Raw genomic sequence first — 57,671 nt, forward strand, 5'->3', positions numbered from 1 at the left:
ACTCATCTCGGTCACCGGCACTCCCGAGACGGCAACCAAGACCGGCGTGCCCAGCTCCGACATCGCGGCCGGGTTGTACACCAGTCAGTCGGTCCTCGCGGCACTGTTCCGTCGGGAACGCACCGGCCGCGGCGCAATTATCGATATTTCGATGTTCGACGCCACCGTCGAATGGCTCGGCCATCCGATGTACATGCAGCTGTACGGCGGTCGGCAGATCCCACGGATGGGACTGGGCCACGCCTCGATCACTCCGTACGACGCATTCCCGACCAGTGACGGCGAGATTCTGATCGGTGTGCAAAACGATCGCGGTTGGCGGACGTTGGTCACCGACGTGCTCGACCGGCCAGATCTCGCCGACAATCCGCAGTACGCCACGAACCCGCTTCGCGTCGCGAACCGCGCAGCGTGTGACGCGGCCGTGGCCGCGGAAACCCGGCGATTCACCACCGCGGAACTCGACGCGCGACTGGCCGCCGCTGGAGTGCCGGCCGCCAAGATCAACGACATGGCCGGACTGGTCAACCACTCGCAGCTGGCCGAACGTGACCGCTGGCGCGAAATCGATACGCCAATCGGTCCGGTGCAGGCGCTGTTGCCGCCCATGACTTTTCGCGACATCGAGCTGCCGATGGGTGCAATTCCCGCGCTGGGCGCGCACTCTGAGGCGGTGCTGGCCGAACTTGGTTACGGTGCAGATGAAATCGATCAGCTGGTGGCCGATGGAATCATCGGCCACCAGAGATAGGTCGATCAACTAATTGCAGAGCGACCGGACCGCTCGGGCGGTAGCGGCCACGTGGAGTGCGTCCAGTCCTTGCTCGCCGCCTTGCGTGGCGACCGCGTCGGTGAGCAGTAGCGGACAGCTTGGTTCCGCCAAAGACACGGCCACCGCGCGTAGTTGCGTGACCATCGCGCCGTTGGCCGTGTCGATTTGTTTCCGAGGCCCGGACAGATCCGGGCGGTGCACGGGCGGTGAGGCCAACCGCGTGCTCCACATCGTGAACAGTGCCCGCTGAACCAACTTGTTGGCCTCGATCTGGTCGCGGAAAACCGCATCGGCGCGAATCGGATCGACGCCCTCGCGCAGGGCCTGTATCCGAACGGACTCCAGTACTTGTTGCTCGCGTGCGGGATCATCGATCGGCCCGGCCGGATACTTGGCAGCCGCGACGGCGTCCGCGGTCTCGAGGCGTTGCACGACCGCGGTCACCAGCGGCGTCAACGGGTTGGCCGGTGCCGCATGGGCGAGGCCGTTCGCCCAGAACGTCAAGCCGGTGGTGAATATCAGCGTCACGAGTAGGCCTGGCATGGATCGATTATTCGCCTGGCGCTGGTGGTAGCCGTCCCGGGCCGCCAAGTGGTATATCGGATATGTCGTAGTTTTCAGGAGCGCGTAAGTGCCGCTGGTTGCGCTGGCCATCCTGGTGTGCACCGCACTGAGTGGCCTGGTAATACTCGGTGCCTGGTTAACCCGCAGCGAGGTTCGCCGTGCTCGCGGACGGCGCGGACGGCACCGCAGATTGCCCCCGACTTTGGTGTTCAGCCACGTCGGCTTCGCTCTTGCCGGCGCCGCCACCTGGGTCGCGTTCACCATCCTGGGCCGCGACCAGGTCGGGTGGGCCAGCCTGGGACTTCTCGTCGTGACCGCGATGCTCGGCGCGACAATGTTCATTAGGTGGATACCGAGCTACCGGCGTCCGATACACCTCGGCGTTGGCCCTGGGTCCGCGCATCGGGCACCCGACCACTCGAACCTGCCGATAGCCGTCGTCGTTACGCATGGCATTTTCGCGGTGACTACCGCGGCATTGGTCATCTGGACAGTGTTCGTCGCCATCTAGAGCGGTCCGTGATTGTCAGACCCTACAGAAATCCTTGAAAAGTCAGTGCGGTCAGACAACCCGATGTTCCGATCGCAAGCGGACTATAGAGAAGCAGACTCCACCCCGCGCGGAAGGCCCGCAACCTTGCGATTAGACATGCCCCGAATTGACACTGTTCCGGAAGTCGCGCGCAAGATGCTTGCCGGCCGTGATGCCTTCATCGGGGAACTTTTCGCAGTGATCCGTGCCGAGATCAAGGCGTTGAACTTCGACGACGCGACTATCAAACTGCTGCAAGCCAGCGTCGCCGAGAACGTCACCGCGGCCGTGACGTTTTTGGAGCGCAATATTCCGGTGGAGGAGTTGGAGGCGCCCAGACCGGCGATCATCCATGCGCGGGCGCTCGCGCAGCATGACATTCCGCTTTCCGCGCTGGTGCGGGCCTACCGAATCGGGCACACCCGCTTCCTCGACGCGACAATGCGATACGCCGTCGAGTTAGCCCAACCGGATAGCGCTAACACGCTGATCGAACTGGTCAATCGGTGTGGTGCCTTCATCGACAAGGTTGTCGAGCAAGTCGGGCGAGCCTACGAGCAAGAACGCGACCGCTGGATGAGTAGCCGCGGCGGATTCCGGCAGAAGTGGGTCGGGCAGATTCTCGACGGCTCGATTACTGACGTCCGCGATGCCGAGAACGCGTTGCGGTACCGGTTCGACGCTATTCATGTGGCGGTCGAGGTGTGGCCGGATGCCGATGTGCCGACCCGCGAGGCCATGAACCTTTTCGATGAGGCAGCGCTGGTCATCGCCCACTATCTGCGGGCGATCGGTGCGCCCCTGCTGGTGCCGAGCGGCGAACGCCAAGCTCGAATCTGGTTTCGGTTGCCCGTCGCCACACCGATCGACGCCGCGGGTGTGGCGGGCGCATTGACCCACAAATCGGTGCGTGCGCGGTTGGCGATCGGTCAGCCCGAGCGGGGCATCGAGGGATTCCGGCGCACCCTGACCCAGGCGACCCGCGTGCAACAGATCGCCGTGCAGGCCGGCGGGGGGTTTCCGCGGGCCACCACCTACCACGAGATCGCACCCTTGGCCCTGATGGCCCACGACATCGACGCATTGGGACGGTTTGTCGGGCGCACGCTGGGTGTCCTGGCCAACGATGACAACCGCAACGAGTGGCTCCGGGAAACGTTGCGGGTGTTCCTGTCCAACAACCGCAGCTTCTCCGCGACGGCACAACAAATGCATCTGCACCGCAACACGATTCAATACCGAATTCAACAGGCGATCGAGTGCTGCGGCGTCGACTTGGACGACGGAGCGGCCGTGCTGGAGCTGCAAATCGCGCTTTTCGCCGCGCGCTGGTTGCGTAGTTCGGTGCTGCGCAACGCGGAAGACGTTGAATCGCGCGCCATGGGCGACCTGCGCGCCAGTTCCGGCTAATTATTAGCTGCGTTGTGCGCGGCGCATGAAGTTGGCCGAAATTTTCAGGTTTTGGTTACGTTGTCTGGCTCACATCTCGCTCGTATCGTCATTGGTGTCAACGAAAAGTCTTATTACACAGACTATTTCGAATAGCTACGACGTTTCGTGGCAGTCACCGCTCGATTCCACAGCGAAGGGACGAAACAATGCAAGACTTCCTCTCTATTGGCGGATTGTTCGTCTTCATGTTGTCGCCGATCCTCATCCCCGGCATCTACCACGCCTTTTTGGCTCTCGGCGACCGGTCGCGTAAGCGCCGCGAAGCCGCGGTCGAGGCTGCTGCTGCTGCTCCTACCCGGACCGCGGCGCCCGTACGCCGGCCAGCGGTGGCCGTTGCGAATCAGGCGGCCTGATGCACTTGGCCACAGGCCAAACACTGAGGCGGTCCAGCGACGTTGCTGGACCGCCTCAGCGTTTTTATTCAAGTTCAGCCTTTTTATTCAAGTTCGGCGAGACTGGCTTCCAAATGCTCCAGCAACCGTTGCAGACCCGGAACGGCCTTGCGGCAGCCGACGATGCCGATGTCGAGATTGCCCGCGTAACTGATCGCGGTGATGTTGAGCGCGTTGTAGTCCAGCGGAATCGACAGTGGGTAGTTTGCCAGCATCTGGGCGCCGTGCATGTACAACGGTTCCTTGGGGCCCGGCACATTCGAAATCACCACGTTGACCACCGAGGGCGCGATCGATCCGAGTCCCGGCAGGGCACCGAGCATGGTTTGCGCGGACTGCAGTGTCGCGCCCATCAATTGGACCTGGGCCTTCGACTGTTTGGCCATGGTCGATTTGGCCTTGTTCATCGACGTGATGATCGTATGCATCCGGTCGCTTGGATAAGGCAAGTGCGTGCCCAGATTGCACAGGGCATACCCAATGGCGTTGCCTCCGTCGGAGTCCCCTGCGCGTACTGATACCGGAACCGCCGCGATCAGTGGCTTGCTGGGTAACGCGTTCTGGGAAAGCAGGTATCGGCGCAAAGCGCCTGAACACATAGCCAGCAGAACATCATTGATGGTGGCGCGCGTTCCTATCTTCTTAGCTGCCGCACGCAGCCGCTCGAGCGGCCACGATTGTCCGGCAAAGCGCCGACTGCCGGTGATGGGCACATTGAACATGCTGTGTGGGGCGGGTAGCGGCAACCGCGCATCAGCCCGACCGACATTGCCGGCCAGAATCCGGCCGAAACTCATCGTCGAAGGCACGACGGCTCGGACGTAGTTCGTCAATCCCTCCGCCACATGAACGGGGCTATTCGGGGTCGGCTTTGGTTTCACCCGCACCCGGTTGGCCCACAGCGGCGCGGTGTCGCCATTAGGCGAAGCGGACAGCGATGCCGCAACCATCCGCATGGCCGACACGCCATCCGCCAGCGAATGATGCATCTTGGCGTACACCGCAAACCGGTTGTCCTCGACGCCGTCGATCACGTGGTACTCCCACAGCGGGCGGTGCCGATCGAGCAGCACGCTGTGCGCGCGCGAAACGTATTCCAGCAGTTCCCGAATACGTCCCGGGCGCGCGAGCCCGGCCAACCGGACGTGGTGTTCCAGATCGACGTCGTTGTCGTCGGTCCACCAAAGCTGTCCCAACGAACTCACCGGATCCGCCGGCCGTTTCCGGAAGGTCGGGCTGAGGTTGGTGTACGTCAACAGCTTTGCGTGCAGGTCGCGGACAAAATGTTCATCCGCGCCGTCGGGCAGTTCGAACAGTTGTAGCGCCCCGACGTGCGTCGGATGCTCCCGCGACTCCGAGACCAGAAAAATCGAGTCGGCCGGGGAAATGACGCTCATCTGTCAAAGCTTCCAATTCAACACAAAGCTGCCTGACTCGTCGTCGACCATGTCCATGGCGATCCGCCGGGCCCGCACTGCCGCTCGGTCGGCCTTCACGTTGATATCGCGACGCGGCTCACCGCGATCCCCGAGCCGGCTTTGAATCGCCTCCAGTACAACCGAATCCCGCAGTGCCCAGTCGTGAAACATGGTGCGCAGGAAGTCGGCGACACGCTCGTCATCCTTGGCGTAGGTACGTGCCATCTGGAGGAAAACGTGCGTGCTGTCGGGGGTTTCGGGCGTGAATCCCTGAATTCGCAACAGCTCGTGGGCACTTCCGTCATCGAGGTCGATCGAGTAGTGCTGAACGTGCAGAGCTGGGGTGACGAAGCGGCCCTCCTCGCGACGGGTGGCGAGCGTGTCTTCCGGCAGGCCGGTGACGTCGGCTTCCCAGGGGGCCAGTCGGCTCGGCGGCATGGAGCGGGAGTAGGAAACGGACCGCTCGGATACTTCCACCTCGTCGAGCGCGGGCAGCACGTCGATATCGGGCGGCACGACCTCCGGGTGCATGACGAACACGTCCGTCAGGTCGAGGTAGTGCTCTTGCAACAGCAGGTAATTCGCCCCGACTTTCAGGACCTCGTCGGTACTGGCCCAGCCGGTTCCGTCGCCGTACCACGGCACTCGTGGCGGTGGGCGCAACGCTGCCGCCCCCGGCTCACCTAGCCAGATCCAGACGAAAGGCGCCTTCTCGAAGATGGGATAGGTGCGCACCCGCGCACCGGGCGGAAGATTCTCCTGCGACGGCACGTGTGCGAGGCAGCCGTCCGGCTCGTAGCTGAAGCCGTGATAGCCGCACACCACCCGATCGCCGTCGCGGCGACCGGCCGAGAGCGGGAACGCGCGATGAATGCAGCGGTCCTCCATCGCCACGACCTCGCCAGTGCTGCGGCGGTACAGCAGCACCGGGACGTCCAGCAGGCGACGGGCGAGGAAGTCCTCGCCGACCTCGCCGCTGGTTGCCGCCACATACCAGCAGTTGAACGGATAGTTCGGCCTCATAGGTCGAGCACCAGCCTTTCCGAGCGGGAGCGCGAAACGCAGATCATCATGACGTCGTTGCGGGCCTTCTCCGCGTCGTTCAGCACCGAATCTCGGTGATCGGGTTCGCCCTCGAGAACGTCGCATTCACATGTTCCACAGATGCCCTCCATGCATGAGCCGAGCACATCGACGCCCGCCTCCTCGCACGCCTCGAACACGGACTTGTCCGCCGGTACGGTCACCGTGACACCGGAACGTTGGCACTCCACCTCGAAGGTCTCGAGCGCCCCGGGCGACGGCTCAGCGAGGGCTTTGGCCGAGAAACGCTCCACGTGCAGGCTGTCGTCGGGCCAGATCTTGCAGGCGTCCTCGACGGCCTCCATCAAGCCTTCCGGGCCGCAGCAGTACACCAGCGTTCTATCAGCGGGCTCGGACAGCACAGATTCGAGTTCGGTTCTGAACGGGGTATCGGACTCATCGGCGGCGGAGATGGTGACCCGGTCGCCGTAGCGCTCCAACTCGTCGAGGAAGGCCATGGTCGAGCGCTTCCGGCCGCCGTAGAGGAGACGCCAATCGGCACCCGCTGCCTGCGCGGCGGCGATCATCGGCAGGATCGGCGTGATACCGATTCCACCGGCGATGAACACGTACTTCGGTGAGCCGACGAGCGGAAAGTGGTTGCGTGGGCCGCGAACTCGAACGTTCGCACCTTCTTGCAGCTTCTCGTGCACAAACTTCGAGCCGCCGCGACTTTCGGGATCGAGAAGTACACCGATGCGCCACTCACCACTGTTGGCGGTGTCGCCGCACAGCGAGTACTGCCGGACGAGTTTGGGCTCCAACAGCAGGTCGATGTGCGAACCCGCCGCCCACTCCGGCAGATCCGCGCCGGTGGGATCCGCGAGTGTCAAAGCGACGACACCGTCGGAGGCGACTTCGCGGCGGCGAACCACGACGTCGACTTCGACCTCGCGGTAAGCGGGCCGCGCGCGCCCCGACTCTTCAGTCGTGGTCACTTGGCCCTCCGTACGGGAATCGACTTGTCCTGGTTGCGGAACTCCACCCTGGTCGGCTCGACGTCGAGCCGGTTGATGTCAGTAGTCGTCATTAGTGCTCCTTTGCGGCCTACGGCATGCTGGGCGGTTGCGGGCGGGAGCGCATAGTCACCGGCGCGGCAGATGGTCAGTCGGCGGCACAGCGCAAATGCGGCACCAATCAGCATCCGCTGTCGGTGCGGGCGGGTCGATAGGACAACGGACAAGGTGATCGCCGTTCCGTTGGGTGGGCGAACAAGGGCACTTCGATACTCACCCCGACGGGCCGCCGCGCGGGGTCGTTTGGCTGAAATCGGTGCTATTCGACGACGGTGATGTCGGCCTTATTGGGGTAGAAGGCGACGTGGCCGGCGATTTCCGCCACTGCCGGATACGGCTCACGGTAGGTCCACACCGCATCCTCGACTGTGTGGTCACCTGTGGTCACGCTGTAATAGCTCGCCTCGCCTTTGAAGGGGCAATACGTGCTGGTAGATGTGCTGCGCAGCCGATCCTGCGCCACGTCGGTCAGCGGAATGTATTGGACCACTGGGTAAGTAGATTCGCGCAGGCTGAGCGCGCGACGCGTGTCGGCGACCAGTGCGCCGTCGACGCGCACCTGCACCCGTCCAGGGGTGGGTTCGATAGTGATGGGATGTTCGGCGGTCGGTTGAAGTACGGGTCGATTTGTCATACGAAGTTCAACGCTTTGGTGGGGCGGGGATTCCGATCGACGGTGACGCAATGTTGGCAAATTATTAGAGTCACATACATCGTCAACATGAGGAGGCGGCAGTGTCAGTGACACAGATAGACCTCGATGACACGGCGTTGGCGGAAGTGATGCGGATTGCGGGGGTGCACACGACGAAGGAAGCCGTGAACCTCGCCATGCGCGATTATGTCGAGAGATTCCGGCGCGTCGAGGCGCTCGCCCGGTCGCGCGGGGATGCCACGGATTGGGACTATGAGGGCTGGCTCACGGCGCGCGCCGACGAGAAGACGGCCGGGTCTTGATTCACTTTCTGGTCGATTCTTCGGCGGTTTGGCGCCTGCAGCGACAACCCGATCTCACCCAGAGCTGGGACTCAACGCTTGTGAGCGGGGCAATCGGATCCTGTGAGCCACAACGCGCTGAATTCCGCCGATCGGCGCGGAATGTGGACGAATTCGATCAAATGAACCGGACTTTTCGAGATCTCTACCCGGACGTGCCGGTGCCGAAATCGGTGTGGCGGTGGATAGATTCGGCTCAGCATAGGCTCGCGGCCCTGGGTGCAGCGCGCGCTCTGTCCGTGGTCGATCTGTTGATTTGCAGAACCGCGGCGGCTCAAGATCTGGTGGTGCTCCACGATCACGCGAATTACGAACTAGCAGAACGACTCCTACCCGACGTCAGAGCGTGGCGTGTTGTAGGGCAACGTCGTTCGCAAGCCTAGCGCGCTCAATTACTTTGACAGCCGGGACCGTAGTGCGGCCGCCCGTAACGTCAAATGGTTGCGTTCAGCGACGTTCTGGGCCTGTGCAGCCGCGTCGACGTACAGTCGCACGGCCGTGGCGAGATCGCCGGCCTGCTCATGCAGGTAGGCAGCGGACGCGGTGTACCGGGGCAGCGCCGGGTCGAGTTCGGCGAGCGCGGCTAGTCCCGCGTGCGGTCCGTCGGCTTCGCCGACCGCGACTGCGCGATTGAGCCGCACAATCGGGCTGTCGGTGAGGCGGACCAACTCGTCGTACCACTCGACAATCTGCACCCAATCCGTTTCGTCGGCCGTCTGTGCGTCAGCGTGCAGAGCGGCGATGGCTGCCTGGGCCTGGTATTCACCGAGTCTGTCGCGCGCCAGAGCTGCTTGCAGGATGGCTACGCCCTCGGCAATCTGGTCGCGCCGCCACAGTGTGCGGTCCTGCTCGGACAACGGCACCAGGCTGCCATCGGCACGCGTTCGGGCCGCGCGTCGCGCGTCGTGCAGCAAGAAGAGTGCCAGCAAGCCGGCCACCTCCGGGTCGTTGGTGGTCGCGGTCAACTGCCGGGCCAGCCGAATTGCTTCGGCCGCGAGGTCTACGTCGCCGCTGTATCCCTCGTTGAAGACCAGATACAACACCCGAAGGACGGTGTGCAGATCTCCGGGACGATCCAGTCGCACGTTGCTTACTGTGCGCTTGGCGCGGCTGATCCGCTGCGCCATCGTCGCTTCCGGCACAAGGTAGGCCTGCGCAATCTGACGAGTCGTCAGGCCACCGACCGCTCGCAGTGTTAACGCGACCGCCGATGCGGGAGTGAGGCTGGGATGCGCGCACAGGAAGTAGAGCTGCAGTGTTTCGTCCGCTTCGGCGCTGGGACCGGGAACGGGCTCCTCGGAAACTTGAACCTCGCGGCGCCGGCGTGCTGACTCGGAGCGGGTGAGATCCAGGAAGCGGCGCCACGCGGTGGTGATCAGCCAACCCTTCGGGTCATTCGGAGGCTGGCTGGGCCAGGTTTCGACGGCCCGGATAAGGGCCTCCTGGACGGCGTCTTCGGCAGTGGCGAAGTCGGCTCCGCGGTGGACGAGAGCCGCCAAGACACTCGGGATCAAATCCCGCAGCTGGCTCTCGTCCACCGTGCTGGCAGTCATTATTCGGTGACGGTCGGGGGAGCGGCCATGATCGGCCGAAGCTCCAGCCACTCGTGGATCGGCTGGCCGCCAGAGCCTGGTGCAGCTGACAACTCGGCCGCCAGCTCAAGAGCACGGTCATAGGAATCGACGTCGATCACCATCCAGCCCGCGATCAAATCTTTGGTTTCCGCGAACGGGCCGTCGGTCACCGGGGGCTTGCCCGCTCCGTCGGAGCGGACCCAGGTTCCCTCGGGCGCCAATCCCTGAGCATCGACGAACTCACCGCTGGCTTCGAGGCGGGCAGCGAAGTCGTGCATGAACTGGATGTGCGCATTGATCTCCGCGGGCGTCCACTGGTCCATCGGTACGTTGTTGCAGGGTTCCGGTGCGCCGCGGTAGTGCTTGAGGAGCAGGTACTTGGCCATGTCATTCTCCCTTCGAAATTGCGACCCTAGTTGGTCGCTCAGACAGGGGACGGAGCAGTTGCGGCGTTCTCGACATGGGTGGGGGAAGTTTTTTTTGAAACGCCGACCCGACCCCCCTCCGTGCGTGAATTTTCACCGCGGACGGTGAAAATTCACGCACGGAGGGGGTCGGGAGTTCTTTCTCGGGCAGCGTGCGCGGCGTGCGCTACACTGAATGTGCATGTAACGCACGGCTCAGATTGGTGAACCTTGACCGCCGCATACGAATCGTTCGTCGACGTCGCGCACCGTATCCAGCGCAGCGCCGCGGCCCTCGGTGAAGCCATTGACGCCGTGCAGGTCTACACGGAACCAGCCGTGGCGCGAGCCGTACAGGCCGAATACAACCTCTACGACCGCATCGACGCCGAATTCGGCTTGCTCAGCAGCGCCGAGACGGGACGACGGCTCGGCTCGAGGTCTACGGCCCCGCGCAACCTCGCCGCGGCCAGTCGCCGCCAAGGGGCGCTAGTCGCTATCGCACGGGGCAATCACATCCTGTTTCCAGGCTTTCAATTCGACCGTGACGGCCGTCCACTTCCAGTGATCCGTCAGTTGCGCGACCTCGCGTCTGAGGCGGGCTGGTCGGAAGCGGGGATCGTGCAATGGCTTTGCGCGCCAACCACTTATCTGAATGGTCGCCGCCCTGTCGACCTGCTGGCCACCGATCCCGAGCGGGTCCTCGAGACGGCCCGTCGCTCGTGGACGGTGCAGTGGTAACACCGTCCCCACCGGCGCCCTTCGATCCGCGATCCGCAACCATCGAACCCGGCGTCCGGCTATACCGTGTCCACACCGCGGTCGAAAGGCGCACTGCCACAACATTCAACCCAGGATTCGGCGGCGCAACACGGTTTGCGTTCTTCGGGGAGCCGATCGTTCCGGTCATGTACGCCGCTGCAACCCAAAAGGCGGCAGTGGCGGAAACGCTTCTGCACGATATCCCAGTCAACGGCGGCATTTTGCCGTACGACAGATACGCCAACTCGGTTATGAGCCGGTTGGAGATCACTCGGCCGCTGAAAGTCGCCGTCCTGCACGGACTAGGACTGCGTCGGCTCAAGGTAACCGCGACCGAGATCACCGCCAGCGATGCCGATACCTACGACAGGACAGTTGAATGGGCACAAGCGGCTCACGATGTCGGATTCGACGGTCTGGTGTGGATGTCGCGGCTGTGCAATGATGCGAAGGCCTACGTATTCTTCGGTGACCGTTGCGCCGACGCGTTCATTCAAGACCGATCGTTTGGCCGCCTGTTTGCCACCGGTGTCGACCAGATGTGGCTCATTGATCTATGCGCCCCGCTGCACGTCGACGTCCTTCTCGCACGGTAGGCGAATCCGTATGGCGGCCGTCAGACACGTCGCGATGCGTTGTTACCGGATCTCCCACGGGACACCAGGTGCCAAATCCGGCTGGAAAGTGACCCCTGGTGTCCCGCGCGCCGTCAGTACTCTGAACTCAGATCAAGGGGTCTAATGTGACTGAATTAGCAAGCGCTACTGAAGTATTCCAGCGGGTGGTGCGCGCGGTAGCCGAGCGCCGGCAGGCAGAGATCCTCGATGAGTGCTACGCCGAGGATGTGGTGGTCGAGCACCCGTTCATGGTTCCGGAGCCGACCAGATCGATAGGGCGCGAGCAACTGCGGCAGCGAGTGGCAAGTCTGCGGGATCTTCCGATCGTGATGCAGGTCGATGAGACCGTCGTTCATCAAACAACTGATCCGGAAGTGATCGTCGGTGAATTCACCTCGCATATAACGTCGAAACTAACCGGACGTCAGCTCACGACCGCCAACATCATGGTGCTGCGGGTTCGCGATGGGATGGTCGTGTGGTCGCGGGACTATCACAAACACGCGGTGCTCGCGGAGTTCGTCAAGGCACAATTTCAACCGTGACTGACCTTGTGAGAGTGGCATACTCGGCGCTCGCAGACCGCTACATCTCGGGGTTTGGATCGCTCGACCACGTCCATCAAGACGATTTGGGTCTCTTGGAGAAGTATCTCGTCGGTGTATCGGGTCCTGTCGTCGACGCTGGTTGTGGACCGGGACACTTGACGGCACATCTTGTTTCGCGCGGTGTCGATGCTCGCGGAATCGATTTGGTGCCCGAATTTATAGGTCACGCACGAAACGCACACCCGTGCGTGCCGTTCCAAGCCGAATCCTTCATGCCGCTGCCAGCAGACGATGACGACCTTGCCGGGATCATCGCGTGGTACTCGCTGATCCACCTCCAGGCAGCACAGGTCTGCGAAGCGCTGACGGAGTTCCACCGTGCGCTGGCTCCGGAAGGCGTTCTCGTTCTTGGCTTCTTCGACGGCGACGATGTCGAGCCGTTCGACCACAAGGTGACCGTTGCCTACCGATGGCCCCTCAATGTAATGGCAGAACTGGTCAATGACCACGGCTTCACTGTTGCGGAAACGCTGACGCGCACCGACCCCGGCCACCGTCCGCACGCCGCACTGGTAGCCCGCAAAGTTTCAACGGGTCACAACACAGATTGAAAGTGTTCGACCGTCGGGAAGGGATCGTAGAAGTGGTGCAGCAGCGCCTTCCAACGCTGGTAGTCCGCCGATTGCCGAAACCCGATGGTGTGGTCTTCGAGGCGCTCCCACGTGACTAGTAGTAGATAGACGTTCGGCGATTCCAGCGACCGGGACAATGTGAGGCCTCGAAACCCAGGCATAGCAGCGATGATTGCCCGAGCTTCGGCGAAAGCTGACTCGAAGGCCGCCTCCTGGCCCGGAATGACAGGCAGCAGCGCATGTTCGGTGATCACACAAGGCATTGTCCGGTCTAGCGAACCTGCTCCGCACGAGCCGCGCGGTCGAGAAGCCGGGGAATGGTCAGTTTGTGGATGGTCACCACCATCGCCCAGACAACCCGGGAAACTGGGTTGCGGTGCTGGACCAGGGTGCTCCACACCAGGCGACGCCGCTCGCGATCCACCTCGATGATGTTGCGGGCGTGCATGAGCCACGAACTCGCGCTCAGCACAATCAGTTTCGGTTCGATGGACTCAATACGCCAGCCCAACACGTGATGCTTATTGCGTAGTGGACCGAGTCGCAGCCACAGGACAAACCGCCATCCGGTAAGGAGAAACACCCGAACGGCAGCTGGCGATCCCTCCCACACTTCCCGCGCCCACTTCTCGGCCGAGTCAGGTGTAAATTCGGCGAACGGCAGCTCGAACGCGACCGTGTAGTCGACGGTATTCAGGCCGCTGACCTCGCGATGCGATTGCGGTGTCTGGACTTTCCGAGCTCGTGACTGCATATCGAGCCCACCTTCCAGTCGGCGACGTGCCTTCGGGCCGTTTCAGTGGCCTTCTCGTTGTGGTGGCTGGAAGCCGCCGATCTCCTGTTCGAGGAGTTCGGCGAGCCGCAATGTGGTGCGGTCCTCGAACATCGGGCCGATGAGCTGTACGCCGACCGGGAGACCCTCCTCCGAGCGCCCCGCGGGAATGGCGGTCGCCGGCAGCCCGGGCATGGTCGCCAACCCAGCCCACACGAGTTGGGCGCCGAACGGATAGGAGGTGCCGTCGATGTCGATCTGCCGTGCGCCGAGGTCGAGGTTGCGCTCGTGCGGGAACGCCGGAGTTGGAGTGATCGGGCAAATGACGGCGTCGAAGTCGGCAAACAGGTTTCGCCACCTCTCACGATGAAGTTCGCGACGAATGTTGGCCTGGATCCAATCGCGATGGCTCCATACCGCGCCGCGGAGCTGGGCAGCGTCAAAACTGCGATCATCGGGGCTCAGCCCGCCGGCGTGGGCTTTGATGGCCTCATATCGTTCGGCTGGATGGGTCGCCGCCAGCGTTGCCATCAGCATTTCGGTGTAAAGAATTGCGGCCTCGGTCAAGTCCGGCAGCAGCGGAGTTTCCCGCTCGACCGTCGCTCCCGCGGTCGTCAAGGCCTCGGCAACGCGTTGCACGCCCGCCTTGACAGCGGATCCGGTGGGAATCAGGGGATGCTCGTCGAGGACCAGAACCCGAAAATCGGCGAGTCGATCGTGACGAGCCGGCGGCATATCCAACTTGTATGCGACGCCAAGAGTCAGCGGGTCGGGTCCGGCCATCACGTCGAGCAGCAGCGCCAAGTCTGCGGCAGTGCGTGCTAGCGGACCCACGACAGCCAGGTCGAGGTCCGTCGGCAACGCAGGCGCGGGTGGCGGGACATGGCCGCGCCCAGGCACGAGGCCGAAAGAAGGCTTGTGCGCGTACACCCCACAGAAATGGGCCGGGGTGCGCAGCGAACCGCCTATGTCCGAGCCGATCGACAGCGTTCCGAACCCGGCCGCGAGCGCGGCCGCCGATCCGCCGGATGACCCGCCCGGCGTGCGATTCAGATCCCAGGGATTATTTGTCGTGCCGTAAACCTCGTTGAACGACTGCAGATCTGCCAGCATCAACGGCACATTCGTCTTACCGAGCACTACCGCACCCGCGGCCCTGAGCCGCGCCACCGCCAACGCGTCGGCATCCGCTATGTAGTTCCGGAAGGCTGGCATGCCCCAAGTGGTCGGCAGACCGGCGACGTTGTAGGACTCCTTGACTGTCACTGGGATGCCGAGCAGCGGCAGGTCCTCGCCGCGAGCCCGCGCTTTGTCGGCCTCTCGGGCGGCCGCCCTTGCGCGCTCGAAACCGGGCACGCATATTGCGTTAATTGCTTTGTCGTCCCGTTCGATTCGGTCGATCGCTTCGTCGACGAGTTCTACGGAACTCACCTCGCCCGACCGCATTGCCGCCGTCAACTCGCCCGCCGATGCGTAGCTCCACGTCACGGTCCGACCGTACCAATCACCGGGGATACGTTCGGGCGAGCCATTCGTCAAAGGTGCCGCCCAGAATCGTGGCGTCTTTGGGCGCGGTGAGTGCGCCATTGCGGATCGCCTTGGCGGTTTTGCCAGGCAGCCACACGGGGATCACTATCAACTTCTGCCCGCGCGCCGCGGCCGTGCGGCGGACCAGATCCCTCATCAGGTGCACCTCGGGTCCGGCGATGTCCAGGCGCACATGCGGATTCGATTCATCGGTGGTGGCAAGGTCGGCGAGACGGTCGGCGACGACAGCGACGTCGATCGGCTGGCACGGCTGCTTCGGGCAAGGGAGCAGACCACCCTTAGCGGTCCAGTCGATGAGTTGTCCGGCGAAGCCGTGGAACTGCGTGGCCCGCAGGATGGTGGTCGGGACCGATCCGGCCAAGGTCGCCTTTTCCTGGGCGTTCTTGCCGTCATAGTGCGCGAACGGGCCGCCGCCTAGGCCGTCGATCCCGACTATCGAGAGCGTGACGATGCGCCTTACCCCGGCCGCAGCGCCCGCGGACTGCAGATTCGACGCGACCGAGCCGAAGAAGTGCACGTAGTCGCTGGCTTTGCGGGCGACGATCGACGTCGCGTCGACGACGGTGTCAATCCCAGAAAGCTTGTCGGCCAGTCCATCACCAGTTACTAGGTCGACGCCCGCGGCGCGGGCCAAGACCACCACGTCATGGCCGCGCGTGCGAAGCCGGTCCACCACCAGGCTTCCCGTCATTCCGGTGCCGCCAGCAACTGCAATCTTCATCGACGCTCTCCCCGATCGGTTTCGATACTTGTGACCCTATGCGACGGCCAACGTTATAAGCACCATCCATGACTGGATGTGGTTACAATAGGGAACGTGTCTACAGTCCCCACCACTCGTACCGAGCGTCGCAAGGCTGCCACCCGGCGAGCGATCATCGATGCCGCAGAGCAGATCGTGATAGAGCGCGGCGCCGACGCGCTGACGCTGGAAGCGGTGTCCGAGCGCGCGGATGTGGCCTTGCAGACGATTTACAACCGGGTAGGCACGCGGTCGGCCCTGCTCGTCGCCGTGGCCGAACGCGCCCAGGAAGACAACCGCGAGTACATGGACGCCGCGTACGCGACACCTGGTTCGCCGGTGGAGCGCGTAATGAACGCGGCCCGGGCGTATTTGCGTTTCGCCGTCGAGCGGCCTCATCAGTTCCGGATTCTGGCGGATCCACCGAACGAACCGGAGGCTTTGCAGCGCATCGCCGAGTTGACCATCGAGCAGAACGCGAAGCTCGAAGCTGCGTTGCGAGACGCAGCGGCCGAGGGATTGATTCCGGCGACCGTCGACCCAGCCCTGACCGCGAAGGCGTTGTGGGCGGCGGCCAACGGTATCCTCGCGCTCGGATGGCGCGCGGACGAACTGCGAGCGGACCCCGAGGAGATCGCCGCGCTTTTCGGCGCGCTGCTGAATCTGTCCCCCGTCGCGAACGCTATACCGCCGATTGCCTAACGAGACGCCGAAAATTGGGACCCGCTGCAACGCCCGGTGCGGATCGAATCCGCTACCATAAGAAAGGATCTCGGGCATGACTGTTTCGACCCCAGTGATACCTGCTCAGTTGCCGGTGCGGCCGGATCACGTGACTCCGTTCGAGACGGGTTGGCCGGTCCGACTCGCCGACACCAATCGTGATCGACGCCTGCGCCTCGATGCGACTGCGCGGTACCTGCAGGACATGGCGTTCGAGAATCTGGCGATTGCACCCGAGGCGGACACCCATCGTGCCTGGGTGGTGCGGCGGACAGTGTTTGACGTGATCGCACCGATCGAGTTCGGCGAGTCGGTGCAGATGAAGCGATGGTGTTCGGCGTTGTCGAGTCGTTGGACGAATATGCGCATACAGGTGCGCGGCAGCGCGGGTGGCGTCATCGAGACCGAGTCGTTCATCATCCACTTCTCCGAGGAGACTGGACTGCCCGCGCGGATGACCGACACGTTCATGGAGCCGTTGCTGAAGATGACCAACGAGCATCGGTTGCGCTGGAAGGCGGCGCTGCCGGCGACGCATTCTGCAGCCGATAGGGTGCGCGAGTTTCCGATACGTGTCGCGGATGTGGATTGGCTTGGGCACGTAAACAATACGGTGCATCTGCAAGCGTTAGAGGAGGTGCTCGCCGACCACGAGGACCTCGTCCATGGTTCCTACCGGGCGATCATCGAGTACGCCAAGCCGCTGATGCTCGGGGAGCCGGTCGAGCTGCACGAGGTCCGCACCGGCGACCAACTCGACGTGTGGATGGTGGTCGACGGCCAGACCCGCGCGAGCGGGCGGGTCACGCCGTTGGGAGCGTGAGGTCCAAGGCCCGCCGGCCGCTGCCAGGTCGCCGGAAATCCGCTCGACGCAACCTTCCCTATGCGTCAGCATGTGTGGCGGTTTGTACTCCGCTTCCCATCCAGGTGACCGAGAAGGACGTGATCCCCTTGCAGCCACTCAGCGATGCCGACATCCGCTCGTCATTCATCAACGCATCGAAGGGCGACGTGAAGCGAATGACTCTCCCGCCAGACTTGGCCGCGACAAAATGGGATGACTTGGACTTCCTTGGTTGGACCGATCCGAAGGTGCCCAACCGCAGCTATATCGTTGCCCCTGAAGCGGAATCGCTGGTCGGCATAATGCTCCGGTCCACGGTCGGTGGGCGTCGCACACAGATGTGCGGCATCTGTCTGACCACTCACACGGGTGGGGGTGTTTCGCTGTTCAGCGCGCGAAAGGCCGGAGTTGCAGGCCGCGACGGTAACACCGTGGGCATGTACATGTGCACTGACCTGATGTGCTCGCTATACGCCCGCGGCAAGAAGATTCCGACCTTGGGGAATAGATACCGCGAGGAGCTCCAAGTAGACGACAAGGTCGGCCGTCTCGTCGAAAATCTCGCCGCGTTCATTGCCAACATTCGCGGCTAGGACTGTCGAGCCAAACGATGTCAGAAGTTGTTGGGGCACAACAGGATGCTAATCGGTCGCCGGGGAGCACCGCGTTGAACGGATCCATCTCCGGGATCGAGAGGGATGTAATCGGGGAAATGGGCCGAACGACAGCGCCGATTCGGTGGTCTCGATTGCTATTCAGGCACGCTGGTCACGTTTGTCAATGTGCTGCCGTCGTAGTTCTTTAGAGCCGCCTTCAACCAAGGCAGATTGATCGGACCACGAAGTTGCCGTCCGGTGAGAAGGTCGTGTTCGGTGTAGACGGGGGTGTTCTCGTAGTCGATGGATGCGACCGTGGTGCCGCTGACGGCTGCCTGGAGGTGTTTTCCGCTCTGGGGCAGGTGCCATTCCTCGCGAACCCTGTTCAACGGACCGGCGACTGGGGTCGATAAGACCGTGCCGTCTTCGCTGAGCCAGAACAGGCGGTCCTCCACAAAGGTGAGGGTGTTCGGCGCCGTCGCGGCGGGGTGACCCGCCATGTCTATGGGTGTCTCAGTTCGTGCGCCGGTGCTGGTGTCGAGTCGAACGAGTGTGAGTTCAAATTTGCCTGTCTCATCGCGAAGAGCAGCGGCGGAGCCGTAGATGTTGTAGATCGCAGATCCATCTGCCGAACAGACCGAGGTTCGTGAGATCGGTCTGAATTCGGTGGGGTAGTCCCATTCACCTCGGGCTGGTGGCTCACCGGAGGTGGTCAGCTCGTACAGCCGATGTCGGGCGTTGGGTCGGCCAGAAACAATGTCATCGAAGTCCGCGACCACGCCATATGCGCTGGTATCGCAGTGGCCGGCCGTCACCATCATTCCGGGAACAGCCCCTTCTTTCGCCGCTGTATCGGCACGTGTCATCACATAGTTGTTGCGGTACGGCACGGTTGGGCCGTCCGGTCGGGCTGTGTTGAACCAGAACAGGGCCCCGCCGGATCGTGGATTCGGTGCCGCACCCTCGATCATGTTCTCGTCGATAGGAAAACGACTACTTCCGGTCTCGGTGAGGGTGACGACAGATTCAGCGGTTGCTGTTGTCAGTCCATGCCGCCAGCTGACAGTCGTAGCAGACGTGATGGCGCCGCCGCTTATGCGTCCCAGTTCGTTGCCACGGTTATCGAAAGCCACCACCGCAATGCGAGCATTTCGCGGTACCGGCAGGCCTGCTGGACCGATCGTCACGACGCCGATGGTGCCTGCGGGGAGCCGCTGCAGCTCCGCGGCGTGGTCCGAGCAGGACGTTCCAAGGAATATTACCGTTGTTAGCGCCAGGACCGCGGCTGTGTCCGTCGCCCGCGAGAAATGAAGAATTCTTCCTCCTCCGGTGGAGATCAAGATTTGTGCCGCGTACGGCGGAGACCAATTCGCACATGGCCCAGAATGCATCTTCGTCAGTAATGCGTGACCCGGGTGGAATCTCGAAATATCCTTTGGCCAAAACACCCCAGCCGCCATCCTTGTCTAGTTAACGTCCACCGAACGCGCCGACCGTGGAATCCCGTCCTTCCCCGGTTATCCACCGTGGCACCGGCGCTAGTCATCGATTATTGCGATGAGTGTCGTCCGTGCTCTGTGAGTTACAGCCGCTGCCTTCACCCGAGCAGCCAACGGCAAGCCCAATTCTGTTAATCGGCGATAAGGCGAGCAGGACTCTTTGTCGTCGGCGAACGATATGTCCCAAATCACACATGCATACGCTGACCAGCGACTTCATGAATCGAATCGGGAGGTAAGAAGCAAGTGCGTGCTGTGAAACTGACTGGACCCGGGACCCTCGGATTGGAACAGACCGACAAGCCGGAGCCCGGGCCCGGACAGGTCCGTGTCCGCGTCGCCGGCGCCGGACTGTGCCACTCCGACCTCCACGTCCTCCACCTGGGCGACGCCTGGCCGGCGTTCGGTGGCACCGTCGGACACGAGGGGGGCGGCTGGGTCGACGCGATCGCCGACGACGTCACCGACCTCGCGGTAGGCGACGCGGTGGTCGTCAATCTGATCTGGAGCTGCGGATCCTGCCGCGCCTGCATCGAAGGACGGGACAACGCCTGTACCGCCGCCAGCACTCGTACCGGCCTGCCCCTCACTCCCGGCCTGGGACCCGACGGCTCCATGGCCGAGTACATCCTGGTTCCGGCCCGGCACGCGGTGTCGATCGGCTCTCTCGACCCCGCATCCGCCGCCCCGTTGACCGATGCCGGGGTCACCCCGATGCACGCCATCAATACCGTGCGTGACCGACTGACGCCTGGCGCGACCGTCGTAGTCATCGGCCTCGGCGGACTGGGCCACATCGCCGTCCAGATCCTGGCCGCGATCAGCGCATCGCGGATCATTGCCCTTGATACCGACCCCGCCAAACGTTCCTCCGCCGCTGAGCACGGCGCCGACCTCGTCCTCGACAGCAACGACGCGGCGATCGAAACCATCCTGACCGAGACCAACGGCACTGGCGCCGACGTGGTGCTCGATCTCGTCGGCGTCCAACCCACCGTCGACATCGCCCGCCGGGTCGTCGCCGCCGAAGGCGCCATCCGCTTCGTCGGCCTCGGCGGCGGCACACTCAACTTCAACGTGGGCGTCGACAGCGAGACCCTGCCCTGGGGTGTCAACGTCCAACGCTCCTACGGCGGCACTCGCCAAGACCTCACCGACGTCATCGCCCTCGCCCAGCGGGGCCGGATCTCCATCAACACCGTCACGTATCCCCTCGACGAGTATCAACAGGCCTTCGACGACCTCGAGGCCGGACGGGTTACAGGCCGAGCAATCCTCGTCCCCTAGATGACCGTGGGCAAGCCGATGCGACGCGGTGGTGATCGGCTTAGCCGGGCTGTTCTTGCGTCACGTCCGAGCTCACCCCGCGGGCTATTGCGGATTCGAGATGTCGGTGTCCACCTGGTGCCGAGTCCGGACTGGATCGACGAGCTCCGGATAACCGAATCCGACCATCGTTCTTCTGGATACGAACACGAGAGAACACATGCCACTTCATCACGAAGCCCAAGCGCTCCTCGCCGCCCTCACCGCCGGTGGTGTCCCACCCTTCGAATGCATGACCGTCCCCCAGGCGCGCGCGACGGCGAACGCTTTCATGGATATGCAGGGCACCACCGAGGACGTGGCGTCAGTGACCGACATGGCGGTTCCCGGGCCGGCCGGTGACATCCCGGTCCGGGTCTATCGCCCCGCCGGGTCCGGCGATGCGCCACTACCCGCCGTCGTCTATTACCACGGCGGCGGCTGGGTCATCGGGTCACTGGACATCGTGGACAACCCGGTGCGGCGCCTGTCCAACGCACTGAATGCGGTCGTCGTCTCGGTCGACTACCGGCTGGCGCCCGAGCACCCGTTTCCGCTGCCTTCGACGACGCCTACGCTGCGATCGCTTGGGTGGCGGGCAACTCCGTCGCCCTGAACGTCGACCCGGCCTCAATAGCGGTCTCTGGTGACAGCGCGGGCGGCAACCTCGCAGCCGCGGTGGCCCTGGCCGCGCGGGCCGAGGGGGAGCCCGATCTCGCCGCGCAGTTGCTCTTCTATCCGTGTTTGGCGTTTGATTTCGACACCGAATCGTACCGTCAGAACGCGGAGGGATATCTCCTCCAGCGGGCCAGTATGCAGTGGTTCTACGCGCACTTCTTCGGCAACCAGGGCGGACCGCCCACGGACTGGCGCGCCTGCCCGGCTTCTACCAGGGACCTCTCCGGTTCGGTGCCGGCGTTCATTGCCGTCGCCGAGTTCGATCCACTACGCAACGACGGCGAGCGATACGCCGCTCGCCTCAACGACAGCGGTGGGCGGGTGTCGCTAATTCAGTACGACGGTCTCATCCACGGGTTCTTCTGGTTACTCGGCGCAATTCCAAGCGGGGCAGCGCTACTCGACGACGCCGCCGCCTTCTTCCGGTCGACGATGCAAACGAGCTGAGCAGGTCCGCCGTCACCGTTGATGCGCCAGCCTCCCGTTCGGCTTCTTACCACCGTTGTCCGGGAGGCGGGCGTTTCGAGGTCGCCGGCGGTCCTTGTGGCGCCGCCATCGCCGCACCGATCACTATCCCCGCGCCATGTCCACGAACCGACTCAGATGCAGTTGGTGGGCAACGGTAATCGTGGCAGTAGGGCCATTTCTATGCTTGCCGAGGATCAAGTCTGCTTCGCCGCCTCGTGGGTCGTCGCGCTCGAATGCGTCGGGGCGGTGCAAAAGGATAACCATGTCGGCATCTTGTTCCAGGCTATTGTGGACTGAAATACCTTGTGCGACGAAGTTATTGGTCCCGGGAACCGTTCCATCGAACACATCTTGCTCGCCGATGCTGGCAATTTCGACGATCTGGTCCCAGAAAACGTCGTTGGTCGCGAGCATTTCGATGTCGGCGTCGTCGAGCACTGCGGCAACACGGGCCAAGCGCGACCGACTGGGCGAGTGCTTCCACATAGTAGAGCCGCAGAAGCGCGAGCCCATCGCGTCAGCAAACTGACGATGTGTCATTTCCTTGGCGGCCAACAGGTTCCGCACATCGTTCCAGACTTCCCGCGGCACCGTGTCCACGTTCGTGTTGTGCGCGAGCGGTGCCAGCTCGGTGAGCACCGATTCGGCGATGACGCCACGGGCGCCGTGCGCGCCGATGTCTCGGAGGAAGGTGGTCTGGTTCTCGGAACCGTCGACGACTAGATGCCAGCAGTCTCGATAACCAGCCTTGAGCACTCGCTTGATCCGACTGTGCACACCAAGTCGCAGGAGTAGCTGCGCCACATCATCGATGAGCCGGCGGCTGGTGGATGCGTAGTAGATCCTTGCCTGTCGACCTTTCGCATCCCAGCGCACGGAACCGTCGGTTGCCCACAGGTGCCGAAGAAATAGCGCGACCTGGTCGTTTGGCAGCCAAAACACCTGCTGCGGAACGAACTTTTCGTAACTGCGGAGCCCGAAGAGTCCAAGAGAGTCGAGCCACGCGGCGATCGGATTACGTTTCCCGTGGGTCAGCCGCTCAGGCGCCCGCAGACGCAGGGTGGTCACTCGCGCTGCTGGATAGTCATCCCGGACCGCCGTTACGCCGAAGTGGGTGGCTGCCTCCGTGACTGCCGCGAGGTTAGCCTCGTCGATGCTGGCGTAGCGAATCGGCTGTCGCTTGACGCACGACCCGTCGCCGATCATATGGGCCAGCAGAATGATCTCCGCGTCTGGAAGACGTTTGGTATCTACTGGTTCGGGCACGTGCCGCGGGATTGCGAGCCGGTCCCCGACGACTAGCTTTTCGAGGGCAATCCAGCCGTCGATGGTCATGAATGGGTGGTTACCGGTCGCCTCCACCTGCCGGCCGGACGCCAAACGAAGTCGAAACACCTCTTTGCGGCCGCTGGGAAAGACCTTCACCATCGGACGGGCGACCATGCGCATTCGCTCGTCGAGAGACCAGACCAGGGGTTGTTCGCCGGACTCGAGCAACTCGCCCAGCGTGACTTCGGCACCGTTGTCGGCGCGAAGGATGCGGGTCGATGCGGTAAGGCAGCCCGACTCACGCAGGTCAGACACCATCGGCTTCTTGTCTGTCCGCTGCTCGGGTCCACGGTTGAGCTGGCTTATCGCCACCACCGGTACTTCGAGTTCTTTTGCGAGCAGCTTCAGGGATCGGGAAAACTCCGAAACTTCTTGCTGCCTGGATTCGACCTTCTTGCCGGAGGTCATCAGCTGCAAATAATCGACCACGACGAGTCGCAAATCGTGGCGCTGCTTCAGCCGGCGCGCTTTCGCGCGAATTTCCATCATCGTGAGATTGGGGGAGTCGTCGACAAACAGTGGCGCTTCGCTGATTTCGCTCATTCGGCGCGCGAGTCGTGTCCAGTCGTCATCGGTCATGCGTCCGGCGCGCATGTCGCCGAGCTTGATCTTCGCTTCGGCCGAGAGCAGGCGCATGACAATTTCCGTACGGCTCATTTCGAGCGAGAAAATCACGCTGGCCAAGCCGTGCTTGATGGAGCAGGAGCGCATGAAGTCCATTCCCAGTGTGGATTTGCCTACGCCCGGCCGCGCCGCCACGATGATCATCTGCCCCGGATGCAGCCCGTTGGTCACCTCGTCCAACTCGGCGAAACCCGTCGGCACCCCTAGCGAAATGCCGCCACGGCTGGCGATGGAGTCGATCTCGTCCATCGTCGGCTGCAGCAACTCTTCGAGCTGAATGAAGTCCTCGGCCGTGCGGCGCTCGGTGACCTCATAGACCTCGGCCTGCGCACGATCGACCACCTCGGCGACGTCCTGCCCATCCGCGCCCGCGTAGCCGTACTGCACGATGCGGGTGCCGGCCTCAACGAGGCGGCGCAGGATCGCCTTCTCCGCCACGATCTCGGCGTAGTAGCCAGCGTTGGCCGCGGTTGGCACGGTCTGGGTGAGAGTGACCAGATAGGCGGGTCCACCAATACGGCGCAACTCGCCCTTGCGGTCCAATTCCGCTGCGACGGTCACCGGGTCAGCGGGCTCGCCGCGGCCGTACAGGTCGAGGATGGCGTCGTAGATGCTCTGGTGCGCCGGGCGGTAGAAGTCGCCGGGGCGCAACCGCTCGAGGACGTCGGCGATGGCGTCTTTGCTGAGCAGCATGCCGCCGAGGACGGACTGCTCGGCGGCCATGTCCTGGGGTGGCTGACGACCGAAATCTTCACCGGGTGGCTCGTTGGACGACCGATCCTCGGTGTGCCCACGATCGTCGACAACTGCCACTAAACCTCGCCCACCTTCCACATCGGCACCGCCGTGCAGCGCCCCGAATCACTGCACAACTTCTACCCGCCAGCACCGACAAATTTCTTGCTGGCAACCACCGCCACCCGTCGCGGTGCACTCGCGGGCATGACGCTAAGTCCCATGCGGTCACGCATCAAATCGGCCTGTGGACGGTTCTGGGGATGAAATGTGGAAAGTGTTGGAGCAGCGTGTGCACCTGGTGTGGATAACCTTGGGATAACTCAAGATCACACTTCTGAAGATGCAGGTAGACCGCGTTTTGACAAAGTACATTGCTGGGGATTGATGCCGGTACGGCGTGTCGCCCAGGTTGATTCTTCGGGCGTGTTGCGTAAACAGGCGGTGGCGGCAATATGACTTGCATCACCTTCCTGCGGTTTGTTTATATGACGAATTACCTGATGCTGACCGCTGGCCTTTCGGGTGCCGGTTGTCCGGCGCTAAGTCGAGCAAATATCTGGCATGTCCAGGCGCAGAACGCAGAAAACGGCCCCGGTGAGCGTGCGCATCACCGGGGCCGTTCCGCATTTGTCCGCTAGCTGGTAGCGGTCACCTCGAGCTCGAACTTCGCAGTCACGTCGGGGTGCAACTCCACCGCCACCGGGTGCTTGCCCGTGGCCTTGATGTGTGCCTTCGGCAGCACGATGCTGCGCTTGTCCACGACGGGACCGCCCGCGGACTTGATCGCGTCGGCCACATCGGCGGCCGTGACCGAACCGAAGAGCTTGCCGGAGCCGCTGGCCGTCTTTGCCGTCAGGGTCACCGACGCCAGGCCCTCGATGGCCTGCTTGAGCTCGCGGGCGTGGTCGAGGTCGCGAACACGACGCGCCTCGCGCGAGCGCCGGATGCCGGCCACCTGCTTCTCGGCGCCACGGGTGGCGACGATGGCCAGCCCGCGCGGCAGCAGGTAGTTGCGGCCGTATCCGTCCTTCACCTCGACGGTGTCACCGGAAATACCGAGGTTGTCTACATCAGCAGTCAGAATCAGCTTCATCGTGATCTGCCCTCCTTAGCGCGCCGTCGAGGCGTACGGCAGCAGCGCCACCTCGCGCGAGTTCTTGACGGCGATCGCAATGTCACGCTGATGCTGGACACAGTTGCCGGTCACCCGACGGGCCCGGATCTTGCCGCGGTCGCTGACGAACTTGCGCAGCAGCGCCGTGTCCTTGTAATCGATCTGAGCGGTCTCGCCCTTTGCCTTGCAGAACGGGCAAGCCTTCTTCTTGAGCACCTTTTCGCGCGCCGGTGCTTTAGCCATGGGTCTTCTCCAAAATTATTCGATGTGAGTGTCAGAACGGGGGTTCGTCGTCCACCCGGCCGCCGCCGCCGAACGAGCCGGACGCCTGCGGGGCCGAACCCCACGGGTCATCGCCGCCGCTGTTCTGGCTGCCGCGTCCGCCGCCGGACGAGCCGAATCCACCACCGCCGCCGCCACCGCGGCTGGCCTTGTTGATCTTTGCCGTCGCATAGCGCAAGGAGGGGCCGATCTCATCGACCTCGAGCTCCACCACTGTTCGCTTTTCGCCCTCGCGAGTCTCATACGAGCGCTGCTTCAAGCGTCCGCTGACAATCACTCGCGAGCCGCGGGTGAGGCTCTCGGCCACGTTCTCCGCGGCTTCACGCCAGATGTTGCAGCGCATGAACAGCGCCTCGCCGTCTTTCCATTCATTGGAATTGCGGTCGAACACGCGCGGGGTCGAGGCAACGGTGAAGTTGGCAACGGCCGCGCCCGCGGGCGTGAAACGAAGCTCGGGATCAGCCGTCAAATTTCCGATGACGGTGATGATGGTGTCGCCAGCCATGTGGTCCTCCTGCAGTGTGCGAATCGCTTGCGCTAGAGCCTAGGCGTAGGGGCCGACAGGCTGTGCGCGTACGACCCTCACTTGCCGTGCCGCAGCACCTTGGTGCGCAGGACCGACTCGTTCAGCGAAAGCTGGCGGTCGAGTTCCTTGACGGTGGCCGGCTCGGCGTTGAGATCGATAACTGCGTAGATCCCCTCGGCATGCTTGGCGATTTCGTAGGCAAGGCGGCGCTTACCCCAAATGTCGACCTTGTCGACCTTGCCGCCGTCCTGGCGAACCACGTTGAGGAACGTATCCAGGGACGGGGCAACGGTGCGCTCGTCCAGGCTCGGATCGAGAATGATCATCAATTCGTAATGACGCACGGGACCTCATCACCTCCTATGGACTGTGAACGGCTACGGACTTTCCGTAGCAGGAGGGTCGTCGCGTCAGCAACCTGCCCAGGCTACAGGAACGGTGCCTGAGCTGGTTAATCGAGCAAACGGCGGCAGCGTCCGGCGCGGAACCAGCGGCGTCGGGACTTAGGCTGGATCCATGAGCGCCCGACCCGCGACCAGCCGGACGATGCTTGCGCTCATCGTCGTCCTCTGCGGTGTCACGCTCTTTCTCGGCTACCTCAACAAGGCACGTTGCACCGGCCCACCGTTCGAACCGAACGGCCGGAGTCTGATCTTCGACGAAATCAAGGATTCGCAGGTCTGCTACTCCGACATTCAGTTCCTGTGGCTCGGCCGCGACATAAACAATCACGTCTTTCCCTATGTCGACGGCGGGATCACCCGCGATGGTGCGCTCACCGGTGGCAGTGTCGAATACCCGGTGCTGACCGGAACGTTGATGTGGATCGGTGCGATTCCCGCGCACAATGATGCCGAGTTCTTGCTGTACTCGGCGCTTTTGCTGGCCCCTTTCGCGCTGTTGACCGCCTGGATGCTCGGCTGGATGGCTGGTCGTGCGGCGTTTCTGTGGTCGATCGGACCGCCGCTGGTCATGTACGCCTTCCACAACTGGGAACTGCCGGTCGTTTTCACGGCAGTCGCGGCAGTCTTTGTGATGACGCGGTTTTCAGCGCTGACGTTGCGGAAGCGCGGTGTGTTGGCGGCGGTATTGCTGGGAATCGGCTTCTGCCTCAAGCTGTATCCAGGTGTGTTCGTGCTGCCGCTGCTGCTGTACGTGTTGACCGGCGGGCCTGGCGGAGCTGAGTTACCGAGAAACCACAAGGGACGCTACGACGTTCGTGGTGCAGGTTTCATTGCTATCGCCGCGGCAGCGACCGTCGCCGCCATCAACCTGCCGTTCGCCATTCTCGGGTACAACGGCTGGCGGGCGTCGTTCGCCTTCCAGCAGCAGCGCGAGGCGGACATCACCACCAATTCCATTTGGTACTGGGGCTTACGGTCATTGTTCGGGACCGATCCTGGTGCAGACCAATCGTTTCAGCATGCCGTCAGCGTTATTTCGCCCACGCTCGTGCTGGCGTCCTTCGCGCTCGCGGTTTGGCTCGGATGGCGTCGCTACCAGGTGACCGGAACGTATCCATGGATCGCCGTGAGCGCCGCCATGCTGTGCGGATTCCTTTTGTTTCACAAGGTTCATTCGCCGCAGTACACGCTGTGGCTGTTGCCGTTCTTTGTATTGCTCGCAGTGCCGTGGGGCGCGGTGTTCGCCTATCTGGCCGCCGACATTGCGGTCGGTGTCGGTGTCTTTCTCTATTTCAATGCTCTGACCACCAACGAAATGGTCGGCGTCACAGAGCATCTGGTGCAGTTCGGGGTTTGGGGACGAGCCTTGCTGCTCGCCCTGTTCTTCGTGTTGTTCCTGCGCGCGCCGCTGCGATTTGCCGACAGTCGCGGCGAGCGGTTGCCTGCGGAACCGGACCGCGATCTGGTGGGCGCCGCGCAGCAGTAGCGAAAGACAGCTAAAGGTCTTCGATGTGGACGATTCCGTCCTGGATGGCACGGGCAACGAGCGCCGCCTTGGTGGAGGCCTGCCGCCCGACCCGGGCGTACTTCATCCGGATCCGGGCCAAGTGCGTATTCACCGTGCCGACCGAAATGTGTAGAGCCTCACCGGTCGCGCCCTTGGACTCGGTGCGAAACCATTCGCGCAGGACCTCGATCTCGCGGTCGCTGAGCTTGGGTCGGGAAGACCGCGGGTTCGCAACCATGGCACGCTCCATCGACGGGCTCACGTAGGGCGTATCGGTCAGCGCGGCGCGGACGGCCGCGACCATGTGCTCGCGGCCCTCAACTTTGGCGAGGTAGGTAAGCGCGCCGGCATCAAGACAGTCGAGGATCACGTGCGGGTCGGTGCTCGACGAATAAACGACCACCCGGTAGCCCGCGCTAGCAATGGTCGCGACATGTTCGGCTGGCGCGGTCGCGCGTTCGGCGAAAGTCAGATCGAGAATCACCACGTCGATTTCTGAACCGGCCGCGGCCGGATACTTTTCGAGGAAATCGGCTGGCCGGGTAAATGTCGCCGACACAGCAATCGGCGGATCGACGTCTCGAAACCAGGAAATCAGCCCGTCGTGAACGACTTCGTGATCATCGACCAACGCAACCGAGACCGGTCCGGAACCATCGGTCGAGTCCGACATAATTCGTGCACCTCCCCCCGCGCGATCACGCTGCCGGAGGTCTATTTTCGCGAACTATCAAAGGCGACGGTGTCCGTCACGCGATCGACAAGGAGTCCGCTTTTGTTCGAATTGTCGGTTTAATGGTTAGGGGTCGAGCGCAACTGTGCGAACGAAAGTTCATCTCACAGACGGGATCCCGTCTGATCGGGCGAGTTGTGTTCGTCCAGTTGCGGTGCCTGGCAACTCCGCGGAGTGATTCCGTCAGGATCCGCGGGTGCCGCCCCGTAGAATCATTCTGGCCCGTCTGCTACTGACCAGGAGAGTCGACGATAACCACCCGCTCGGTCGAGCAGCAGGCCCCGCCGCACGAGCGGGGTCACCGCTTTGTCCTGGCCTACATGGGTCTGCTCGCGTGCGTCGCGGGATTCGTCAACGCGGTGTTCATCGTGGTGCTGATTTTTCCGGTCAGTCACCTGAGTGGATCGATCGCGAATCTCAGCATTAACGCGATCACCCGCAATCTGTGGGAGTTCGCGGTAATCGCCCTGATCCTGCTGGGATTTCTGTGCGGGGCCGCGGGGGCGGGTTCGGTGCTCGGGCACGCCGAACGCACCAACGGCGTCAGACGCGGACTTGTGCTCGTTCTCGAAGCGGCGCTGCTCATCGCGGCGATATTCGCGCCGAACCTCGGCCTGCAGGCCTTTCTGGCCGCCACCGCCTGTGGGATGCAGAACGGCGTGACGTCGAACTATCGCGGCATGGCTGTCCGCACCACTCACTTGACCGGAACCGTGACCGACCTCGGAGTGATGTTGGGTCGCAGCCGACACCATGGCCTCGACTGGCGCCAAGTGGCGATGCACGTGCAGACCGTTGCGTTGTTCATCGTCGGCGGGTTGCTCGGTGCGATTGGTGGGACGACGTTGGGGCATTGGGCGTTATTGATTCCAGCGGCGGTATGCACGGCCGCTGGAATCAGCGCCATCGTGTCCGAACGTTGGCGGGGGAGCGCCGGTTGAGAGGGCGGTGCTTTCACTGGAGCCGGTGACGGGAATCGAACCCGCGCTGTCTGCTTGGGAAGCAGAAGTTCTGCCATTGAACTACACCGGCACATGGGGGTGAACCCCGCGATCGTCACTTTAGCAGCGAACTCGTCACCGACGCCTGGACCCCGGGGGCTAGTCTCGTCGGCGTGCTGCTCTCCGATCGAGACATCCGCGCCGAAATCGATGCTGGCCGGCTGGGACTGGAACCGTTCCGCCCCGACCTCATCCAGCCGTCGAGCATCGACGTGCGACTCGACAGCCTGTTTCGAGTGTTCAACAACACCCGCTACACCCACATCGATCCGGCGCAGCAACAGGACGAGCTGACCAGCCTCGTCGAGCCCGCCGAGGGCGAACCGTTCGTGCTGCACCCCGGTGAATTCGTGCTCGGCTCGACGTTGGAAATGTGCTCGCTTCCGCACGACCTGGCCGGTCGGTTGGAGGGCAAATCCAGCCTCGGCCGCCTCGGTCTGCTCACGCACTCGACGGCGGGCTTTATCGACCCGGGCTTCAGCGGACACATCACGCTGGAGTTGTCGAACGTGGCCAATCTGCCGATCACGCTGTGGCCGGGAATGAAGATCGGCCAGCTATGCCTGATCCGTCTTTCCAGCCCGGCCGAACACCCGTATGGCAGTGCCGCCGTCGGCTCCAAATACCAGGGCCAACGCGGTCCGACACCATCGAAGGCCTACCTCAACTTCGTCGACCGCGCCTAACACGACTGAAACGCGGCCAGCGCATACCCCGCGGACTGGTACAGAAAGTTGTACGCCCAGCGGCCAAGGGACAGCTTCGGCCGCACCGGAACCATGAGCACCGAGATGTCGGTGCATTTGCCGATTATGTAGCGGGCCCGCGACACGTGCGGCGTGAAGGTTATGACGATGACCCGTCGCCAGTGCTCCGTCCGGGCCAACCGTGCGATCTCGCGGCCCTCGCCGCGCGTCGTGGCCGGCTTAGGAGCGAAGCAGCGCACCCGAAAGCTGTACCCGCCATGGCAGATTCGATTGACCAACGGGCTGTGCCGATAGGGGTTCGAAAACACTACCTGCGGCGCATATCCGGCTCGGGCAAGCTGCAGCCCCAGCTCCTCTCGGCCATCGTGCGCTCCGCCGAGGACAACGATCGCGTCGGACGGTGCCGGTTTGTCCACCATGGGGTTCACGTAGACGGGCCACAACGCGACAACAGCGCCGATCACCACCGCGATGACTACGCCGAGCACCACGACGGTTCGGCGAAAGCGCATGGCGACATGCTAACCACGCCACGGACCCCAGAAATCGATCCCGAGTTCAGCCGCCATCAACCCAACCGGGTCGCCGATGACAGATCGGTATCGGTCGGTTATCGATGGACGAAATTGCCTCGACCCAACCACGCTGCGACCGGCAGGATGTCCCCATCGAGTACTTGGTAGCCGGTAGCTAGCGAGGTTGCTGAAATTAAAACTATCTTCATCCGGGATATATGCACGACCGGTTTGCCGGGACTATGCTTCGAACGGACGAACGCGGTAGGAGCCGATTCTCTACTAGCATTCCTACTACCCGGTACGGCTACACTGTCGGGCGAACGACGGTCCGTGGCGGGGGTTCGCGTCGGGTATAGGCGTGATCGGAACTAAGGCGATTTATGACATCTGTTCTTGGAGTCTCGGTCGGAGCGAGCGCCATCCGTATGGCCCGCTCCGAGTCGGTGGGCTCTGAGGACGCTTCCGGCGGCGGCTTCGTCCCGCCTATCGACGACCAGATCGTGGCCGTTACAGACCAGCGACCTGAGGACATGACGGCCGAAGCGGTCGGGGTCGTGCTCGAATCCGGCGCTCAGACGGCCGCCACCGGCATCGCGTACCGCACGCAAAGCCAGGCTTCCGCGATCGCCTCAGCCATGTCCCGGCAGGGCATTCGTAACTACCGGATGGTCCCGGAAGTCGTTGCTGCAGCGGCTTATTTGCAGGTCAACAAGGACATCGCCGGTTGTGCGACGGTCGGGATCTATGACCTTGGCAGCTCGGGTCTGACCGTCAGTGTCGTCGACATCGACGGTCATGAGGTCCTGTATTCCCAGCACACCGCTGAAGTGAGCGGCAAATACTTCGACTCGCTCGTGCGCGAACAGCAGATCGCCTCCGGGCGGATCGCACCGCCGCATACGCACGCCGATTTCGTTGCCCTCGACGTGCAGTGTCGTGAGGCAAAGGAGCAACTGTCCACGACCACGGCAGTGGCGTTGCCGTCCGTCGGTGGCCTGGTACTCATCACGCGCGAGAACTTCGACGAGCTGGTCGCCCAGACGGTGACAGCCTCTATCGAGTTCACGCGCGACGTTTTCCAGAAGTCCGAGCGACCGATCGATGCGGTTGCTGTGATCGGCGGCGGCGCGCGCATCCCGCTCGTGCAGTCGATGCTGCGAGATAACTTCGAAGTTCCTGTCATCATTCCGGAAGACCCCGAATCCGTCGCCGCGCGCGGGGCCTCTTTACTCGCCGAACCGGTGGCGGATCACCTGCCGAGTTCCGCTGCCGTACCGATGTGGCTGGGGCGGTCGCGCAACCATCGGCGCGAGATCAGCGGCGCCGGGCTGGCCGTGAGTTCGTTGGCCGTGGTCGCCGCAATCGGTTTGGCGCTGGGTTACGGCGGTCAGATGTTGGAGCGCGGTACCGACTCGGGCGGAGACAGCCCCACGACGACCCTTCCCACCGTTCCGCCCCGCACGGCAACGCTCGACCCGTCGATTGCCGTTGCGCCGGGACCGGAACTGCCCGCTCAGGTGATCACGAGCGTGCTGCAGGTTCCGCAGCAACAATTGCAACAACAACAACAACCGCGCTCCGTCGATGCGACGCAACCCGGTAGCGCTGCTCCCACCCAAACCGCGCAGACCGTGCAGATTCCGGGTTTGCCGCCGTTCACGGTCCCGACGCTGCCGCCGGCACCGACGATCGACCTGCAATTGCCGCCGGCTCCGACCTTGCCGCCGGCGCCTACGCTGCCCCCGCCGCCGACTCTGCCGAAGGACCTGCCGAAGCTCCCAGGTCTGCCCCGCTTCCCTGCCTAACGCGCCGCGTGCCGGCCGCGGGCCGCGGGTGCTTTCGCGGCCACAACTTTGGCGCCGAACGGCCGGGCTAGCATCACGGCGATCGCGGTGGTGAGCGGCACTGACAACGTCAAGGCGATGCCGCCGACAGCGGAGCGAACGATCTCGATAGCGACCGCATCACCGGTCAGCACGTCGTGCAAGGAGCGTCCGGCGACGCTGAAGAGCAGCAGCAGCGGCAACGCGCCCCCGGCGTAGGCGAGGACGAGGGTGTAGACAGTCGACGCGATGTGGTCCCGACCGACCCGCATCGTTGCGCCGAACACTTCCCGGCGCGTCGCCGCGGGATTGGATGCGGCGAGTTCGAATGCCGCCGACGCCTGCGTGATGGTGACGTCGTTGAGCACGCCGAGCGAACCGATGATGAACCCCGCGAGCAGCAGTCCGCTGATGCTGACATGCTGCAGATAGGTCTGCACATTGGTGTTCTGTTCTTCGGAAAGCCCTGTCAGGTGGGTCATTTCGATGGCGAGCCAGGACAGCGCCGCGCTGAGGACCATCGCGGCAAGCGTGCCGAGCAGTGCCGAACTGGTGCGCAGATTGACGCCATGCGCGAGGTAGAGCACGGCGTAGAGAATCAGCGCCCCGGCGACCATCGCCACCGGTATCGCCGGTTTGCCGTCGAGCAAGGCCGGCAGCAGGAAGACCACGACAACGACGAACGCGAAGATCAGACCGAGCACCGCGCGCAGGCCTCGCCATCGGGCCACCACCGCGATGACCACGACGAACACAATCGCGATCACCGTCAGCGGCAGGCCGCGCGCGTAGTCGTTGAAGGAGTACAGCGTCGTGCCGCTCGGATCCGTTTGCCTGACCAACCGGATGTGGTCGCCCTTCTTTAGTTCCGGTTGCCCCGGCCCAGGGGCGATCTCCAGCAGCGTCGAGGTGCCCTTGTCCGGGCCGGATTCGATGGCGACGATGCTGCGCTCGCACTGGTAGGAGTTGTTCGGCGGCAACTGCGGATTCTTCGTCAGCACCTGACCCGCGGACGGGCTACCGCACGGTCCGGTGTCGTGCGCGGTGACAGTTCCGGCTTCGGACTGCACGGCGCCGCCGCCGGTCGTCTGCATCGGCAGCGGAATGTCGACGTGCTGCTTGCTCGGCCACAGAATCGCCAGCGCGATTAGCGTCAGGATTCCGATAGCAACGAGGATGCCGACGACCACCCGCGCGGCGTGCCGGCCGATCGCCAACGGGCCGTCGCTGTGACCGTGGCCATGCCCATGACCCACGAATTTGCCGTTTTGCGTAGGATTTTCGAGACGCGAGTCAGCTGGCACCACAACAGCGTAGTTACTGGCCCGCCAGGCGGGGCGACTAACGGCGGCCCAGCTGGTGCCCCAGGGAATCCGCCAGATCGGGGCGGCGGTAGGTGTGCCCGAGCGCGATGAGTTTCGCAGGAATGACCCGCTGGTTGGCCAGCGCGAGCTCGTCGGCACCGTCGGCGCCGAGGAGGATTCGCGGACCGAAGCTGGGCACCGGCAGCAGCGTCGGACGATGCAGCGTCCGCCCGAGCGTCCGCGTGTAGTCGGTATTCCGCAACGGCTGCGGCGCGACGCCGTTGACGGGACCGGACAGGTCGGTGTCGTAGATCGCGCGGTGATAGATGTCGACGAGGTCGTCGAGGTCGATCCAGGACATCCATTGCCGGCCGTCACCGAGGCGTCCACCCAGACCCGCGGTGAACAGCGGTCGCACCAGGCCCAGCATGCCGCCGCGGGCGGATTGGACGATGCCCGTACGGACCTGCACGCAGCGGATGCCGGCGTCGGCGGCCGGTTGGGTCGCGGCTTCCCAGTCTGCGACGAGGTCGGCGAGCAGGCCGTCACCGGGGTTGCTGTTTTCGGTCAGTGTCTCCGCGCCGCGATCCGGTCCGTAGAAGCCGATCGCCGAGGCCGACACGAACGCCGCGGGCTTGGTCGCGGTGCGAGCGGCGACCTGCGCCAACGCCCGGGTCGGCGCTACCCGACTGTCCCGGATCGCGGCCTTATGGGCGTCGGTGAAACGCCCGGCGATGGATGCGCCAGCCAGGTGTATGACCACATCGATACCGGAAAGCAGATCGGGCGCAGGATTTTCCGGATCCCATCGACGTTCGTGCTCGGTACGGGGTGCGCGCCGAACGAGCTTGATGACGCGGTGACCGCCGGTGCTGAGAAAGGCCGCGAGCGCGGTGCCGACGAGACCTGACGACCCAGTGATCGCCACAGTTTTGGGCGTCAGTCCCGCATGTGCGGCGCTGCGATGCGCGGCGAGATCGTCGGCAAGTTGGCGGTGGCGAAAGTCGAAGGTCGATGTGAGCGCGGAGGCGGGGACGATGGTGTCCACGTGATCGGTGATTCGGCACTGATTGGCGCCCGCTTCCTCGAAGCGGTGCGTGTGCCGCCAGCGCAGCAGCGGACTCACGTCAACGAACTGGTGCGGCGGCGCGTAACCGCTCGGATCGTGAGTGGCGACCCAACGGGCGCCCAGCGGCAGCCCGATGACGGCCCGGCCGTCGCGCAGCGACTCAGCCTCGCGGATCACCTTCAGTGGCTGCCACGGCGGCATCAGGCGCACAATCGCCCCCGGACGGGCGTGCCAGGCGAAGACTTCGGCGCACGGAAAGTCCAGGACGCTGCTCGCGATGATGCTCATCCTTCGATCCTGTCGGTTGTGCGCCGAAACGCACGGGTGGATTGAAGGGATTTCGCGAAAGAGAGATTTTGGGATGGGTGGCGGAGAGCAGGGGGGATGTCCCCGCCACCCGGCACAGGCGGCCCAGGGGGGATGGGCGGCCCGGCATGGCACCCGAAGTGCCGTTGTTTAGCCTACCGTCATCAATCTCACCGCGCCAGTCGGTATAAATATCAATCAGATCTGCGTCGATCAGTCGGGAACTGTCACCGAAACAGACCGGCAGCCCATTACTGGCTGTAGCTGGCGAGGAAGTTGCCCAGCCGTTCGATGGCCACCGAAAGATCACGCGCCCAGGGCAACGTGACAATCCGAATGTGGTCCGTATTGGGCCAGTTGAAGCCGGTGCCTTGGACCACCAGGATTTTTTCCTGCAACAGCAGATCCTGAACGAGCTTCTCGTCGTCGACGATCTCGTGCACCTCGGGATCGAGCCGCGGAAATGCATACAGCGCGCCCTTGGGCTTGACGCACGAGACGCCGGGAATCGAGTTGAGCCGCTCCCACGCAACATCGCGCTGCTCGAGCAGGCGGCCGCCGGGTAGAATCAGGTCTTCGATGCTCTGGTGGCCGCCGAGCGCGACCTGAATCGCGTGCTGTGCCGGCACGTTCGGGCACAACCGGGTGGACGCGAGCAGATCGATGCCCTCGAGGAACCCCGAAGCGTGCTCCTTTGGGCCGGTGATGGCTAGCCAACCGGACCGGTAGCCCGCCACCCGGTACGCCTTCGACAAGCCGTTGAACGTGAGACAGAGCAGGTCGGGCGCGACGGTAGCCATCGAAATGTGCTTGGCGTCGTCGTAGAGGATCTTGTCGTAGATTTCGTCGGCGAGCAGCAGCAACCGGTGCTTGCGGGCGAGATTGGCCAGCTGGGTGAGCACTTCCATCGAGTACACGGCGCCAGTCGGATTGTTCGGGTTGATGACCAGCAACGCCTTGGTCTTGTCGGTGATCTTGGACTCGATGTCGGCGATGTCGGGCTGCCAGCCGTTGCTTTCATCGCACAGGTAATGCACCGGCGTTCCGCCCGCCAGGCTGGTCATCGCCGTCCACAACGGGTAATCGGGTGCGGGAATGAGCACCTCGTCGCCGTTGTCGAGCAGCGCCTGCATGGTGATGGTGATCAGCTCGGAGACGCCGTTGCCCAGGTAGATGTCGTCGACGTCGAGTTCCGGGAAGCCCGGAACCAACTCGTAGCGCGTCACGATCGCGCGCCGGGCCGACAGGATGCCCTTGGACTCCGAGTAGCCCTGCGCGTACGGCAGCGCGGCGATGATGTCGCGGACGATCACATCGGGCGCCTCGAAACCGAAGGGCGCCGGGTTGCCGATGTTGAGTTTCAGGATCCGGTGGCCTTCAGCTTCCAACCGTGCGGCGTGTGCGTGTACCGGGCCCCGGATTTCGTAGAGGACGTTTTGCAGCTTGGTCGACTGCTCGAGGGTCCGCGGCGTGTGGTGTGGATGGCTGGTTGGGCTCACCCCAATATCGTGCCAGGTTGTGTCGAGCGATTTTTCGGCTGGATAGTGCTGCGGTGTGCACTCAGTGTCCACTAATGCCTTGATAGGCGCGGGATAAGGCCTGTGCGCAGCCAAAAATGGACATGGAGCGCACCGGGTTCGGATAGCACAGTGGCCCCGCCGTGCGGCGGGGCCACTGTGTCGCGTTTAGCTCCGGCGGCCCGGCGCCTTGGCGCCGGCTTTGAACCCGAGCCCACCCGGCTTCGCCGCCGGTGGGGCTGCGGCTTCACCGTTACCGCTTGCGGCCGGCTCCTTCGACGGTTCTGACGGTTCCGGCGCCTTCTCCGCAGCGGTCTCCGACGACCCGTTCGACTGCTCGGCCGGTTTGGGCGCCGCGGACGGTCGTGCGCCGGGCTTCTTGAAGCCCGACTTCACCGCCAAGCCCTTTGGAGCCACGGACGGCATCGACGCCTCGGCGCCGGCCTTGGGTTCGGTGGGTGCCTCGGCCTCGGGTGCGTCGACGCCCTTCGGTGCCGCGGAGTCTGCGGACTGGGCCGGGGCGGCTGCCTTGCCGGGGGCTTTTGCGCCGGGGGCCTTCGCTCCGGGTGCCTTGGCGCCGGGGGCTTTGGCCATGCCCTTCATGGCGAGGCCCTTGACCGGCGGCTTCGGCGTGGAAGCCTCGGCAGTCTCGGCGGGCTTGGCGGCCTCAGCGGCTTCCGGCTTGGCGTCAGCTGCCTTGCCGGGGGCTTTCGCGCCGGGTGCCTTGGCGCCGGGGGCTTTGGCCATGCCCTTCATCGCGAGGCCCTTGACGGGCGCCTTCGGGGCAGCGTCTTCGGCAGGCGCGGCGGCCTCGGCCGGCTTACCGGGGGCCTTAGCGCCGGGTGCCTTCGCTCCAGGTGCCTTCGCGCCAGGTGCCTTCGCGCCAGGTGCCTTTGCCAGACCCTTCATGGCCAGCCCCTTCGCAGGGGCGGCCTTCGCGGCGGGAGCGGTCTCGGCGGGGGATTCGGCAGGCTCCTCGATGGTTTCGACTCGCCCGGCCTCTTCCTGCTCGGCCGTAACCTCGGTGGCCACCTCCGCCTGCTTGGTGGTCTTCGGCTTCTGGATGACCTTGATGTTCTCGGTCAGCTCGTCCGGCTCGAGCCGGCGAATCGAACCGAGCATCAACTGCGCGACGTCAATTACCTCGACGCCCTCACCCTCGCCGGATTCCTGACGCGCGGTGACACCGTCGGTCAGCATCACCCGGCAGAACGGGCAGCCGGTCGCAATCTTTTGCGGTCCGGAGCCGTTTGACCCCAGCGTCGACAGCGCCTCGTCCACGCGGTCGATGTTGATGCGCTTGCCCAACTGCTCTTCCATCCACATCCGCGCACCACCCGCGCCACAGCACATGGACCGTTCGCCGTGGCGCGGCATCTCGCGCAGGGTGGAGCCGCTGGCGGCCATCAACTCGCGCGGCGCGTCGTAGACCTTGTTGTGACGGCCGAGGTAGCACGGGTCGTGGTAGGTGACCTCATCGCTGACGGGCGCGACCGGCACCAGCTTCTTGGCCCGCACCAGCCGGTTGAGAAGTTGGGTGTGGTGGATGACCTCATACTTCCCGCCGACCTGGGGATATTCATTACCCAGCGCGTTGAAGCAGTGTGCGCAGGTCACCACGATCTTGCGCTTTTCCTCCGGCACGCCGTCGAACACCGCGTTGAACGTCTCGATGTTCTGCATGGCGAGCTGCTGGAACAGGAACTCGTTACCGGCACGCCGGGCAGAATCGCCGGTGCAGGTCTCTTCGGCACCGAGCACCATGAACTTCACGCCTGCGGTGGCCAGCAGTTCCGCGACCGCCTTGGTGGTCTTCTTCGCACGGTCCTCGTACGCGCCCGCGCAGCCGACCCAGAAGAGGTACTCATAGTCTTCGAACGTGTCCGCATCCTGCCCGTACACCGGGATGTGGAAGTCCATCTCGGAGATCCAGTTCAGCCGGTCCTTGGCATTCTGGCCCCACGGGTTGCCCTTGTTCTCCAGGTTCTTGAACAGGCCGGCCAGCTCGCTGGGGAACTCGGACTCGATCAGCACTTGGTATCGGCGCATGTCGATGATGTGGTCGACGTGCTCGATGTCCACCGGGCACTGCTCGACGCACGCGCCGCAGGTGGTGCAGCTCCACAGCACCTCCGGGTCGATGATGCCGTGGGCATCTTCGGGCCCGACCAACGGACGCTCGGCTTCGGCTCGCGCGGCGTCGGACAACTTGGCCAGATCCGCCTCGGACAGCCCGATCTCGTCGCCGCCCATGTCCTTCTTGCCGCCTGCGAGCAGGTACGGCGCCTTGGCGTAGCCGTGGTCACGCAACGACATGATCAGCAGCTTCGGCGACAACGGCTTGCCGGTGTTCCACGCCGGGCACTGCGACTGGCAGCGGCCACACTCAGTGCAGGTGGTGAAGTCCAGCCAGCCCTTCCAGGAAAAGTCCTCGATCTTGCCGGCGCCGAACGCGTCGACATCGGGGTCGGCGTCCTCCATGTTGAGGACCTTGCCGCCGGACATCATCGGCTTGGCGGCACCGAGCGCAACGCCGCCGTCGGCCTCGCGCTTGAAGTAGATGTTCGGGAAGGCGGAGAAGCGGTGCCAGGCGACACCCCAGGTCATGTTGCGGCCGACGACGAACAGCCACACCATGCCGGACATCAGCTTGACGAACGCGAAGATCGAAATGAGGGCAACGCTGTCGGGCAGCACCTTGGAAATCGGGCCCGTGACGAAGTCGGTCCACGGAGTGAACTCGCCATGCAGGCGCAGCGCGCCGGCCTTGACCAGGACCATTCCCAGGCCCTCGAGCAGGACGACCCACTCGACGAAGTATCCGGCGCTAAAGACGGAGCCGCTGAACCGCGAGAGCCGATCGGGGATCCGCGGGTGGTTGAGCTGGCGGATGATCATCAGCGTGACGATGCCGATCACGGTGCCGACGCCCAGCAGCTCATCACCGAGATGGAACCACCAGGTGCCACCGATCAGTGGCCAGCCCCAGGTCGGATCGAAGGTCTGGCCGTAGGCCTCGAACCAGAAACTCATGCCGGCGAGGAAGCCGATCATCACCAGCCAGTGCGCCCAGCCGACGGTGCGGAACTTCACCATCCTGGTGTGCGCGAGGAACTCGACGAACATGTGCTTGAACCGCGGCCAGAATGGGTGCCAGCGATCGGGCGCGGGCTGCCCCAGCATCACCGACCGGAAGATTCCCCAGGCGCCGGACACGAAGGAGGCCCAGCACAACACGCTCAGGAGTGCACCAATCGTGCCCAACGTGATCGTCAGGGCATTCATGTCGCAGCCTTTCGTTCAGGGCAGCTAGGCGCCGCTGCCATCAGCGCGTAAGCCTAGCGCCTCGCAAGTTACTCGCCAGTAACATGGTACCGATTTATCGAACGAGAACATTGTGCTCGTTCGACTATTCACGGTATTCGCCCGCTTTTCACTATGTGTGAGGAAGGGCAGACTTACCGGCCTGAAACTGCGTGCTGACCGCTACGACGTGCGAACCTGCAAACCTGGATTTTCCGCCAGGATTGCGCTGACCGGGGTCGCAAACAGCTGCGGGACGTCCCCGGTCACAGCGCCGATGGCGTTGGGGATCTCGCAGATCGGATAGTCGGTGACTGTCGACGCGCTGGTGACCCCGAGCGCCTGGGTGCCGGTGATCACCGTGCCGCCACTATCGCCCGGCAGGGCACACAGGTTGGCGGAGAAGCCGTTCGACAGGACGCGCTTGCCCACATCGACGGTCTGATTGATGGTGGCGATGGTGCCGCAGCTGAACCCGGTGCGTGCGCCCGACTTGCAGACCGGCGCGCCGACGACCGGCTGTGCGACGCCGGTGATGAACACCGGCGGGGCGGCCGGAACGCTCACGGCGTTGTTCTGGAACTGTCGAGCAAACGAACCGTTGATAGCGACGATCGAGTAGTCGTGCCCGTCGAGTCGAGACTTCTGGAAGGTGCCCACCTGCGGGCCGAGGACGTCGGCCGGGCCGAGTTCGAACACCGGTGCCGCGTTCGGGGTACCGCTGGCACCCTGGTTGGGGTTGCAGTGCCCGGCAGTGATGTTGACGGTCTGGCCGCCGAGCGTCCCGTTGAAACCGAACGAGCAGCGCAGCGAGATGTCGCCGGCCATCGAGGCGAACGCATCCCCGCCGGCCTCCGAACCGTTGACGAGCGCCGCCGGATGCCGGGCCTGCTGCGGCGTGGCCGTCGTTGCGGGCGAGGCGCTGACCACATGACTCGGCTCGATGAAGTTCGGCAGCTTCAAGTCGACCGAGTGCGCAGCACTGGCCAGCCGGACGGTCAGCGCGTTGCCGACCGTGTCGATGCCGACGCCCTGTACAGCCTGGGCAACCGACGCCGGCTGGCCGTGCAACCACGTGGTGAACGTGTTGAGCTGCGACTCGAGGGTCGATTCGCTCTTGGCAGCATGCTGCACTGTGAAGCCTGCCGCGGTTGCCGCCGCTGCCGCCTGCTGCCGCTGCGGTCCGTCGGCGAGCGCAACGACCGCCTGACCGGCCTCGTTGAGCCACGAACCCGCAAAGGCCTGTGGGTAACGGGTGCGGGCGGTGTCGGCGAAATCGCCGAGCTGCTGGGCGAGCGCCGCCCGATGCAGGTATTGGTCCGGCGACAGATGCAGATCGCGGTTGAGGGCGGTAACGAGGGCCTTCGGAAGCTGCGGGGTCGCCGGTGCGGTCTGTGCTTGTGCACTGCCGCACACAGCAGCAGACATCAGCAAGGCAATCGAGCCGGCAACCGCGGCAGCAGAACGACGCATGCGCATGACTATATTTGTCGGCCGCTTCGAAACCTATTTATCGATACTGAATTGCCGTCTGTTCACGGCATATCGGACGCGCGCACCCGAATTCCGGCGCCGAGACCGCGGGCATTGGCGTCGGCAAGGATGTCCCGCACCGCAATTCCCAGGCTGGACGTGCCGCCGTCCTGGGCGAGGGCGATGTTTGCCTGCCCGCAATCCGGCGCCTCGGCGCTGTTGGATCCGCTGGTGATGCCCAATGCCAGCGTTCCGGTGACGATGGCGCCGCCGCTGTCGCCGGCGAGGGTGCAGGCGGTGTCGGCGAATCCACGGACTGTTCGAATCAGGCCGTCATCGCCGAACACGCTCGCCTCCACTTGATCAGCCGAAACGATGCCGCAAGTGAACTCGGACGATTGGCCGGACTTGCACACGGGCGCGCCGGTCACGGGGACGGCTGTTCCGGTGACGGTGAGCGTTGTGCCGCTCGCGCCGCGCACAGACGGCCGGTCGAGGCCAGCGGCGACGCCGGCACCGTTGAAGCGGATCACCGAATAGTCCAGATGCGAGCTGTCGCCGGTGACCGAGCGGACGAACGATCCGATGTTGACGCTGGTCGTGACATTGTCGCGATTCGGGAGGTAGACCGGGGCGCCGCCGTGTGGCGCATTCGGATTGCAGTGTCCCGCAGTGATATTCAGCGGCTGACCGGCATTGTCGATGCTGTTGAATCCGAGCGAGCAGACAGTGATCTGGCCGAGCGGCGTGCCCGGCAGCGGGGTCCTCGCTGTCACAAACGTGTCGCCGCCCATCGGTCGGTGCTCGATCGGACCACCGCCGCCCGGCAGCATCACCACCTGCAGGTTCGCCAGTAGCGTCGGCAGGTTCAGCATCCGCCCGATCGGGCTGTCGACGATGTCGATGACGACGTTGTTATTCAAGATGTCGATCGAGGTCGCCTGCACCTGCGAGGCGAGTTGACGGGGAAGGGCAGCCAGCCATCGGTTGAGCTCGGCGAGGGAATTTTCGAGGTTATCCGCCGAGATCGGCGCCAGTTTGGTGTGGAATCCGTCCCGCGCGGCGAGCGCAGCGGCGTTCGTGGATGTCACCGCGATCACCGGGGTCCCGGAGTTGTCGAGAAACGCGCCCGCGAAATCGGCGGGCCGGTTTGCCCGGAAGGTGCGCGCATACTGCCCCAACAGCTGCGCTTTCGCGGCGCGGTCGAGGTATTGCTCGGGCGTCAGGTGCAGGTCGCGGGCGACGGCCTGTTGCAGTTCGATGGGCAACTGGCTCGCAGAAAGTTGGGTGGGCTGCGGGCTTGCCTCAGCCGGAGCGGAATTAAAGAGCAGCCAGGCCACTCCCAGCACCGCCACGAACAATGCGGCTGCGCAGCGGCGTGCCGGAGTTTCGGCCATGTAACCCCTTTCCGGACAATCCGGTGAAAACCTTAACCGCTACTCGGCGATTACCGGCCCGAGTTGGGGATGCCAAAACTGGGGATCGGTCCGAAGAACCCATCGGAGCTGTTTGCGCTCGTTGTCGGCATGGTCGGCACGACCCAGGGATGCGGCTGGAAGGGCGAACCGGTGCTGGTCGGCGAGGCGCTCGACGATTCCGGGGGAGTCGTGGTCGCGGGTGCTGGGGTCGTCGCGGGTGCTGGGGTCGTGGTGGGTGCAGGCGGCGGCGTCGTCGGCGCGGTGGAAGGCGTCGTCGCGGCGGCGGGGCTCGTCGGCAGTGCGGAACTCGGCGGTGGGGGAACGACGGTCACTGGCTGGTCGATGTCGTACACCTGGCGGCTCGCCGGTTGCGGCTGCACCGCGGGCGGTGCCGGCGGTACGGGCTGTTGCGGGTGCGAACTCGGCGCGCCGCTAGTGCTTTCGGCAGCGGTCATCGTGGGTTGCTGGTGGTCGCGCTGTACCAGTGCGGTGGCAACCCCGGCTCCCAACGCGATTGCCGCGACCAATGCCGCAGCCTGGGCCAGCCGTACCTTGGTCTTGCCCGGCGCCTTACGCGGTCGGGGTGCGACGGCCGGTTTGGCGCCGACCGGGGCGAGCGGCTCCAGCGGTGCCGGCAGCGCGGAGTAGGCCAGGGCGTCGACCACCGGGCCGGTGGGCTTGGCTTCGACCTTTTCGGTCACGGCAAGCGGCGCCGCCGCGGTCGGGTCGCCGGTTTCGGTGGCCGCGACCTGCAGGGCGACGAGAGCAGCACCGTGCGCGGCGTTGTCGTCGGCGGCCGCTAGCGCGCGGGCTTCAGAAATCAGCGCGATTGAGGACAGTCCGAGGTAGTCGAGGGAATCGCGCAGCGCGCGGCGCGTCTTTGCCGGCCAATCCGATGGGTAGGTCGCATAGAACTCGGTCCTGCCGCGAACGTGGTCGGCCGCGAGTTCCACCATGCAATACAGCGCCGTGGCGAAAAGGTCTTCGCCGCGGTAGGCCTCGCCGCGGACGTCGATGCCCTCGGCAGTGCCGACGGAGTCGAGAAAGTCGGTGATCGCGTCGGGGTCGGATTCGGCGACGAGTGCGGGCGATCCCTCGCTGGGCATGCGCAGGGCTGTCGGTCGAACGATGTACGTCGGCTCCGCCGAATCATCGTCGTCGCTGGTCACGGCGACAATGCATTCCGAATCGTCGATATACAGGCCAACCCCTGTGGCCATCGTCGCACCCCTTCCCGACCTTCACCGGCGCGCTGTCGACCCGTATATCGCTCGCAAGAACGATTTCGATACGCCTAGGGACTTGATCCGTATCCCATCGCCCGCAGCATCGAGAGCAATTCGGACCGGGAGCCGGCCCCCAGCCGACGCCGGATTCGGGCGACGTGGTGCTCCACGGTCTTCGCAGAAATGTACAACCGCTCACCGATCTCGCGGTATGTGAAACCGAGCACAACCAATTCGGCGACCTCGGCCTCGCGGGCGGACAGCGCATCGGAACTCGGTGGCGTCTTGGCGGGCTCCGGAGTTCTACGCAACTGGCTTTGCCGCAGCGAGCGGGCAACCTGAAGCAACCCGGTGGCGGTGGCGGTGTCGGTGGCGCGCAGCGCGGCCTCGCCGGCAAGCCGGGCTCCGTCCCAGGCCAGCCCGAGCCTGGCGAGCAACCGTGCGGAGCGTTCGACGCGCTCGGGATCGATCTGGTCGCTGAGCACTTGCAGCCATGTTCGCCCGGCGTTGGCAAGTGCGGCCGCGTACTCGTTGCCGTCGGATTGCTCGGCGGCCCGACGCAACGATCCGGCGTGTTTGACCAGCAACTGTGGTGCCTCGGCGACGATCGCAGCCTGCACTCCATACCAATGGAAGGTGTTGGCCCACGCGGGGGGATCGCCGAGCGCAGCGAGCAGGTTCTCGGCCTCCGTGATCAGATGCTCGACCCGCTCCGATTCACCGACCCGGATCCCGCCCAGCCACAATTCGCCGAGCGGCAGCAACGTAAAGAGGTCGATCGACACTTCGTCGATGAGCAGGTGGGCTGCTTGCCAATGCTGGGTCAGCGCGCCGTAGTCGCCGCTGCGTCGCGCGAGTCCGATAGCCATGGCGCGTGCGAACAGTTCGTCGTGGCGGCTGAGCGCGTCGACGCCGACCTCACGGAGTACGGCGGCCGCCGATTCGTCGTCACCCGCGAGCATTGCCACCCACCCAGCCAGCAACCGGTGGAAAGCCCAGGTGCGGCTGCCCGGCGCGTCGGTCTCGGTCGCGCGCTGCAGCGCCGCCTGCGCGCGGGACAGGTCGCCGTTGTGCACGCTGAGCAGTGCGGCGATGGCGGCTGTTGAATGCGGCGTCAACCGCCTGGCAACAGCGCCGGATTGCATTGCGAGAGCGCGGAATACGGAGCTGAGGGCAGGCCGGGCGTTGGTGGTGATGGTGTGGCGCATGGCCTCGGCAAGGCACCGATCCGCCGCCATGGCATCGGTCGGCGGACCCACGGTAGGTGCCTTCAGCATGGTCTCCGCGCCCCTCGGGTCGCCCGCGCCGTAGAGCACGGTGGCGGCGAGGGCGGCGTCTGCCGACGAGTCGGATCCGAGCCAGCGGTAGAGGTCGGCACTGCGGCGCAGCACGCCGCGGGATGCCCAGATCGTCGCGCCGACGCGAACGGCGGTCCGGCGATCCTCTGGATCGGTGTCGGCCGCGGCGAGGAGTTGTTCGACGATCGCCATGGCGGTGTCGTCGTCGCCGGTGCGGGCCGCGGTCTCGCAGCGACGGGCCGCAACCGTGGCGGGATCGGCTCCAGCCAGGATGGCCGCCGCGTATGCCGATGCTGCGATCGCTGGATCGAGCGCAGAATCCGCGAGTCGAACCAGCGCGGTTGCGAGCGCGTCGTCACGCACGCCGAGTTCGGCCAGCCTGATCGCCTGCGCCGGGCGCAACGAGTCGGTGCGCAGCCTGGCGGTGAGGAACGCGTGCAGGACGGCGAGAAACCGTCGTTCACCGAGCCGGTCTCGGATCAGCGGGACCGACCGGACGGCGTCGACGCGTGCTTGACGGGCCTGTTCGACTAGCTCGACGGCGCCGGTTGCGGGGACATCGAGAACCTCGGCTATTTCCTCCGCGTCCAGGCCCGATCCAGCCGTGACCATGGCGAACACGCCGAGCAAGTCGTCGCCGGCCTGCTCGATTGTGTCGCGAAGAGTCTCGTCGGTCGTGGACGCGGAGCGGGTGAGCAACGTGCGGTCAGTTCGATCCGGGCAGCAGGTTGTTGACGGTGCCCGCGGCGCCACTCGTTGCCTTGCCGACGCCGTTGCCGAGGCCGCTGACTGCCCCGCCGACTCCGTTGCCGATGCCGTTGGCCGCTCCGCCGACGCCGTTGCCGAGGTCGTTGACAGCCCCAGATCCCGGTAGCTGGCTGCCATTGCTGGGGCTACCTCCACCGCTGGACGGCAACGGCGCGGGGGACTGGTAGGTGCTGGGCCCGCCGGTGCCGCCGCCACTCTGCGCGGGCGCGCCGCCACCTGCCGCGGGAGCACTGTTGTCCTGCGCGGGCGCGCTGCCGCCGCCGTTTCCGGCGACGGGCGCGGCCGACTGACCGCCCGAGTTGCTCTGGGGGGAGCCACCGCCCGAAGTTCCGGGAGCGGTGGCCTGGTTCGCTGTCGCGCCGCCCGGCGAGTTGGGCGCGGCCGGAGCGTTCGTCCCGGCGCCCGGCGCGGCCGAAACCGGAACGCCGTTCACCATGGTCGTGCCCGGTGCCACGCTGGACGGCGTCGAATTACTGGCCGGCGTGTTGTCGCTCATCATGCCGGTGCCCATGGCCAGGCCACCTGCCGCGACCAGCATGATCGCCGCCGCGATGCTTCCGATGACCGCAAGTCGTTTCCACTTCGGCGGACCTGCTTCAACTGCAACGGGCGTCGGCAAAGCGGCCGGCGCGGCTGCAGCGGCGCGCGGGGGACGGCTGGCTAGAGCTGCTGCGGCGGCTGGCGCGACGACAGGCTTGGCGATCGCGGGCTTTGTCGAGGCGGCCATGGCCGCGGCGCCCAACGCCGAGGTCAACGCGGGCGTGGCCCCGGCGACGACCGGCAATCGCAAGCGAGCTGACAGCAATTCGGCGACCAGCGGGATGTTCGCCCCACCGCCGGTAATAACCACCTGACCAATGTCCGCCACGTCAAGGCCGGCTTGTCGAACCGCCTCCTGCACCAGGTCGATCGAGGTCAGCAGGGCCGGACGGATCAGGTCCTCGACCTCGCTGCGAACCAAGCGGATTTCTCGCGCCTGACCAGCCAGTTCCACCAGCACCGTGGTGTCGGTGTCGACCGAAAGTGCCTCCTTGGCGGCAACGCAACGGCGACGAACCTCAGCCAAGGCTCGCTCGACCTCGGGGTCGAACGGATTCACACCCGCGGCACCCGCGACCGACAGCACATGCTGGGTGATCGAGTGGTCGAAGTCTGATCCGGCGATGTCTTCGGAACGGATCGGCTTCCCCAATACCTCCGGCTCACCGCCGGTCCGCACGACGCTGACATCCAGCGACGACGCGCCAAGGTCGTACACCACCACGGCACCGTCATCGAGCGGGCCGCGGGCGGCGTTGAGCCAATGCGCTGCGGCGACGGCCTCCGGGACAGTCTTCGCCTTGCCCAGTTCGGTTCGGTCGAGGGCACCACGCAGGGCGTCGATGGTGTGCTTCGGCCAGGTCGTGGGGTAGGCGATGACGGTCGGCGGTTCGGCGACATCGCGAGTGGCCTCGTGCGCCAGGCACGCCAACGCGGTAGCCGTGAGGTCTTCCCCAGTGTAGGTGGAGCCGTCGTCGGCCAAAATCCCTACCGGGTCGCCGACGCGGGCGACAAATCCTTCCACGACGACATCGTCCGGCTGTGCGGCATCGTGCTGCTCGAGCAGCCGAGGAGAAGCGCCGTCACGCAGGGCCAAAGCGCTGCGACGGGTGACTACGCGGTGTTCGGAGCCGTCGGGCGCAACGTCGCCGTCGAAATCGATTACGGCAACCGAATTGCTCGAACCGACCACCATTCCGAGCCCAGCTGCCATGCGATTTCTCTCCGTTCGGGTAATGCGTGGATACGACATTATGTTCGTTTGCTGGGCATTTGTCGTTACCGCAGCGGCGCAGGTCACGGCGTTGTGTGGGGATCGCACTGGGTGACGACCGATACCTCCCATTTGTTAGGGGACAAATCCCCTAACAGCCCCGCACCCCCTAATGTCTGCGCTTGCTCGAGTAGGGGGCTTGTCCCCGTTGGCGGGGGCCTCGGCGATCCATAGCGTTGCTGTCATCGATCGGTGTTGGACATCTACGGTCCTACACCTCCGCTACGACAAGGAGTGCTTTCATGACCCCCAACGCGATCCTCGAGTTCATCCTGAACCTGCTGCGTGACCACGAGGCCGCCGCTGCGTACTGCGAAAACCCGGGGCAGGCCCTGACCGACGCCGGCCTCAGCGACGTCTCTCCAGCCGATATCTCGGCGGTCGCGCCGATGGTCGCCGAGTCGGCAATGGTCAGCGGTGGTGACCAGCTCTCCTCGATCATCAACGCTGGCGGTGGTCTGGGTGCCGGCGGTGGTTTGGGCGCTGGCGGTGGTTCGGACGTGAGCGGCGGGGACGTCAGTGGTGGCGCCAACCTCGGAGGCGGATTGAACCTCGGCGGTGGCATCCCGGTCGGCCTCGGCTTGGCGGGCGGCGGTGCGGCCGCGCTCGGTACGGCCATCGCCGGTGGCGGCAACGCTGGTGCGGTCGACCTCAGCGGTGACTTCGTGAATGTGCTGAGCACAGCGCTCGCGAACGGCGGACCGGTCGGCTTCGACCTCGGTTCAGCCTTCGGTCAGGCCCTGCAGAACTCGGTCGACGTGAGTGGGGGCGGAAACACGGACCTCGGCGCGCTGCTCGGCAGCCAGATCGGTGCCAGCGCGGACACCACCGCGGCGTTGTCCAGCGCCCTTAATTCGGCGCTCAATGCGGGCGGCGCGGTGAACACCGGCGCGGACCTCGCAGCCAACGGTGGTACTGACCTCTCGACCGCCCTGGGCAACGCCTTCAGCGTCGGCGGCGACTTGGGCGCGAACCTGGGTACGGCACTCGGGGCGGCGATTCAGTCCGCCGGTGACGCCGGGCTGAACGCGAACTTGCAGGGCGGCGTGGATGCATCGCACCTCGGCGCCAGCCTTGCCAGCAACCTCGGCGGCGCACTCGGCCTCGGCGGCGATGCGCAGGCGAACCTGCAGTCGGCGCTGACCAATGCGATCGACGTGGGCGCGCACGGTGCCGGGACACTCGGCTCGGGTCTCGACGCCGGTTTGCAGAGCGGGCTGGGTGCGGGTCTGCAGAGCGGGCTGGAAGGTGTTGCCAACACCGGGCTGGGCGCGGGCCTGCAGTCGGGTCTGGAGGGTGCGGCGAACACCGGGCTGGGCGCGGGCCTGCAGTCGGGTCTGGAGGGTGCCGCGAACACCGGGCTGGGCGCCGGACTGCAGTCGGGGCTGGGTGCCGGGCTAGAGGGTGCGGCCGACACCGGTCTTCAGACAGCGGCCAACACCGGACTGGGTGCCGGGCTGGAAGGTGCGGCCAACACCGGACTGGGTGCCGGGCTGGAAGGCGCGGCCAACACGGGCCTACAGGCAGCGGCCAATTCCGGCCTTGGCGCCGGCTTGCACTCCGGATTGACTGGCGCGACCGGGCTCGGCGCCGGCTTGCAGACCGGGCTCAGTGGCGTCGCCAACGTGGCCGGCTCCGCCAACCCAGGCGCGTCGATCTCCGGTGACGTGCAGCACACCACCACCGCGGGTGCGGACCTCGGTCATGGTGCTCTCGACCTCAGCGGTGCAGCCGATGCGGGCGCGAACGCGCTCGGCCAGTTCTCCGGTGAGACCGCCGCGCTGGGGCACTCCAGCGGCGATGTCTCCGCGCTGGGGCAGTCCAGCGGCGATGTCTCCGCGCTGGGACACTCCGGCGGCGACGTGTCCGCCCTGGGTCAGTCGGGTGCGGACGCCTCGGGCCAGGCCGCGGCCGCCGGTACGACCTCTGTCGGGCACTTCACCGGCACGGGCCAGGTCGGTGCCGAGGGCTCGGCATCGGGCGGCCAGGCCGGCGTGAGCGGCACCAACTCGATGGCCGGCACCGGGAGCGTCGACACCCACTCCGTCACGGGTGACCTCACCGGCGCGAGCCACACCGACTGGTCGGCGCTCAACGCCACGGAGCCGTTCGGTGCCGAAAGCCACACGGGCATCACCGGAACCAGCAGCGACAGCCTGTTCGGCACCGACTCGCACTCGGCGGCGACCACCGACACCGCGGTGACGGACCACAGTGCCGCGACGCACGTCACCGGTATCGAGGACATGCACCTGTAAGCAGTAAGAGATATCCGGCGCCGAGTCGACCCGTGATGGGCGGCTCGGCGCCGGTTTTCACTGCGCGAGGTGAGGGCGCGTGAGCATCGCAGCGGCGTGGCCGCGAGGAGCGGAGCGAGCACCGAGCCGAGCACTTAAAGACATAGCGAGGTGAGGGCGCGTGAGCATCGCAGCGGCGTGGCCGCGAGGAGCGGAGCGAGCACCGAGCCGAGCACTTAACGACATAGCGCAAAATGGCAGCGGCGCCCGACCGCACCAAAGGAGCAGACCGACGTGGCAGCAACACCAGCACCTGCATCGGCAGTGATGTCGCTGCTCAACGAGACGGCGATCCTGGCCCGCGGCGCCGAGCGCGCTGACATCCTGTCGAAGCTGCAAACTGCGGCCGATCGGGTCAGCGATCCGCGCCGCCGCATCGTCGTGGTCGGCCACATCAAGCAGGGCAAGAGTCAGTTCGTCAATTCTCTGCTCAACCTGGAGGTGTGCTCAGTCGGCGACGACGAAACGACTGCGGTGCCAACGTTGGTAGGTAACGCGCCACAGCCACAGGCGCAGCTGGTGCTCGCCGACGCGGATGGCAGTACCCGGCGAGTACCCGTGCCGATTGATCAGATCACCTCCGTGACCCCGACTTCGCCGCTTGCCCAAGGTCGCGAGGTAGTGCGCTTGGAGATCGGCGTGCCGAGCCCGCTGCTTGCGGACGGCCTGGTCATCGTCGATACACCCGGCGTCGGTGGACACGGAAACCCGCATGCGGCAAGTGTTCTCGGGCTGTTGCCAGCGTCGGACGCGGTTCTCGTGCTTTCCGACGCGGGCACTGAGTTGAACGCCAACGAGATGGACTTTCTGCGCCAGGTGCGTGGATTGTGCCCATCCGTCGCCCTGCTGATCAGCAAGACCGACCTGTATCCGCACTGGCGGCAAGTGGTCGAGGCAAATCGCGGCCATCTGCAGCGCGCCGGGCTGGACATTCCGATGATCGCCGTCTCGTCGCTGTTGCGTTCGCACGCTTTGCGTTTGCAGGACGAACAGCTCAACGTGGAGTCTGGTTTCGCCGAGATCTACCAATTTCTGCGCGACGCCGTGGTCGCTCGACGGGACAGTGACATCGTGGAAAGCGTTGCCTACGATGTTCGCTCGGCAACAGAGCATTTGGCGTTGACGCTCGGGAGCGAGCTTGCGGCGCTGCGTGATCCGAGCAAGGGCGCGGCCGCCGTCAGCGAGCTGCAGAAGGCCAAGCTCGCGGCGGAGGAACTGCACAAGCGAACATCGCAGTGGCAGTTGACGCTTGGTGACGGTATTGCGGACCTGGCGGCCGATATCGACCATGACCTACGCGACCGGCTGCGTCGAGTGGTGCGCGAGGCTGAGGAGTGGGTGGATCGCGTTGACCCGGGCCAACATTGGGAGCAACTAGGCGAGTGGCTGCGCGACCAAACTGGCACCGCGGTGGGCGACAACTTTGTGATGGCCCACGAACGGGCGTTGTGGCTGGCGCGCCAGGTGGCCGAGCATTTCGCCGAGTCGGGCCGCGTGGAGATGCCCAACCTCGCGCTCGACGGTCTCGAGGACCTGTTGGCGCCGGTGGATGAGCTCGCCGATCTCGACGCGGGCAAAGCCGGGATCACGCAAAAGGTGCTGGTCGGCATGCGCGGGTCCTACGGCGGTGTGCTGATGTTCGGCATGATCACCACCGTCGCCGGGTTGGCGTTGATCAACCCGATCTCGATTGGTGCCGGAGTCCTGTTGGGCACCAAGGCCTATCGCGATGACAAGGGTCAGCGGGTGGTGCAACGCCGGCACGAGGCCAAGGTGGCGATCCGCCGCTACGTCGAGGACGTCAGCTTTCAGGCGAACAAGGAGTCCAAGGATCGGCTGCGGATGATCCAACGCACGCTGCGCGACCACTTCACCGCGGTCGCCGATCAGGCCCTGCGCTCGATCAACGAGTCACTGCGCGCCGCCAGCGAGGCTGCCAACGTCGAGTCCTCCCAGCGAACAGCGCGCGCTGCCGAACTGGAGCAGCGCCTGCGCAAGGTCGCCGAGCTGCGAGAAAGGGCCGAGCAGTTGGCGCTGCCGGCGGTGTCCCGATGAGCAATGGTGCGGCGCAGGCTCGTTCGCTGGTTGACGCGGCCCGGCGGACTTATGCGCACGATCCGGCTGTGCGCGCGCAGCTCGATGATTGCGCGCGCCGACTCGAGCAGCCGCTGCGGGTCGCGCTCGCTGGATCGTTGAAGGCTGGAAAGTCGACGCTGCTGAATGCGCTTGTCGGTCAAGACATCGCGCCAACGGATGCGACGGAGTGCACCCGAGTGGTCACGTGGTATCGCAACGGTTCGACGCCGAGTGTGACTGCGTGGCATGGGGATCGTCACTTCAACGTGCCGGTGCAACGCATCGACGGTGGGTTGACGTTCGACATGGGCGCGCTGACGGCAGCCGAGGTGGACCGGCTCGACGTCGAGTGGCCGGCCCGTACTTTGATCGACACGACGGTGATCGACACCCCTGGCACCTCGTCGTTGTCACGCGACGTCTCCGAGCGCACCTTGCGGTTTCTGACGCCGGACAACGCGGCCTCCGCCGCCGATGCCGTCGTCTACCTCCTGCGCAACCTGAGCGCGGCCGATACCCAGTTCCTCGGCCAGATCGGCTCGCACGTGGGCGCCGAGTCGGGTCCGCTGGGTGTGGTCGGCGTCGTGTCCCGCGCCGACGAGATCGGTGCGGGTCGGATCGATGCGATGCTGTCCGCCAAGGAGATTGCCCAACGCTTCGCGGGTGAGCTGGAGCGCACCGGTTTGTGCCAGGCCGTGGTTCCCGTGGCTGGGCTGCTGGCCTTTGCGGCTCGAACACTGCGCGAGGTCGAGTTTTCGGCGTTCGTCCAGCTAGCCCAGGTGCCTATGGAGGACCTGCAACTCGCGCTGCTGTCTGCCGATCGGTTCGCGCGTCCGGACGTTCGCTTACCCGTGGATCCCGCTCTTCGTGCCGAATTGGTGCGCCGGTTCGGTCTTTTCGGCATCAGGTTGGCTGTGACCCTGGTTCGACTGGGTGCGCGCGACTCGACCACGCTGGCCAACGAGTTGGTCGAACGCAGCGGGCTGCGCGAGCTACGGGAACTGATCGACGTGCAATTCGGCCAGCGCGCAGAGCAATTGAAGACGCATTCGGCTTTGGTGGCGCTGGAGCGGGCGTTGTCCGGGCGACCCGAGCGGGCGGCGTCGGACATTCTCGCCCAAGCGTCTCGATTGTTGAACGACGTACATGGCTTCGCGGAGCTGCGTTTGCTCGGTCGGCTGCGCACCACGGATCTGCTGCTGCCCGAGGACGCAGCCGCCGAATTGCACAGGCTCATCGGCGGTTTCGGCGTCGCGCCGCATGTCCGGCTGGGTCTCTCCCCGGGCGTCGACCGCTCCGAAGTCTCGCGGGCGGCGGTGTCGGCGGTGCGCACCTGGCGAACCCGGGCGAACCATCCACTGCTGGACCGGTTCACCTCCCGTGCGTGCGAGACCGCGGCGCGGAGCGCGGAGGGGATTCTGGAGTCGGTGCACGCGCGGTAGTCCCCGGCGATGTTTCACGTAGGCTTTCTCGACGCGAATTGTCGATTCTGCGTCGAAAACACCTAAGTGGTCTGGGGGGACCCGCGTGAAACTGCCTGTAGGGCCGATCCGGCGTGCAAAGCTACTTCCAATTCTCAGCGAGCGCGCGATCGCGCGCGAGTATCGGCCGGTCTTGCCAGGCATCTATGTCCGCGCCGACCAGACGATCGACTTCGCCATGCGGAGCAAGGCGCTCGGGGTCGCTTACCCGGAGGGCGTCCTGGCTGGGTGGTCGGCGGCCGCGCTGCACGGGTACAGGTACCTTCCCGAGAACCCGCTCCCCGAGATCATTCTGCCGAGGCCGGCGCAGCGGCGTTCGGGCGTGTGGATCCGCTACGGCGAGTTGCGCGCCGACGAGGTCATGGACGTCTACGGCTACGACGTCACCACCCACACCCGGACGGCCTACGACCTGGCTCGCAGGCTGGACTTCGATGAGGCGATAGCCCTAGTTGACGGACTTTGCCACCTGGCGCTGTGCGACCCGAAGCGAATCCTCGATTCCATAACTCCTCGTGCGCGCGGGATCCGGAGACTCCCAGAGATCGTCGAACTTGCCGACGCCGGAGCCCAGTCGCCCTGGGAAACCCGCACCCGCCTGCTCTTGATGCGCGCAGGGTTTCCCCGGCCGATCACCCAGCACATGTTCAACGGCGACAACGGGCAGATCCTGGCGATCGTGGACATGGCCTGGCCGGAGTATCGAGTGGCACTCGAATACCAGGGCGACCACCACCGCGAGCGGGTGCAGTATTCGAAGGACGTCCTGCGTCAGAACCTGCTGGAACGCCTTGGTTGGGACGTCATCACCGCGACAAAGGAGCTGGTCACCCGGTATCCGGACCGTCTGGTCGAGCGGGTGGCCATGGCGTTGAAGCGCGGCGGATGGGCTGGATCGAGATAGGTGTTTTCGACGCAGATCGGGCCGATCCACGTCGAACACACCTAAGTGGATCAAAAATTCTCCCCAACCCGGGAACAAACCCCCAGACCCCCTCGTTGGACCCTACGACAACGTTGAGCGCAGCAGGCTCAACTCTGCAATTGACCCGAAAGCGGTCAGTGTGCAAGATTGAGTGCATCACGCTCATATGAGACCCAAATTGAGGGAGGAAACAATGGCTCGTGCGGTCGGTATCGACCTCGGGACCACCAACTCGGTCGTATGCGTGCTCGAAGGTGGCGAACCTGTGGTGGTCGCCAACTCGGAGGGCTCGCGGACGACGCCGTCGATCGTCGCGTTCGCCAAGAACGGAGAGGTGCTGGTCGGTCAGCCCGCCAAGAACCAGGCGGTCACCAACGTCGACCGTACGATCCGCTCGGTCAAGCGCCACATCGGCAGCGACTGGTCGGTGGACATCGACGGTAAGAAGTACACCGCGCAGGAAATCAGCGCCCGCGTGCTGCAGAAGCTGAAGCGCGACGCGGAGGCGTACCTCGGTGAGGACATCACCGACGCCGTCATCACCGTGCCCGCGTACTTCGAGGACAGCCAGCGTCAGGCCACCAAGGAAGCCGGCCAGATCGCCGGCCTCAACGTGCTGCGCATCGTCAACGAGCCCACCGCGGCCGCGTTGGCGTACGGCCTGGACAAGGGCGAGAAGGAACAGACCATTCTGGTCTTCGACCTCGGTGGCGGCACCTTCGACGTTTCGCTGCTCGAGATCGGCGACGGCGTCGTCGAGGTTCGCGCGACCAGTGGTGACAACCACCTCGGTGGTGACGACTGGGATCAGCGGATCGTCGACTGGCTGGTCGACAAGTTCAAGGCCAGCTCCGGCATCGACCTGACCAAGGACAAGATGGCCATGCAGCGGCTGCGTGAGGCTGCGGAGAAGGCCAAGATCGAACTCAGCTCCAGCCAGAGCACCTCGATCAACCTGCCCTACATCACCGTCGACGCGGACAAGAACCCGCTGTTCCTCGATGAGCAGCTGACTCGCGCCGAATTCCAGCGCATCACCTCCGACCTGCTGGACCGCACCCGTGCGCCGTTCCAGTCGGTGATCCGTGACGCCGGCATTTCGGTCAACGACATCGACCACGTCGTGCTCGTCGGTGGCTCCACCCGTATGCCGGCCGTGACCGACCTGGTTCGCGAGCTGACCGGTGGCAAGGAGCCCAACAAGGGTGTCAACCCGGACGAGGTCGTCGCCGTGGGCGCCGCGCTGCAGGCCGGTGTGCTCAAGGGCGAGGTCAAGGACGTGCTGTTGCTCGACGTCACCCCGCTGTCGCTGGGTATCGAGACCAAGGGCGGCGTCATGACCAAGCTCATCGAGCGCAACACCACCATCCCGACCAAGCGCTCGGAGACCTTCACCACGGCCGATGACAACCAGCCGTCGGTGCAGATCCAGGTGTACCAGGGCGAGCGCGAGATCGCCTCGCACAACAAGCTGCTCGGTTCGTTCGAGCTGACCGGCATCCCGCCGGCGCCGCGTGGCGTGCCGCAGATCGAGGTCACCTTCGACATCGACGCCAACGGCATCGTGCACGTGACCGCGAAGGACAAGGGCACCGGCAAGGAAAACACGATCAAGATCCAGGAAGGCTCCGGCCTGTCCCAGGAGGAGATCGAGCGGATGATCAAGGACGCCGAGGCGCACGCGGAGGAAGACCGCAAGCGTCGCGAGGAGGCGGATACCCGCAACCAGGCCGAGACGCTCGTGTACACCACCGAGAAGTTCATCAAGGACAACGAGGACAAGGTCCCGGCGGACGTCAAGTCCAAGGTGGAGTCCGCGGTCAACGACGCCAAGGAGGCGCTGAAGGGCAGCGACATCTCCGCGATCAAGACCGCGGTGGAGAAGCTGGCCACCGAGTCGCAGGCGCTCGGCGAGGCGATCTACAAGGCGCAGGCCGAGGAAGCCGCCGCCAGCGGGGACGGTGCGGGCACGGGTGCGCATGCCGCCGACGCCGATGACACGGTGGTGGACGCCGAAGTTGTCGACGAGCCCTCGGACAAGAAGTAATCGCCATGCAGGATCCAAACGAACCGATCACTTTCGTTGACAAACGCAAGATCGACCCGGAGACGGGCGAGGTTCGTGAGGCCTATTCGGGTCAAGCAGGCCACGAC

At 64.7% G+C, this 57,671-nt stretch carries 50 protein-coding genes, 1 tRNA gene and 3 pseudogenes (2 of these 54 running past the window's edge); 25 read left to right on the forward strand and 29 right to left on the reverse strand.

Going from position 1 to position 57,671, the window contains the following annotated elements; translation table 11 throughout:
- Nucleotides 1-751, forward strand: the 3' portion of a protein-coding gene (locus tag FOS14_RS08385; protein WP_255450163.1) for a CaiB/BaiF CoA-transferase family protein. Its footprint begins 446 nt before the window's first position; the window shows 751 of its 1,197 coding nt (coding positions 447-1,197); its start codon lies off the left edge, out of view; the stop codon is at nt 749-751.
- Between the two features lie 9 nt (nt 752-760).
- On the opposite strand, the gene FOS14_RS24660 is transcribed toward FOS14_RS08385, so the two are convergent.
- On the reverse strand, nt 761-1,315 hold the full coding sequence (locus FOS14_RS24660; protein WP_185981682.1) for a chorismate mutase: 555 nt from the start codon (nt 1,313-1,315) through the stop codon (nt 761-763).
- Nucleotides 1,316-1,403: 88 nt separating this feature from the next.
- Here FOS14_RS24660 and FOS14_RS24665 point away from each other — a divergent pair, with 88 nt between their 5' ends.
- The 3 genes from FOS14_RS24665 (at nt 1,404) to FOS14_RS08400 (ending at nt 3,673) form a co-directional block, all read left to right on the forward strand.
- Nucleotides 1,404-1,847, forward strand: coding sequence for a hypothetical protein (locus FOS14_RS24665; protein ID WP_185981683.1), 444 nt, complete (start codon nt 1,404-1,406; stop codon nt 1,845-1,847).
- A gap of 138 nt (nt 1,848-1,985) precedes the next feature.
- Nucleotides 1,986-3,278, forward strand: a complete 1,293-nt coding sequence (locus FOS14_RS08395; protein WP_185981684.1) for a CdaR family transcriptional regulator — start codon at nt 1,986-1,988, stop codon at nt 3,276-3,278.
- Nucleotides 3,279-3,466: 188 nt separating this feature from the next.
- The gene (locus FOS14_RS08400) at nt 3,467-3,673 is read left to right on the forward strand and encodes a hypothetical protein (protein ID WP_143769835.1); all 207 of its coding nucleotides are present in this window, start codon (nt 3,467-3,469) and stop codon (nt 3,671-3,673) included.
- Between the two features lie 83 nt (nt 3,674-3,756).
- Here the strand turns inward: FOS14_RS08400 and FOS14_RS08405 are convergent, their stop codons facing one another.
- The 4 genes from FOS14_RS08405 to FOS14_RS08420 form a co-directional block, all read right to left on the reverse strand.
- Nucleotides 3,757-5,109, reverse strand: coding sequence for a wax ester/triacylglycerol synthase family O-acyltransferase (locus FOS14_RS08405; RefSeq protein ID WP_143769836.1), 1,353 nt, complete (start codon nt 5,107-5,109; stop codon nt 3,757-3,759).
- A 3-nt stretch (nt 5,110-5,112) separates the two neighbouring features.
- Nucleotides 5,113-6,153, reverse strand: a complete 1,041-nt coding sequence (locus FOS14_RS08410; RefSeq protein ID WP_143769837.1) for a Rieske 2Fe-2S domain-containing protein — start codon at nt 6,151-6,153, stop codon at nt 5,113-5,115.
- Nucleotides 6,150-7,151, reverse strand: coding sequence for a PDR/VanB family oxidoreductase (locus tag FOS14_RS08415; protein ID WP_143769838.1), 1,002 nt, complete (start codon nt 7,149-7,151; stop codon nt 6,150-6,152). The genes FOS14_RS08410 and FOS14_RS08415 overlap by 4 nt, the downstream gene beginning before the upstream one ends.
- Nucleotides 7,152-7,488: 337 nt before the next feature.
- On the reverse strand, nt 7,489-7,863 hold the full coding sequence (locus FOS14_RS08420) for a DUF427 domain-containing protein (RefSeq protein ID WP_143769839.1): 375 nt from the start codon (nt 7,861-7,863) through the stop codon (nt 7,489-7,491).
- A gap of 101 nt (nt 7,864-7,964) precedes the next feature.
- Between FOS14_RS08420 and FOS14_RS08425 the strand changes: the two are divergent.
- Nucleotides 7,965-8,114 (forward strand): annotated as a pseudogene (locus FOS14_RS08425) (type II toxin-antitoxin system VapB family antitoxin); the annotation flags it as partial.
- Nucleotides 8,115-8,214: 100 nt separating this feature from the next.
- A pseudogene (locus FOS14_RS25155) lies at nt 8,215-8,608 on the forward strand (VapC toxin family PIN domain ribonuclease).
- 9 nt (nt 8,609-8,617) lie between these two features.
- On the opposite strand, the gene FOS14_RS08435 reads toward FOS14_RS25155, so the two are convergent.
- Nucleotides 8,618-9,778, reverse strand: coding sequence for an RNA polymerase sigma factor (locus tag FOS14_RS08435; RefSeq protein WP_185981685.1), 1,161 nt, complete (start codon nt 9,776-9,778; stop codon nt 8,618-8,620).
- Entirely contained in the window at nt 9,778-10,185 is a 408-nt protein-coding gene (locus tag FOS14_RS08440; RefSeq protein WP_143769842.1) for a YciI family protein, read from the reverse strand. The genes FOS14_RS08435 and FOS14_RS08440 overlap by 1 nt, the downstream gene beginning before the upstream one ends.
- A 249-nt stretch (nt 10,186-10,434) precedes the next feature.
- Here FOS14_RS08440 and FOS14_RS08445 point away from each other — a divergent pair, with 249 nt between their 5' ends.
- The 4 genes from FOS14_RS08445 to FOS14_RS08460 all read left to right on the forward strand — a co-directional run bounded on the left by FOS14_RS08445 (nt 10,435) and on the right by FOS14_RS08460 (nt 12,741).
- Complete coding sequence (locus tag FOS14_RS08445; RefSeq protein WP_143769843.1) at nt 10,435-10,944, forward strand: hypothetical protein; 510 nt, start codon at nt 10,435-10,437, stop codon at nt 10,942-10,944.
- A complete protein-coding gene (locus FOS14_RS08450; RefSeq protein ID WP_143769844.1) occupies nt 10,830-11,561 on the forward strand; it encodes an RES family NAD+ phosphorylase in 732 nt (243 codons plus the stop codon). Before FOS14_RS08445 ends, FOS14_RS08450 begins: the two co-directional genes overlap by 115 nt.
- 146 nt (nt 11,562-11,707) lie before the next feature.
- Nucleotides 11,708-12,127: a nuclear transport factor 2 family protein gene (locus FOS14_RS08455; RefSeq protein ID WP_185981687.1), complete on the forward strand. Its 420-nt coding sequence runs from the start codon at nt 11,708-11,710 to the stop codon at nt 12,125-12,127.
- Nucleotides 12,124-12,741: a trans-aconitate 2-methyltransferase gene (locus tag FOS14_RS08460; RefSeq protein ID WP_143769846.1), complete on the forward strand. Its 618-nt coding sequence runs from the start codon at nt 12,124-12,126 to the stop codon at nt 12,739-12,741. The genes FOS14_RS08455 and FOS14_RS08460 overlap by 4 nt, the downstream gene beginning before the upstream one ends.
- On the opposite strand, the gene FOS14_RS08465 is transcribed toward FOS14_RS08460, so the two are convergent.
- The 4 genes from FOS14_RS08465 to FOS14_RS08480 are packed head-to-tail and all read right to left on the reverse strand — an operon-like array spanning nt 12,726 to nt 15,803.
- A complete protein-coding gene (locus FOS14_RS08465; protein WP_143769847.1) occupies nt 12,726-13,016 on the reverse strand; it encodes an antibiotic biosynthesis monooxygenase in 291 nt (96 codons plus the stop codon). The genes FOS14_RS08460 and FOS14_RS08465 overlap by 16 nt on opposite strands.
- Before the next feature lie 17 nt (nt 13,017-13,033).
- The gene (locus FOS14_RS08470) at nt 13,034-13,516 is read right to left on the reverse strand and encodes a DUF2867 domain-containing protein (RefSeq protein ID WP_143769848.1); all 483 of its coding nucleotides are present in this window, start codon (nt 13,514-13,516) and stop codon (nt 13,034-13,036) included.
- A 42-nt stretch (nt 13,517-13,558) separates the two neighbouring features.
- Nucleotides 13,559-15,022: an amidase gene (locus FOS14_RS08475; RefSeq protein ID WP_143769849.1), complete on the reverse strand. Its 1,464-nt coding sequence runs from the start codon at nt 15,020-15,022 to the stop codon at nt 13,559-13,561.
- Between the two features lie 16 nt (nt 15,023-15,038).
- On the reverse strand, nt 15,039-15,803 hold the full coding sequence (locus FOS14_RS08480) for an SDR family oxidoreductase (RefSeq protein ID WP_143769850.1): 765 nt from the start codon (nt 15,801-15,803) through the stop codon (nt 15,039-15,041).
- A gap of 96 nt (nt 15,804-15,899) precedes the next feature.
- Between FOS14_RS08480 and FOS14_RS08485 the strand changes: the two genes are divergently transcribed.
- From FOS14_RS08485 to FOS14_RS08495, 3 genes are all read left to right on the forward strand, one after another.
- On the forward strand, nt 15,900-16,526 hold the full coding sequence (locus tag FOS14_RS08485; protein ID WP_143769851.1) for a TetR/AcrR family transcriptional regulator: 627 nt from the start codon (nt 15,900-15,902) through the stop codon (nt 16,524-16,526).
- Between the two features lie 76 nt (nt 16,527-16,602).
- A complete protein-coding gene (locus FOS14_RS08490; RefSeq protein ID WP_143769852.1) occupies nt 16,603-17,370 on the forward strand; it encodes an acyl-[acyl-carrier-protein] thioesterase in 768 nt (255 codons plus the stop codon).
- A 128-nt stretch (nt 17,371-17,498) separates the two neighbouring features.
- Nucleotides 17,499-17,984, forward strand: coding sequence for an FBP domain-containing protein (locus tag FOS14_RS08495; protein WP_143769909.1), 486 nt, complete (start codon nt 17,499-17,501; stop codon nt 17,982-17,984).
- A 158-nt stretch (nt 17,985-18,142) separates the two neighbouring features.
- Here the strand turns inward: FOS14_RS08495 and FOS14_RS08500 are convergent, their stop codons facing one another.
- Nucleotides 18,143-19,174 (reverse strand): hypothetical protein, encoded by a 1,032-nt coding sequence (locus tag FOS14_RS08500; protein ID WP_143769853.1) that lies wholly within the window; start codon nt 19,172-19,174, stop codon nt 18,143-18,145.
- 558 nt (nt 19,175-19,732) lie between these two features.
- On the opposite strand from FOS14_RS08500, the gene FOS14_RS08505 reads away from it, so the two are divergent.
- Complete coding sequence (locus FOS14_RS08505) at nt 19,733-20,773, forward strand: alcohol dehydrogenase catalytic domain-containing protein (RefSeq protein WP_143769854.1); 1,041 nt, start codon at nt 19,733-19,735, stop codon at nt 20,771-20,773.
- 355 nt (nt 20,774-21,128) lie between these two features.
- Nucleotides 21,129-21,916: pseudogene (locus FOS14_RS24940) on the forward strand (alpha/beta hydrolase).
- A 123-nt stretch (nt 21,917-22,039) separates the two neighbouring features.
- On the opposite strand, the gene FOS14_RS08515 reads toward FOS14_RS24940, so the two are convergent.
- From FOS14_RS08515 to rpsF, 5 genes are all read right to left on the reverse strand, one after another.
- A complete protein-coding gene (locus FOS14_RS08515) occupies nt 22,040-24,703 on the reverse strand; it encodes a replicative DNA helicase (protein WP_143769855.1) in 2,664 nt (887 codons plus the stop codon).
- Nucleotides 24,704-25,262: 559 nt separating this feature from the next.
- Nucleotides 25,263-25,721 (reverse strand): 50S ribosomal protein L9, encoded by a 459-nt coding sequence (gene rplI, locus FOS14_RS08520; RefSeq protein ID WP_143769856.1) that lies wholly within the window; start codon nt 25,719-25,721, stop codon nt 25,263-25,265.
- Between the two features lie 15 nt (nt 25,722-25,736).
- Entirely contained in the window at nt 25,737-25,985 is a 249-nt protein-coding gene (gene rpsR / locus FOS14_RS08525; RefSeq protein WP_143769857.1) for a 30S ribosomal protein S18, read from the reverse strand.
- Between the two features lie 31 nt (nt 25,986-26,016).
- Complete coding sequence (locus tag FOS14_RS08530) at nt 26,017-26,529, reverse strand: single-stranded DNA-binding protein (RefSeq protein ID WP_143769858.1); 513 nt, start codon at nt 26,527-26,529, stop codon at nt 26,017-26,019.
- Nucleotides 26,530-26,606: 77 nt separating this feature from the next.
- Complete coding sequence (rpsF, locus tag FOS14_RS08535) at nt 26,607-26,894, reverse strand: 30S ribosomal protein S6 (protein WP_143769859.1); 288 nt, start codon at nt 26,892-26,894, stop codon at nt 26,607-26,609.
- Nucleotides 26,895-27,066: 172 nt separating this feature from the next.
- On the opposite strand from rpsF, the gene FOS14_RS08540 reads away from it, so the two are divergent.
- A complete protein-coding gene (locus FOS14_RS08540) occupies nt 27,067-28,440 on the forward strand; it encodes a glycosyltransferase family 87 protein (RefSeq protein WP_143769860.1) in 1,374 nt (457 codons plus the stop codon).
- Between the two features lie 10 nt (nt 28,441-28,450).
- Here the strand turns inward: FOS14_RS08540 and FOS14_RS08545 are convergent, their stop codons facing one another.
- Complete coding sequence (locus tag FOS14_RS08545; protein WP_143769861.1) at nt 28,451-29,134, reverse strand: response regulator; 684 nt, start codon at nt 29,132-29,134, stop codon at nt 28,451-28,453.
- A 380-nt stretch (nt 29,135-29,514) separates the two neighbouring features.
- On the opposite strand from FOS14_RS08545, the gene FOS14_RS08550 reads away from it, so the two are divergent.
- Nucleotides 29,515-30,135: a YoaK family protein gene (locus FOS14_RS08550; RefSeq protein WP_143769862.1), complete on the forward strand. Its 621-nt coding sequence runs from the start codon at nt 29,515-29,517 to the stop codon at nt 30,133-30,135.
- A gap of 17 nt (nt 30,136-30,152) precedes the next feature.
- Here FOS14_RS08550 and FOS14_RS08555 read toward each other — a convergent pair.
- Nucleotides 30,153-30,226: transfer RNA gene (locus tag FOS14_RS08555), tRNA-Gly, on the reverse strand.
- Between the two features lie 82 nt (nt 30,227-30,308).
- Between FOS14_RS08555 and dcd the strand changes: the two genes are divergently transcribed.
- Nucleotides 30,309-30,881: a dCTP deaminase gene (dcd, locus tag FOS14_RS08560; RefSeq protein WP_143769863.1), complete on the forward strand. Its 573-nt coding sequence runs from the start codon at nt 30,309-30,311 to the stop codon at nt 30,879-30,881.
- Here the strand turns inward: dcd and FOS14_RS08565 are convergent.
- Complete coding sequence (locus tag FOS14_RS08565; protein WP_143769864.1) at nt 30,878-31,414, reverse strand: YdcF family protein; 537 nt, start codon at nt 31,412-31,414, stop codon at nt 30,878-30,880. The two genes, dcd and FOS14_RS08565, sit on opposite strands and share 4 nt — an antisense overlap.
- A gap of 386 nt (nt 31,415-31,800) precedes the next feature.
- Here FOS14_RS08565 and FOS14_RS08570 point away from each other — a divergent pair, with 386 nt between their 5' ends.
- Nucleotides 31,801-33,225: an Hsp70 family protein gene (locus FOS14_RS08570; RefSeq protein ID WP_255450166.1), complete on the forward strand. Its 1,425-nt coding sequence runs from the start codon at nt 31,801-31,803 to the stop codon at nt 33,223-33,225.
- Here the strand turns inward: FOS14_RS08570 and FOS14_RS08575 are convergent.
- The 9 genes from FOS14_RS08575 to FOS14_RS08615 all read right to left on the reverse strand — a co-directional run bounded on the left by FOS14_RS08575 (nt 33,222) and on the right by FOS14_RS08615 (nt 48,678).
- Nucleotides 33,222-34,547, reverse strand: a complete 1,326-nt coding sequence (locus FOS14_RS08575) for a YibE/F family protein (RefSeq protein ID WP_370512191.1) — start codon at nt 34,545-34,547, stop codon at nt 33,222-33,224. The two genes, FOS14_RS08570 and FOS14_RS08575, sit on opposite strands and share 4 nt — an antisense overlap.
- Nucleotides 34,548-34,584: 37 nt before the next feature.
- Nucleotides 34,585-35,904 (reverse strand): TIGR01777 family oxidoreductase, encoded by a 1,320-nt coding sequence (locus FOS14_RS08580; protein WP_143769865.1) that lies wholly within the window; start codon nt 35,902-35,904, stop codon nt 34,585-34,587.
- Between the two features lie 269 nt (nt 35,905-36,173).
- Nucleotides 36,174-37,421, reverse strand: a complete 1,248-nt coding sequence (locus FOS14_RS08585) for a pyridoxal phosphate-dependent aminotransferase (RefSeq protein ID WP_185981688.1) — start codon at nt 37,419-37,421, stop codon at nt 36,174-36,176.
- 186 nt (nt 37,422-37,607) lie between these two features.
- Nucleotides 37,608-40,724, reverse strand: coding sequence for a (Fe-S)-binding protein (locus tag FOS14_RS08590; protein WP_143769866.1), 3,117 nt, complete (start codon nt 40,722-40,724; stop codon nt 37,608-37,610).
- A gap of 201 nt (nt 40,725-40,925) precedes the next feature.
- Nucleotides 40,926-42,215, reverse strand: a complete 1,290-nt coding sequence (locus FOS14_RS08595; RefSeq protein ID WP_143769867.1) for a S1 family peptidase — start codon at nt 42,213-42,215, stop codon at nt 40,926-40,928.
- 62 nt (nt 42,216-42,277) lie between these two features.
- Entirely contained in the window at nt 42,278-43,612 is a 1,335-nt protein-coding gene (locus FOS14_RS08600) for a S1 family peptidase (RefSeq protein WP_255450167.1), read from the reverse strand.
- Between the two features lie 50 nt (nt 43,613-43,662).
- The gene (locus FOS14_RS08605) at nt 43,663-44,853 is read right to left on the reverse strand and encodes a hypothetical protein (protein WP_143769868.1); all 1,191 of its coding nucleotides are present in this window, start codon (nt 44,851-44,853) and stop codon (nt 43,663-43,665) included.
- Between the two features lie 74 nt (nt 44,854-44,927).
- Nucleotides 44,928-46,856 (reverse strand): LuxR C-terminal-related transcriptional regulator, encoded by a 1,929-nt coding sequence (locus FOS14_RS08610; RefSeq protein ID WP_185981689.1) that lies wholly within the window; start codon nt 46,854-46,856, stop codon nt 44,928-44,930.
- Between the two features lie 7 nt (nt 46,857-46,863).
- The gene (locus FOS14_RS08615; RefSeq protein ID WP_185981690.1) at nt 46,864-48,678 is read right to left on the reverse strand and encodes an Hsp70 family protein; all 1,815 of its coding nucleotides are present in this window, start codon (nt 48,676-48,678) and stop codon (nt 46,864-46,866) included.
- Nucleotides 48,679-48,980: 302 nt separating this feature from the next.
- On the opposite strand from FOS14_RS08615, the gene FOS14_RS08620 reads away from it, so the two are divergent.
- The 6 genes from FOS14_RS08620 to grpE all read left to right on the forward strand — a co-directional run.
- The gene (locus tag FOS14_RS08620) at nt 48,981-50,996 is read left to right on the forward strand and encodes an IniB N-terminal domain-containing protein (RefSeq protein ID WP_143769871.1); all 2,016 of its coding nucleotides are present in this window, start codon (nt 48,981-48,983) and stop codon (nt 50,994-50,996) included.
- Between the two features lie 306 nt (nt 50,997-51,302).
- Nucleotides 51,303-53,090, forward strand: a complete 1,788-nt coding sequence (locus FOS14_RS08625) for a dynamin family protein (protein ID WP_143769914.1) — start codon at nt 51,303-51,305, stop codon at nt 53,088-53,090.
- Nucleotides 53,087-54,553 carry a dynamin family protein gene (locus FOS14_RS08630; protein ID WP_143769872.1) on the forward strand — a complete coding sequence of 489 codons (1,467 nt, stop codon included), beginning with the start codon at nt 53,087-53,089 and terminating at the stop codon, nt 54,551-54,553. Before FOS14_RS08625 ends, FOS14_RS08630 begins: the two co-directional genes overlap by 4 nt.
- Before the next feature lie 85 nt (nt 54,554-54,638).
- Entirely contained in the window at nt 54,639-55,496 is an 858-nt protein-coding gene (locus FOS14_RS08635) for a DUF559 domain-containing protein (RefSeq protein ID WP_143769873.1), read from the forward strand.
- Nucleotides 55,497-55,710: 214 nt separating this feature from the next.
- Entirely contained in the window at nt 55,711-57,564 is a 1,854-nt protein-coding gene (gene dnaK / locus FOS14_RS08640; RefSeq protein ID WP_143769874.1) for a molecular chaperone DnaK, read from the forward strand.
- A 5-nt stretch (nt 57,565-57,569) separates the two neighbouring features.
- On the forward strand, nt 57,570-57,671 hold the start of the coding sequence (grpE, locus tag FOS14_RS08645) for a nucleotide exchange factor GrpE (RefSeq protein ID WP_143769875.1). 555 nt of this gene lie beyond the right edge of the window; only the first 102 of its 657 coding nucleotides appear in the window; it begins with the start codon at nt 57,570-57,572; its stop codon lies off the right edge, out of view.

Origin of the sequence: Skermania sp. ID1734, from assembly GCF_007489285.1 — a bacterium.
GTDB lineage: Bacteria > Actinomycetota > Actinomycetes > Mycobacteriales > Mycobacteriaceae > ID1734.

Coding starts and splice junctions, on each gene's coding strand:
- FOS14_RS24660 (WP_185981682.1), bottom strand. CDS start 1,315: ATGCCAGGCCTACTCGTGACGCTGATATTCACCACCGGCTTGACGTTC.
- FOS14_RS08395 (WP_185981684.1), top strand. CDS start 1,986: ATGCCCCGAATTGACACTGTTCCGGAAGTCGCGCGCAAGATGCTTGCC.
- FOS14_RS08400 (WP_143769835.1), top strand. CDS start 3,467: ATGCAAGACTTCCTCTCTATTGGCGGATTGTTCGTCTTCATGTTGTCG.
- FOS14_RS08405 (WP_143769836.1), bottom strand. CDS start 5,109: ATGAGCGTCATTTCCCCGGCCGACTCGATTTTTCTGGTCTCGGAGTCG.
- FOS14_RS08410 (WP_143769837.1), bottom strand. CDS start 6,153: ATGAGGCCGAACTATCCGTTCAACTGCTGGTATGTGGCGGCAACCAGC.
- FOS14_RS08420 (WP_143769839.1), bottom strand. CDS start 7,863: ATGACAAATCGACCCGTACTTCAACCGACCGCCGAACATCCCATCACT.
- FOS14_RS08435 (WP_185981685.1), bottom strand. CDS start 9,778: ATGACTGCCAGCACGGTGGACGAGAGCCAGCTGCGGGATTTGATCCCG.
- FOS14_RS08440 (WP_143769842.1), bottom strand. CDS start 10,185: ATGGCCAAGTACCTGCTCCTCAAGCACTACCGCGGCGCACCGGAACCC.
- FOS14_RS08450 (WP_143769844.1), top strand. CDS start 10,830: ATGGCTTTGCGCGCCAACCACTTATCTGAATGGTCGCCGCCCTGTCGA.
- FOS14_RS08470 (WP_143769848.1), bottom strand. CDS start 13,516: ATGCAGTCACGAGCTCGGAAAGTCCAGACACCGCAATCGCATCGCGAG.
- FOS14_RS08480 (WP_143769850.1), bottom strand. CDS start 15,803: ATGAAGATTGCAGTTGCTGGCGGCACCGGAATGACGGGAAGCCTGGTG.
- FOS14_RS08490 (WP_143769852.1), top strand. CDS start 16,603: ATGACTGTTTCGACCCCAGTGATACCTGCTCAGTTGCCGGTGCGGCCG.
- rplI (WP_143769856.1), bottom strand. CDS start 25,721: ATGAAGCTGATTCTGACTGCTGATGTAGACAACCTCGGTATTTCCGGT.
- rpsR (WP_143769857.1), bottom strand. CDS start 25,985: ATGGCTAAAGCACCGGCGCGCGAAAAGGTGCTCAAGAAGAAGGCTTGC.
- FOS14_RS08530 (WP_143769858.1), bottom strand. CDS start 26,529: ATGGCTGGCGACACCATCATCACCGTCATCGGAAATTTGACGGCTGAT.
- FOS14_RS08540 (WP_143769860.1), top strand. CDS start 27,067: ATGAGCGCCCGACCCGCGACCAGCCGGACGATGCTTGCGCTCATCGTC.
- FOS14_RS08545 (WP_143769861.1), bottom strand. CDS start 29,134: ATGTCGGACTCGACCGATGGTTCCGGACCGGTCTCGGTTGCGTTGGTC.
- FOS14_RS08550 (WP_143769862.1), top strand. CDS start 29,515: ATGGGTCTGCTCGCGTGCGTCGCGGGATTCGTCAACGCGGTGTTCATC.
- FOS14_RS08565 (WP_143769864.1), bottom strand. CDS start 31,414: ATGCGCTTTCGCCGAACCGTCGTGGTGCTCGGCGTAGTCATCGCGGTG.
- FOS14_RS08570 (WP_255450166.1), top strand. CDS start 31,801: ATGACATCTGTTCTTGGAGTCTCGGTCGGAGCGAGCGCCATCCGTATG.
- FOS14_RS08580 (WP_143769865.1), bottom strand. CDS start 35,904: ATGAGCATCATCGCGAGCAGCGTCCTGGACTTTCCGTGCGCCGAAGTC.
- FOS14_RS08590 (WP_143769866.1), bottom strand. CDS start 40,724: ATGAATGCCCTGACGATCACGTTGGGCACGATTGGTGCACTCCTGAGC.
- FOS14_RS08595 (WP_143769867.1), bottom strand. CDS start 42,215: ATGCGTCGTTCTGCTGCCGCGGTTGCCGGCTCGATTGCCTTGCTGATG.
- FOS14_RS08600 (WP_255450167.1), bottom strand. CDS start 43,612: ATGGCCGAAACTCCGGCACGCCGCTGCGCAGCCGCATTGTTCGTGGCG.
- FOS14_RS08605 (WP_143769868.1), bottom strand. CDS start 44,853: ATGGCCACAGGGGTTGGCCTGTATATCGACGATTCGGAATGCATTGTC.
- FOS14_RS08615 (WP_185981690.1), bottom strand. CDS start 48,678: ATGGCAGCTGGGCTCGGAATGGTGGTCGGTTCGAGCAATTCGGTTGCC.
- FOS14_RS08620 (WP_143769871.1), top strand. CDS start 48,981: ATGACCCCCAACGCGATCCTCGAGTTCATCCTGAACCTGCTGCGTGAC.
- FOS14_RS08625 (WP_143769914.1), top strand. CDS start 51,303: ATGTCGCTGCTCAACGAGACGGCGATCCTGGCCCGCGGCGCCGAGCGC.
- FOS14_RS08630 (WP_143769872.1), top strand. CDS start 53,087: ATGAGCAATGGTGCGGCGCAGGCTCGTTCGCTGGTTGACGCGGCCCGG.
- dnaK (WP_143769874.1), top strand. CDS start 55,711: ATGGCTCGTGCGGTCGGTATCGACCTCGGGACCACCAACTCGGTCGTA.